Source organism: uncultured Roseobacter sp. (genome assembly GCF_947495025.1).
Classification (GTDB): Bacteria; Pseudomonadota; Alphaproteobacteria; order Rhodobacterales; family Rhodobacteraceae; genus Roseobacter.
In genome coordinates this window covers 615,240-670,872 of the sequence record NZ_CANLXG010000002.1, presented here as the reverse complement: position 1 = coordinate 670,872, position 55,633 = coordinate 615,240, and the positions used below count along the sequence as shown (strand labels likewise).

The following is a 55,633-nucleotide window of genomic DNA, read 5'->3' as shown; positions in this document are numbered from 1 at the left end:
GACCCTGATGCAGAATGTCGGGCTGGGTCTGCGTCCTGCGCTGCGCCTGACCGGCGACGAGCAGGCTCGTATCAAAAGCGCTCTGGCGCGTGTGGGACTGGAAGGCATGGAGATGCGCAGGCCCGGTGCGCTGTCCGGCGGCCAGCAGAGCAGGGCGGCCCTCGCGCGGATTCTCGTTCAGAACCGCCCGCTTTTGTTGCTGGATGAGCCTTTTGCCGCTCTCGGCCCTGCGCTGCGGCGCGAAATGCTTGACCTCGTCCGGGACCTTGCGACCGAAACGGGCGCAACACTGCTTATGGTCACCCACGCACCCGAAGACGTGCTGCGCATTGCCGACGAGGTCATTTTTGTCGAAGGCGGGCGGGCGCATGCACCGGAACCGACGGCGGTTCTGATGGATAACCCGCCGCCGGCATTGCGCGCCTATCTGGGCTAGGCCGCCTGTGCTGCGAGAGCTTCGCGCGTCTTGAGGATGCCGAGTGCGGCGTCGGCGGCCTCGCGTCCCTTGGTGACAAAATGCGCGCGATAGATGGCGTTGTGATGGCTGGTTTCCTGATACTGGTGCGGTGTCAGCGACACCGACAGGACCGGCACACCGGTGTCCAACCCGGCGCGCATCAGGCCGTCGACAACGGATTGCGCCACAAAATCATGACGGTAGATACCGCCGTCCACAACAAATGCCGCGCAGATGACAGCGCCGTATTTTCCGGTCGCAGCCAGATCCCGGGCCATAAGGGGCATTTCGAAAGCGCCCGGCACGTCGAACACGTCGACCTGCGTTGCCGGTACCTGCTGCAGAAAACCATCCAGTGAACGGTCCACAATATCAGAGTGCCACTGCGCTTTGACAAAGGCGAAACGGGTGAGTGTCATATTGATCTCCTTTGGTACAGACACGTCCACCCAAGGCGATCACGGTCACGCGCAGGCACAGGGCGCCTGTCGTGGTTCCGCATTCTCTTTCATCCGGACTGTAACCGTCGGCTCCGGCATTTCACCGGATCTGCTGACACCTCTCTGATGAAAGGCCGCTCGCGGGCTCACGGCTTTTGGCCGTATACCGCCGGTGGGGAATTTCACCCCGCCCTGAGAATGCACCCAGCTTGTCAGGCGACAAAAAACCCTGCAAGAGCAAAAGCAACAGTAAAAGAGACCAGGGCGATGCATCCAAATCCGGTTTTCCACACACAGGACGCACAGACAAACCTCGCGTGGGCACGCGAGCGGGCCTTTGGTGTGCTGGCTGTCAGCGGAGCAGATGAACCCTTTATGGCGCATATTCCGTTTCTGCTGGACGACGATGGCCAGATGCTGTGGCTGCACCTTCTGCGCTCAAACCCTATCGCGCGTGCGCTCAGAAACGGACCGCTTGCCGCGCGCCTGGCCGTTTCGGGCCCCGACAGCTATGTCTCGCCCGACTGGTATGATGTGCCCGATCAGGTGCCGACGTGGAATTATGTGGCGGTTCATCTGACCGGCGATCTGGAATTGATCGGACAGGACCAGTTGCATGCGCTGCTTGATCGCCAGTCCGCGCTTTTTGAGGAACGCCTGTTGCCCAAGACGCCCTGGACCACCGGCAAAATGAGCGACGGCGTCATGGAGCGTATGATGCGGGCCATTGTGCCGTGCCGGATGCGGCTGAGCGGTGTTGACGGCACATGGAAGCTCAACCAGAACAAGCCGGATGCGGTGCGTACGCGGGCGGCGGACCACGTAGAGGCTTTCGGCCAGGGTACCGATCTGGCCGTGCTGGCGGCGCTGATGCGCGCGGCCAATGGACAGGACTGAACGGTCTGCTAGTGTCGCGGCGCAGCCAGAAGGATCCGCCATGAAGCTTTTTCACTCACCTCTGTCCCCCTATGTGCGCAAAGTTGTCGTTCTTTTGCACGAGCTGGAAAAATCAGACGCGGTTGCGCTTGAAACTGTCGCGACCACAGCTTTTGCGTCAGATCCATCGCTGTCTGCCGCAAATCCGCTGGCCAAAATCCCGGCCCTGCAGCGCGATGATGGCATCACTTTGTATGACAGCCGGGTCATCTGCGGATACCTGAACGAGCTTTTTGACGGGCAGATGTACCCGGTTGGCCCCGGAAGCTGGGAAAACCGCACGCTGGAGGCAACCGGCGACGGAATTATGGACTGTGCGGTGTCGATGGCCTATGAGCGCAAGCTGCGTCCGGAAAATGAGCAGTCGGATGGCTGGGTCGAAGCCCAGTGGAGCAAGGTCAGCCGGGCACTCGGGGTGCTCAACAACCGCTGGATGGGCCACCTCGAAGGGCCTGTGAGCATGGCGCACGTTTCGGTGGCATGTGCTTTGTCTTATGTGGATTTCCGGCATGGCGCCCGAAACTGGCGGGATGGAAACGAGGCTCTTGTCGCCTGGCACGCAGATTTTGATTCGCGCCCGTCGATGCAGGCAACCCGCCCCCCGGCTGCCTGAATTCACACTTAATAAGGATTTGGCCGTTACGCAGCCGAAATTCTCGCGTTCGGGGCCAGCCTGCGACGGTTTGCGCGTCTAAGGTTACTGGACGAGTGGGCGTCACACGGCTACATACCCGGATCAGCAGGCTGCGCGCGCGCGGCCGATACAGTACACAGGCCCTCAAAGGCCCATGAAATGGAGTGAACCCGTGTCGCACGCAGATGATCAGGAAGGCACCCGCAGGGATTTCCTTTATTACGCCACAGCCGGGGCGGGCGCTGTAACCGCAGGTGCCGCCATCTGGCCACTTGTCAACCAGATGAACCCATCAGCCGACGTACTGGCGCTGTCTTCCATCCGCGTGGATGTGAGTGGCATCGAGCCAGGGACGCAGATGACTGTAAAATGGCTTGGAAAGCCGGTATTTATCCGCCGCCGTACCGAAGACGAGATTGCTGCAGCGCGTGACGTCGAAGTTTCCGAGCTGCCTGATCCGCTGGCGGACAACGCCAACGGCCGTGCTGATGCGGATGCCTCTGATGAGAACCGCTCGCTGGATGAAGCCGGCGAATGGCTGGTGATGATGGGTGTCTGTACGCACCTCGGATGTGTGCCTCTTGGTGACGCCGGTGACTTTGGCGGCTGGTTCTGCCCGTGCCACGGTTCTCACTACGATACATCCGGCCGGATCCGCAAAGGTCCCGCACCGCGCAACCTGCCGGTGCCGGTTGCGGAATTCGTCGACGAATCAACGATTAAACTGGGTTAAGGGAGAAACCTCATGGCTGGAATTCCTCACGACCATTATGAACCCAAGGCTGCCTGGGAAAAAGGGCTGGCCAGGCGTCTGCCGATCGTCGGCCTGATGTACGACACTCTGATGATCCCGACACCCAAGAACCTCAACTGGATGTGGATCTGGGGCATCGTTCTGACATTTGTGCTGGTGCTGCAGATCGTCACCGGCATCGTGCTGGTGATGCATTACACGCCGCATGTCGACCACGCCTTTGCGTCGGTAGAGCACATCATGCGCAACGTGAACGGCGGCTACATGCTGCGGTATCTGCACTCAAACGGTGCCTCACTGTTCTTTGTGGCGGTTTATGCGCATATCTTCCGCGGTCTCTATTACGGGTCGTACAAAGCCCCCCGCGAGATCACGTGGATCATCGGTATGCTGATCTACCTGCTTATGATGGGTACTGCGTTCATGGGCTACGTTCTGCCCTGGGGTCAGATGTCCTTCTGGGGTGCAACCGTGATCACCGGTCTGTTTGGTGCGATCCCGTTCATCGGTGAAGCGCTGCAGACCTGGCTGCTGGGCGGGCCGGCGGTGGATAACGCCACTCTGAACCGGTTCTTCTCGCTGCACTATCTGCTGCCTTTTGTGATCCTTGGCCTTGTCGTTGTGCACATCTGGGCCTTCCACACGACCGGCAACAACAACCCGACAGGGGTTGAGGTCCGCCGGACGTCCAAGGAAGAAGCAGAGAAAGACACGCTGCCCTTCTGGCCATACTTCGTGATCAAGGACCTGTTCGCTCTGGCAGTGATTATGGCGGTGTTCTTTGCGATTGTCGGGTTTATGCCGAACTACCTGGGTCACCCCGATAACTACATCGAGGCCAATGCGCTGGCGACGCCCGCACACATCGTGCCCGAATGGTACTTCCTGCCGTTCTACGCGATCCTGCGTGCCTTCACAGACGAAGTCTGGGTTGTACAGTTCGCCTCTTTCATCACTGGTGGCATCATTGATGCGAAGTTCTTTGGTGTTATGGCGATGTTCGGTGCGATCGCTGTGATGGCGCTGGCGCCGTGGCTGGATACTTCATCGGTACGTTCGGGCCGTTACCGCCCGATGTTCAAATGGTGGTTTGCTCTGCTCGTGGTCGATTTCTTCGTCCTGATGTGGGTCGGTGCGATGCCTGCCGAAGAGCCGTTCAACACGATTTCGCTGATCGCGTCGGCTTACTGGTTTGCCTACTTCCTGGTAATCCTGCCGCTTCTTGGCGTCATCGAAAAACCACTGGTGCAGCCTGAAACCATCGAAGCCGATTTTGCCGCGAAAAAAGCAAAGTCCGGTGGTGGTGAAGCAGCCGCGACACCTGCGGAATAAAGGACAATGACAATGATTAAGAAACTTGCCCTTGCAACCGCGACGGTTCTTGGCCTCAGTTCAGGCGCAGCCTTTGCGGCTGGTGCGGCCGGCCACGTCGAAGACTTTGACTTCTCGTTCGAAGGGCCCTTTGGCACTTATGATCAGAACCAGCTTCAGCGCGGTCTGCAGATCTACACTGAAGTCTGCGCTGCCTGCCATGGTCTGAAGTTTGTGCCGATAAGGACACTTTCGGACGAAGGTGGACCGGATATGCCGGAAGATCAGGTGCGTGCTTACGCCGAGAACTTTGAGGTTTTTGACGCCGAGCTGGATGATTTCCGCACAGCAACCCCCGCAGATCACTTCCCGGAATCCGGGCTGGAGAACGCACCTGACCTCAGCCTGATGGCCAAGGCGCGTGCCGGTTTCCACGGTCCTTACGGGCTGGGCATCAACCAGTTCTTCAAAGGCATTGGTGGCCCTGAGTACATCGCCTCACTTCTGACCGGCTACACCGGCAAGGAAAAGGAAGAGGCTGGTGTCACACTGTACGAGAACACGGCGTTCCCAGGTGGGTACATCTCCATGGCACCACCGCTCTACGACGAACAGGTTGAATTTGCTGATGGTCATGCAAACGACATCCACCATATGGCAGAAGACGTCTCGGCGTTTCTGATGTGGACAGCTGAGCCGAAAATGATGGCCCGTAAACAGGCTGGCTTTGTCGGAGTGCTGTTCCTGACGATCCTGTCGGTTCTTTTGTATCTGACAAACAAGCGTCTCTGGGCACCGATCAAAGGTAAGAAAACCAGCTGACCCGGTGATCAGAAATGAGCACATGAAAAAACCCCCCGGCAGAAACTGCGCGGGGGGTTTTCCGTCTGTACCTCCGGTAAAGGAGGCTAATTACAGACCCTGGGGAGAGTACAAATCAACCGGGAAACGTGCCTGCGTGCAATTGGCAGATAATACTTGATAAACACGCATGCTTCACTCGGTCGTACGCTAAAAGTCCTTGTTACCACTGACACCCGAAATACGGTGTCCACCTCTCACTCTCACTGACAATAACCGGATATTAACCTCTGATAGAATCGCTGTATGTGATCCAGTTCACATTTGGCGCTGATGCTTGTCTTTCGTGTTCGGTTTATCGCTCTTTCTTTGCGACATCCGAGGTATCCTCTGGCGAGGGATTATCTTCGCCAGAGGTCGGTGCGTCCTTGTCCTCAGCGACGAAAGTAGGTGTCGTCGACCATTGCCTGGGCTGCGCGAAATTCACGATCCGTCTCGATGAGCCAGCTGATCATGGCGCGTACCGGTGACTTTCTGGTCACTGTATTTTCCGGCTTGGTCGGGCATTTTGCGGGGCGATGCATTTTGCAATCCTCTGTGTGCTGTGTTCCCTCAGGGAACCAAATCTCCTGATTGCACTCACAATGCCCCAAAAGCGAATCGACGTATGTGAAACGCTTCACATCCCGCGAATTAAATCTGGTGAAGGTCTGCCATAATCTGGAGCGCATCGCGGTCCAGCACACGAACCCCGCCCCTGCTGACATCAATGACACCGGCCCGTTTCCACAAAGAAAGCGTTTTCGATACTGCTTCGCGTGTGGCGCCGACAAACTCTGCGAGTTCTGCCTGAGACAGTGCCAGCATGGACAGCTGTTCCGAGCCATCAAGCGTGAGGTACAGAATTTTTCGTGCAAGCCGCGCAGGCATCGGCAGGAAAACCTGCTCGTTCAGCTGGCTGCTCATCCAGCGCATCCGTTCCCCGGCAAGCTGAATCATGTCGATACCAAGTTCAGGTTTCTGTCGGATCGCTGCAATTACATCCGCATTTTTCACGCCGCGTACACTGGACTTTTCCAGCGCCGTGACGGTCGCCGTGCGGGTGCCGGGATCAAACAATGCGATCTCACCAAACAGAGCACCCGGACGCATGACATCAAGTGACAGCTTGCGGCCCTCGCGGGACAGAATGCTGAATTCGAGCGATCCGGAAACGATTGCATAGAGCGCATCGCCTGCATCGCCCTGTTCGAAAAGCACTTCGCCCTCCCTCAGGTCGACAACAGTCGACAGCGAATCCAGCAGCTCTGACAGATCCGAGGATGCATTGGCCAGAAAACCGGATTTTGGCAGTGTCTTGTTATCCATGACGATCTCTGTGCTTTCCCTGTCTGGCGGACACCGGATGGCGTTTCACATGCAAGGGCAGGAACCAGTCATACGCCAGGGCAATGCCTGCCGAAAAGCCGGGAACAGGATAACTGCGGGCTGTCGTGGCCCGAATTTCTGAGTCTGCCATTCGCACTGATACAACTACCGGTACTCCCCACCAGTAAACAAAGACTAGCGAGCCGGGTGGAGCTTTGTCACGATATTTCTTGCAAAATCAGATGCAGTCACGCGCTCAGAACGGCGCCATCCGTCCCCAAAATGTCCAGCGAAACGATCTGGCCTTCGGTTCGTGGTGCGGCTGTGTGAACCTCTGCAAACTGCTCCGTGCGCCCCATGTTCGGGCTCTCCATCAGCACGGTGTGCCGGCGTCCGACCTGAGCCTGCAGATGCCGCGCCACTCGGGTTGTCCCCGCCGCGCGCAACCTTGCGGCCCTTTCGCGAATTGCCGTGCCATCGACTGCGGGCATTCGCGCAGCTGGCGTGCCTGTGCGTGGCGAATAGGGAAAAACATGCAGCCAGGTCAGGTCACAGTCTTCGACCAGTGCGAGGCTGTTTTCGAACATTGCCTCAGTTTCGGTTGGAAAGCCTGCAATAATATCCGCGCCAAAGGTCATGTCGGGGCGCAGTCTGCGGGCCTCTTCGGTGAACCGGATCGCATCATCACGCAGATGGCGACGCTTCATCCTTTTCAGGATCAGATCGTCACCGTGCTGCAGAGACAGATGCAGATGTGGCATCAACCGGGGCTCTGTTGCAATCGCGTGCATCAGGTTTTCGTCCACCTCGATGCTGTCAATTGAACTGATCCTCAGTCGCGGCAGATCGCGGACAAGACGCAGGATTCGCATCACCAGATCGCCCAGTTTCGGCTCACCGGGCAGATCCGCGCCCCAGCTGGTCAGATCAACGCCCGTCAGGACGACTTCGTTGAACCCTTTATCCACCAGTCTCCTGATCTGGTCGACCACGACACCGGCGGGGACAGAGCGCGAGTTGCCGCGGCCATAGGGAATAATGCAGAACGTACATCTGTGATCGCATCCGTTCTGCACCTGCACATAGGCGCGGCTGCGCGACCCGAAACCATCGATCAGGTGACCGGCTGTTTCGGTGACCGACATGATGTCGTCAACCTGTACGGCTTCGGTTTCGCCGATGAAATCAGCGGCAAGGCCGGACCAGGTGCTGCCCTGCATCTTTTCGGTGTTGCCGATGACGGCGTCCACTTCCGGCATCGCGGTGAAGGTCGCAGGTTCGGTCTGTGCGGCGCAGCCGGTAACAATCAGGCGGGCATCCGGGTTTTCACGGCGAAGCCGGCGGATATCCTTGCGGGCCTTTCGAACGGCCTCTGCTGTTACGGCACAGGTGTTCACCACGACGGCGTTCTGCAGACCGGCCGCTTCGGCCAGTTCTTTCATGGCCGCCGTCTCGTAGGCGTTGAGACGGCACCCCAGCGTCGAGAAGACCGGTGCGTTCATGTCAGGCTGCCCATAAATTCCTGCGTCAGGTGACCGGAAAAAACGTGCATGGTCGGTCCGGTCATCCAGACACCATCCTCGCGCCAGTCTACATGCAGCGTACCGCCATCCAGGTCGATGCGGACACTGCGGCCCGTCAGGCCGCGCCGGGCTGCTGCAACTGCTGTGGCACAGCTGGAAGAGCCAGAGGCAAGCGTGATTCCCACGCCGCGTTCCCAGACACGCATGCGCAGGTGGTCAGGTCCGACCCGGGCTGCGACCTGAACATTGGTGCGTTTTGGAAAGAGCGGGTGATGTTCGTGAGCCGCGCCAAAAGCTGCCAGATCCACCCTGTCTGCATCATCGACGAAAAAAGTGCAGTGCGGGTTTCCCATACCTGTCGCAACAGGCGAACCATCAATCGGCAGGCTCAGTGTATCCATCGCACAGGAAAGTGGAATTTCGGACCAGTCTGTCTGTGGATGACCCATGTTGACAGATGTCAGGCCTTTCCCGGCGTCACGGGCCTGCAGGGCGCCTCTGTCAGTGCTGAGTTCCAGTTCGTTCGTGCCTGTTTCCTGCATGACATAGCGCGCTATACAGCGGGTGGCATTGCCGCAGGCGGCCGACAGCGACCCGTCTGCATTATAAAAGGTCAGATGCAGGCCGTTCCGGCCTGTTTCCATCACGGCCAGCTGATCAAAGCCAACACCACGATGGCGGTCGCCCAGCGCCTTTGCCAGGTCAGGAGATACGTCGATCACATGGTCGCGCGCATCCAGAACGACAAAGTCGTTTCCCAGCCCGTGCATCTTCATGAAGGGCAATCCGATATCATCCGCGTCGCGCATGGCGGCCATATAAGCTGATGCGGCGAAACTATCCAGTATGTCCTTTCGAAAAGGCCGATTTGGGGCTTGACCCGGTCCCGGCACCTTTCTAAGTAGACCGCCTAGTGGGGCCGTTAGCTCAGTTGGTAGAGCAGCTGACTTTTAATCAGCGGGTCGCAGGTTCGAACCCTGCACGGCTCACCATATTTCCTCTTTGATTCTGTTGATGGCGTCGATACCGCATACGTGGCCGGTCTGCGTCGCGGACCCCGGGCGGGCGCTTTCATTGCGCGGGTCTTTTCGTCGGGGTGTCTGGCAAACCTTTAAGTTCGGCTGAGCAGATGTGTGGATCGCCGACGGTTATCGTCGGCGCTGGTACCTGCTGGTTTGCCGGCTGACCGAAGATCCATGCACGCCTTGCGAATGGCATCTCAATTGCTCACTCAACAAGCTGTCAGAAGCCGGATCACGGACTGACCCATAAAGCCGCTGCTATTTGAAAGGGTTGACCTGTGCGGAATTTCGCGCAACGGTAGAGCCCTTATTTGAATATCTTGTTTTTGTAATTCTTTTTTTTGGAAACAGCGCCGCTGTTTTTGGTCGGCAATGGATTTATTGAGTGTTGCAAGCGTCAGGCGCAAGCTGGACCGCATTGAACATCTGTATGGTGTAAACTCACCGGACGAAGCGGGCGGGCGCCCCGTAAATGGCATTGACCGCTTCTTCTGGCTGCGCGCGTCCGAGCGTGAGAATGCCGAAAAACCCAGATTTGCATTCCGATCCGGTCTGGAGGCTGCCGAAGGTGACAGCACAGGGGATTTTCGTCTCTGCAATCTTGTGTTGCAGGGCGGCGGTACGCTCGGGCTGGCACATGCCGGGTTTGTTGCCGGGCTGGAACGTGCCGGTATCCGGTTTCTGGGACTGGCGGGTACATCCGCCGGGTCAATCATTGCGATGGGTCTGGCGGCGATCCGGGGCCCGGACCTTGCCCGGGAAACGCACAGGAAACTCGCTGATCTGTCAAGTTCGGCGCCCATGGACAGTTTTATCGATGGTCCGAGACCAGTTCGGATATTCATCAAACGTGCTCTGAAACGGTCCGGTCTGTTTTCTCCTGCCTTCTGGTTCTCGGTAATTGCTGCGGTGAAAAGGCTGCGGGACAGGCGTGGACTGAACTATGGCGATGTCTTCGAGACATGGTTTGAAGAGGTCATGCGCGAGCTGAACTTTGAATCCATCGAGCAACTGGATGCTGCTCTTGAACGCATCTGGGAGGACATTTCAGATCTGTCCACACCTGCGTTCGGGCATGACATTCCACCCCCTATTGCCGGAAATGACACGGACGATCCAGACGTCCGGAGCAACCGTCATCGCGACCTGCTGCAACTTGTGACAACGGCCATGCCTGTCGGACTTAAACTCACGCTCCCTCAGGATCTGAGCTATCTCGACCCGGAGTATCAGCGCGTTTCACCAGCGCGTCTTGTTCGAACGTCCATGTCGATTCCCGCGTTTTTCGAGCCTGTGATGATGCGGACCAACAAAACCACATGGCCCGATCTTGCCGGTGAAACGCTTGGCAGGTTGCTGCCGCCCAACAGGCTCAATTACTTCAAGGATCTCGACGAGCTTGTCTTTCTGGACGGTGGACTCGTTTCCAATCTGCCCAGCGATTCCTTTCGTCAGGTGATGCGGGACGTGCCGACAATAGTCGTACCTCTGTACGGCGATCAGAAAAACCCATCGGTCACCGGACGCCGTGCCTATTCAGACCTCGTCTCGGATGCTCTGTCATGTATTTCGGCAGTTCGTTTGCAGAGAGACCGCGAAGTCTGGCAGCAGAATATTGAACTCGGGCGCGAATTTGAGCGCCAGGAGGAACTAAGGGTCAGTCAGCATGGCGGTGTCGCAAGAATTTATCCGACCCGCATGGCTGAGGTGAACACAGCCGACAAGGACTGGCTGAATTTCGTGATGACAGAACACGACAAGACTGAACTTTTTCAAACCGGACTGAACGCCGCCGAGGCGTTCCTGAAAGAACTGAAACGTCAATAAGTCAGCGGGGATAACTGAAAATGATATATTCCGAGCAATTGAATGACCTTTTGAATGCGGCCCAGGCAGAGGCTTTATCTGCTGACGACGGGAGAAGGACCGCTTCCGGAAAAGATGCTGAAGTACTCTTCCTGGAGATTACCGGGGATCTGAGTTCGAAGATCAGAAACCTCGACAGTATAAATGTCTCACTTGAAACGGACCGGTCTCGTGAAAAAGCGTTGGAAAGCGAAGTCGAACAACTGGGTGCCGAACAATTGGAGCTTGAAAAGAGCCTGGCGCAGCTGGAGCAAAGCGCGGGCGAGGTTCAGGCAAAGATTGACGAACTGGAAATGCAGATTGCCAGTGAGGAGGCCCCCGAAGCCCGTGCCGAACTCGATACAAAGCTGCAGCGGCTGGTTGCTGAGCGGGAAGATGCAGTTTCGGGTCAAAAGGCCCGGCGTGACAGGCTTGAAGCCATTCCCGGTGATTTAGATGCCTGCGTGGCAGAGCAGGAAAAACTGTCGAAGCAACTCAAAAAGAGGTCCCTGTCCCGTTCTGAGAAAATCTGGGATTATCTGGACCTGGCGCATGAACTGTCTGACGTATTGTCCGACCGGGTTGCGTCCGGCCTTGACCGGACCATTCCCGAGGACACAGCAGACCGGGAGTACCTGATTGAAAGCGAAACGGACAGTCTGTTGGGCAAGGAAGATCTGACGAGGCTTCTGAAGCTCCCGGACACGGAAGCTGATGGCGGTGCCGGAATGACAGGGTATCAGCTCAGGCTGAACAGTGGCGAGCTTGAGAATCGCGTTCAGCTGCTGCTCGACCATATGACGGGCCGGCGCATCATCGAAGAACAGGACACGGATACATATGTTCAGCGCCTGAAAGCCGCCTATTCCAGAGTTGCCAAAAGCTCGGAAGTACAAAGCAAGGAATTGCGCGAAGGTCGCGCCTCCGCCGCCGCTGAAACGCGTGCCCGGTTTGCACAGATCACAAGGTTGGCAGATTTCCTCGAAAAGCAGACTGCCAGAGTGGGAAGCCCCGAGCATCCGCGCTTGTCCGAAGACGCAGACGGCATCAGTGAGAAAGCCATCCGCGATAAAATCAGTGAAACCCGGTTGTTTGCTGCCAACTCCGAGACGTTCGTCACCCGTGTTGGAATTTTCCTCGACCGGACTGCCCGAAACCTGGAAAATATTTCAAAGAAATTCTGCCACAAAAAGATGATTTCCGGTGCAGTAAATCAATCGGTTTCAGTATCCCGGGCTGCGGAAATCCAGACGTTTTACCGCCCGCTGCCTCTGGTCTGGGCGATTATCGTTACCCTGATCACAAAGGCCGTTCTCGCCCACAATACGGCGCTGATTATCCACGATAACGCAACGCTTCTGCTAACACTGACCTTTGTTGCGACCTGGGTCTTTTCCGTTGTCATCGGAACCCGGAACCGGGCGAGGCGCATGGAGCGCCTGCAACATCGCACGCGTGAAGCATTCGAGCGGCTGACGGATCCGGCCTTTGTCGAACCGGAACGGCAGCCGCTGCTGACGCGCTGGCTCTCATGGATGGGACTGCTGTCGCCGTCTGCAGAGGGCCAGACTGTGCGGTTTGCACCGGAGGCGCTCAGAGACGTCGAAACCAACGGAATGTCGAACGTTGTGACCCGGCCATTCGATTCGGCACGGTCCGCACGAAACGAGAAAATCAGAGTAGGGATCAGAAACGCGGTTGCTTTGCTTATTCCGGGTGCGCTCCTGTTTGTGATATCCGAGCTCCTGCCTGATCCGGTTGCTGAAGCCTATGTTTCCGAGCTGAGCGACGGACAGACCTGTTTGCTGGCAAAGGGGACGCTGAGATCGGCTTCTCCGAGCAATTACTACGTTAAGGAAACAGAAGGCGCTTCCTGGAATCCGGCCGGCGAAACCCAGGACAGTGACAATTCCGATGGTCCCGAGCTGTGGTTTACCGAGCGGGTCTTTCCAGAGCTTCTTTCCGAGGCGGTTCCCCGCGCGCGTGTGACCGACATTCTGTCTGCAAAAGATGTCAGACTGGGAAAAATGCGCGACTGTGCGGATGGTATTGTCACTGTGGCCGACATCGGACTTGATGCGCCCGACAAAGTATTTCCTCTTGGTCTTCGCCGGGACATCGTGAGTGCTCAGAAACTGATGTTCAGGCTTCTTGCTGAAGGCAGCGTAAGTGCTCAGGACCAGAATGAATTTACCAAGGTTTTCAGCTCGATCCGACAGCAACTGGGGTCGTCCATGAGCGAAGCGCAGACGCTGGAGCTCATTATAAAAGGCGATCTCAAAACAGACCGCTCGCCCGTTATATCCGGTGGTGGCAATACCGTGACGCAGGTATTTGAAACCGAGCTTCTGGGGGCCGAAGCCATTGCCGGGGCAATGCGTGAGCTGGCGGGTGCAACACAGGATACCCTGTCGAAGCTGGTCGAGAACAACACACTGGCCATTGAGCAGCTTGCCGCACTGAGGGTGTCCCCATCGCATACCGTTGTTCCGCTGGTGCTGAACCGCGATGCGCCGACCGTACTGGTGCAGCCGCCGGCGCCTTCATTTGTCGTCTCACCCATGGTTAACATGGCGCCTTCCTCCGGGGTGAACCCGTTTGTCACCTATGTCACTATGGCGGGCAGTGGCCGGGATCCTGTTCGTATCCAGAACAGCCTTTTCATGCCGTTTTTTCCCGATCCGGTTGACGGCCAGGACATCAGGGTGCCGCTGGATGCGTATAAATTCGGGCTGTCCAATGAGGGCTTCCGGCCTCCGTCAGTTTCAGGCGAAAAGGGTGAGCAGGACTATTTCTCGGTTGTTGTCGGTGCGATCCGGTCCTGTCTGCAGAACGACAGGGATGCGCGTATGGAAATTGACATTCAGGGTCATGCCAGCAGCTCATGGCTCGGAAAATTACCGGAAGACACAGAAAAACATATGTTCAACCACGCGCTGGCAGAGGGTCGGCGCATGGGCGCACTCATGAAACTGAAAGAACAGCTGACAAGTGACGAAGCCCGGAAAATAACAATTTCGGGCAGGACAGCTCCGAAACCTCTGGCCGAGTTTAAAGTTCTGACGGAACAGGACTCTCCGACAGCTCTGGCCGCTGCCTATGAAAACACCCGTTACTTTGAGTTGCCCGAGGATATGCACAGTTCGCAGCAGGTCTGGCTGTCATCGGTTCCTCTGCTTACGCAGGACAAGGTGAATGCGTTTGAGGAGCTTTTTGCACGAACGGTTATCGTCGAGGTGAAAAAAGTTGAAGGCACCTCCTGTGCGCTGAACTGATCAGGTGCCGGTCCGTCCGCGAAGGCAGATCGGACCGAGTTTTGTCCTGCAATCTGCCCACCGCATTATCGCCTTGGGCACAAGCACCCACGCCAATGTACTGTGGGTTTTGTCCGGTGCCGTTGTATTTCCCGGTTCCCCGGAGAAATCCCGACTGCAGATCGCGGCTGTCTGATGCGGATAGCAGTGTCGGAAACTGCATGCCTGAACCGCCGGAAACAACGTGCAAGTCTGTCGGCTCTGGTGCCTTGCAAAGCCGCTGCGGGTTGCAGGCGGACAAACCATTGAAGGAGCGGTGGAGCGCGGTTGAGTTCACGGGAGTTCGCACCCGTCGCCTTGCAATTCGTGCTTTGTTACGCCGCAGGTCACTTGTACAAACCGATCGTCGCAGACAGGATAGCCGTACCAAAAGGGGCACCGGCGGAGAAACGTATGCAGATTGAAAAGCTCGACCATGTGAATCTGCGGACCGCTCAGCTCGACGCAATGGTCACATGGTATCGCGAAGTGCTTGGGCTGTCCGAAGGGTACCGACCGGATTTCGCATTCCCGGGTGCCTGGCTGTGTGCCGGAGACACGGTCATGCTGCATCTGATCGGTGTTGCCGACGCGCCTGGTGCCGGATCCGAGCAGCCCCTGAAAATGGAACACTTCGCTTTCCGTGCCAGTGGAGCTTCAGCGTTCGAACAGCGCCTGCAGGAGCGCGGTGAGACCTACCGTCGTTCAGAAATTGCCGCAACCGGAACCGTTGCCTACAACTTGTGGGATCTTGACGGGAACCACATCCACGTGGATTTCTATACTGACGAATAAAGCTGCTAGCCGCGCCGCCCTTCGAGGGTCTGAACGGCGATGCCCGCGTGTTCGAGCGTGCTTCGGACAGAGGCCGCGATCTGAACAGCTTCGGGCGTGTCGCCGTGACAGCAGATCGTGTCGATGCTGGTCTCAATCCGTTTTCCCGATTCAGTGATGATGGCCCCGGCTTTCACCATTTCGACCATGCGCTGACCCGCCAGTGCTGCGTCATGGATGACCGCGCCCGGCAGGCTTCGGTCCACGAGGGTTGCGTCGTCATTGTAGGCTCTGTCGGCGAAGATTTCCCCGGCCCACGCACAGCCAAGCTCCCGTACCGCGGCTTCCTGGGCCGTGGCACAGAGCACCATGACAATCAGATCAGGATCAACGGAAAGCGCCGCCTCATAGCAATCGCGGGCAAGGCTCTGATCTTCAGAGGTCATGTTCCCCAGTGCACCGTGCAGCTTTACATGCCGGACTGTTGCGCCCAGAGATCGCGCCATACCAATGGACGCGCCGACCTGGCACCTGATCGAGTTCTGAAGGCTGGCCCGCGGGACGGTCATGCGCCGGCGGCCAAATCCCTGCAGGTCGGAAAAGCCCGGGTGCGAACCGATCCCCACGTTGTTTTCGATGGCCATTTTCATGGTCGCTGACATCACATCCGGGTCCCCGGCGTGCGCGCCACATGCAACGTTGGCGGAAGTGACGGTTTTGAGGAGGGCCGCATCATCCCCCATTTTCCACGGGCCAAAGCTCTCACCCATGTCGGCGTTTATATCCACGCGTGTCATCTGGTTTCTCCTTCAGGTATCAAACGGATCAGCGAGTGCCGACACCGCGCCGCTGACAAGCTGGTAGCTCAGCAGATCTGCGATGTCCGAGGGGTCCCTGACCAGCGGTTCAACAAGACCCGGCAACGCTTTGAGCGCGGCGCGTGCCTTGGCTTCCAGGGCAATGGCCTCTTCGAGGCTGATGAATTCGAACTGCAGCGGTGCACCTGCCGGGGCCTGTGCGACGCGCGGCAGATCACAGGGGATGACGGTCGCTATCCTGGGGTATCCGCCGGTCGTCTGGCTTTCACACATCAGCACGTATGGGGCGCCATCACCGGTGACCTGAATGTCACCGGTCACGATCACTTCGGAAACGATCGACAGGCCATCATTCGCAAAAAAGCCTTCTCCGTCCTGATCCATGCGGACGCCCTGCCGGTTGCCTCTGGTGTCCCTGCGGAACGCTGTCTCGCCAAACCGGCGTATCGTTTCGTCGCTGAACTCCCGCGTTTGTGCGGATTCAACCACCCGCACAGTGCCGCCATTGAGCCGGTCAGCGTCAGGGAGCCGGTAACCCGCTCTGCCATTCCCGCCACTGCCCAGCGGAAGGCTCTCGCCTGCACTCAGCAAAGCACCGATTCCGGCTTTGAGATGTGTGCCCCGCGCGCCCATGTTTTCGGGCACATCAAATCCACCTGCCACATGCAGGTACCCGTAAGTCCCCGCCTGCGCGCCACCGATGGCCAGTTTCGCCCCGGCGGCCAGTATGTGGCTCGCATTCCAGACTACAGGCGTACCATCAATCTGCGCGGTCATACGCGCGCCGGTAAGTGCGATGATCGTGTCCTGGCTGGCTTCAAATGTGCCGCCCATACCAACCATTTCAATCGCCGCGTTGTCGGGCGACTGCCCAAGCAAGGCGGCACCCTCGTGCAGGGCAAGCGTGTCTGCAGCACCACCCGGGGTCAGACCGGAAGCGAAATAGCCAGCGCGCCCACCGTCCTGCAGGCTCATCGCGGGGCCTGCTGTCAGGATGTTCATCTGTCCGCTCATCCGATGGCCTCCCGGTCTGCAGCGCCAAAGCCATCGGGATGAGCGCTTCGTATTTTTTCCATCTCTGTGCGCGAGACCTGAGGAAAGAGGATCTCGTCCCCTGGTGTCAGGGCAAAGGGTGCCGGTCCGTTCTGGTCAAACGTGCGGAACGCGGTCTGCCCGATATGGCGCCAGCCCGTGGGCGTCGGGTTCGTGAAAATGGCAAGCTGTCGGATTGCGACGACCAGTGCGCCTGCGGGAACGTTAAGTGTCAGGTCTTTCTGGCGCGGTACGTTCCAGTTCTCAGGCAGTTCACCCAGATAGGGCTGGCCGGGGGCAAATCCGATGGTCAGCACGCGCACCCGTGTTCCGGAAATCTGGCGGATTGCCTCATCAGGATCGACCCCGGCGGCGGTCGCGGCCTCTTCAAGCTGGGGTGCCAGATCGGTGCCGTAAACCGTCGGGATGTGCCAAAGGGTCCGGCCCTCAGGCAGGGGAGCGGCCAGCCAGTCGCGGGTTGCCAGCAGCGCCTCCAGGCGTTGAATGATGTCTGCGGCGCTGTGAGCGACCAGGTCGGTGATCAGAAAGACAGAGACCAGTGACATCGCCGTTTCGGAAACCTCGGGCCACTTCTGTGCATCAACAGCCGCGCGGAAAGCTACGGATGCTTTGTTGGCCTCTTCGCTCATGGCACCGGCAAATGTCACCAGTATACCGGTGAGGCCTACGGTCCGGATGATCGGGTAGTCTGTCATGTCGTTATGTTCCGGCCTGATAAAGACGTCGCAGCAGTATTGGCGTCAGGTACATCGGTAGCTGCCAGCAGCCGACGAAAACCATGAGTGGGCCGATGAATTCGGAGGGCATTGCGACGAGAAAAAGCGCGATATTCCGGTTGCCCGCACCGATGGCCAGCGGTCCGGCAAGTGGTGACAACGCGCTGCGAGAGAGCAGCAGAAAGGTAATGACCTGGATACCATAGCTGAGGGCAAAGGCCAGCAATCCCCACCACAGCACGGACATCGGATCGCTGCGCAAGGCGGGGTTGAGTGCCGCCATCAGACCGATCACGATCGCTGAAAATGCCAGTACGGAAAGTCCGTCCAGCGAGCGGATTCTGTCCGCAGACGGGGCGGGGAAAAAGCGTGCGCGCAGCACGAACCCCAGAGTGGTGGACCCCAGAATGACAGCCAGAAGTGTCAGCGCCGGCACGGCGATATCCTCGGCAGAGCCGGCCTGTGGAATAAGCGCCAGCACGGGCAGCACGGTAAGTGGGAAACAGGCCGTCCCCAGCACCAGTATCTGCATCATGCGACCTGCATCCTGTCCCAGCAGCAGGGCCAGGTTGGGAGAGCCGGACAGGGCAGGGGCGGCTGTTGCCAGGACAACGGCGAGCGCAGCGGGCGTCTGTTCCACGCCGATGACGCGGCAGACCGCGAAGAGACTGACCGGCAGCACCAGCTGCAACAGCGCAACGGACCCCAGGCCCCACCGCAGGTCTGCCAGCGCACCCGTCGCCGCCCGGTGCCCGATGCGCAATGCCGTGATGACCAGCAGTCCGGCAACCATCTGGGGCAGCCAGGACGCCATAGCTGCGGCCAGCCCGGGCAGGGCCAGCCCGAGAGCAAGGCCCAGAATAAGGCAGGCACGCGCATTGTCTGATATCAGCCAAAGAAACCGCTCCACCGTCAGCCGGGGGTTTGTCGGAGATTATCCGGCAACCAGGTCGCAATTTCGGGGAACCAGATCAGCACAAAGACCATCAGCACCATGATCAGGAACATCGGCAGCGCAGCCTTTGTGATGTAACCCATCTCGTGATCGGTCATGCCCTGCAGGACAAAGAGGTTGAACCCGATCGGCGGCGTGATCTGGGCCATTTCAACGACAACGACCACAAAGATGCCGAACCAGATCAGATCGATACCTGCCTCACGCACCATAGGTTCGACAATTGCCATGGTCAGGACCACCGCCGAGATGCCGTCGAGGAACATGCCCAGAATGATGTAGAATACGAGCAGCGCCATCAGCAGTTCAAAGCGCGCCAGCTCCATCGCGGCGATGCCATCCGCCAGCGCGCGCGGCAGTCCGGTAAAGCCCATCGACAGTTTCAGGAAAGCAGCACCTGCGAGGATCAGCGCGATCATTGCCGAGGTCCGCATGGCGCCCATCAGGCTCTCCCGGAAAGACGAAATGGTCAGCGAGCCCTGGGCCAGTGCGAGCGCCAGAGCGCCGATCACCCCGATGGCCGCGGCTTCGGTTGCTGTGGCCCAGCCACCATACATCGAGCCGATGACGACGGTGATCAGCGCCAGGACCGGCAGCAGAAAGCGCGAGTTACGCAGTTTTTCTGCAAAGCTCATCCCGGTTTCCATCACCGGATTCCAGGAAGAAGAGGTTTTGGAGACAATGGCGACATAGGCCATAAACATCCCCGCCAGGATCAGACCGGGAAAGACGCCGGCAAAGAACAGCTTGGTGATGCTTTCGTTGACGGTCACGCCATAGACGATCAGCGCAATGGACGGTGGAATCATCAGGCCCAGGGTCGCCGCGCCGGCCAGTGTTCCGATCACCATTTCCTCGGGATACCTGCGCGCGCGCAGCTCTGGAATGGCCATTTTGCCGACCGTGGTAAGTGTTGCGGCAGACGAGCCCGATACGGCGGCAAAAATCGTGCAGGAAACGATATTGGTGTGTACCAGGCCACCCGGCATCCGCGCCAGCCAGGGAGACAGACCTTTGAACATGTCCTCGCTCAGGCGGGTACGATAGAGGATTTCGCCCATCCAGATAAAGAGTGGCAGGGCCGTGAGCGTCCAGCTGGACGAGGAAGCCCAGATGGTGGTGATCATCGTGTCACCAACGGGCCTTGTCGTGAAGAGTTCCATGCCGACCCAGGCCACGCCCATCAGCGCCAGGCCGACCCAGACACCGGTGCCCAGCAGCAGGAAAAGAACGACCAGAAAGAGGACTATCGCGTAAATCTCGGTCATCTGCCTACACCTCGAAGTTTTCGTCTACGGTGTCCCGGACGATCCGGTGCTCACCTTTGAAAATGACGTGAAACAGGTTGTCCGTCAGGGCTATGGCCAGCAGGCCTCCACCGATCACCATCACAGACTGAGGGATCCACAATGCCGCGGCATCCTGTCCCTGGCTGACTTCGTTGAATTTCCAGGACCAGTAGACGAACCAGTAGGCATAGTAGGTAAAGTACCAGGCCACTGCGGCTCCGAGAGCGAAGCACCATACTTCGAGGAATCTCTTTGGTCCCGGTGGGACAACATTCAGCAGGATCGAAACCCGGATGTGTGCCCCGTGGTTCAGCGCATTGGCAAAGGCCAGAAAGCTGGCCGCTGCCATCGCATAGCCTGCATAGTTCGGTGCGCCCGGGAAAATTTCACCGGTCCAGCGTGCCACCATCTGAGCGACGATCAGCAACAGGATAGAGATAAGACACAATGCGGCAAGAACGCCGGAGGCGAGGTACAGGAAATCAAGTATCTTGCGGATCGCTGACATATCGCTGCTCCGGAAATTTCAGGTGTCGGGAAAAGGCGGCCTCCGGTTCCGGGGGCCGCCATGATCTGATTACTGTGACGCCTTGAATGCATCGACGAGGGCCGCGCCCTCTTCACCGGCAGCTTCCAGCCATTCGGCGGTCATTGTTGCACCGATTTCGCGCAGTTCAGCCATCAGGCTGTCACCGGCAGGCTGAACGGTCATGCCGCCCGCTGCCAGCCCGTCCATGGTGAACTGTGTATAGGCTTTGGATGCTTCGAGGCCGCGTGCCTCTGCTTCGGCAGCACAGGCCTGGATCGCAGCTTTGTTCGCGTCCGATACATCGGCCCATACGTCCTGGTTGACCATCACGTAGTTGCGCGGCAGCCAGGCATCGACTTCGTAGAAGTGTGTCAGGCTTTCCCAGACCTTGCGGTCGTAGCCCGTCGCGCCGGACGACACCATGGACTCAGCAACACCCGTCGCGAAAGCCTGGCTGATCTCAGCGGCTTCAACAGTCACCGGCAGCATGCCCGTCAGCTCGGCAAGGCGGCTTGTGGTGTTGTTGTAGGACCGGAATTTAACCCCCGCCATATCGGAGACCGAGTTGACCTCTTTTTTGAAGTAGAGACCCTGGGGCGGCCAGGGCACAGCATAGAGCAGCTCCAGGTTCTGCTCGTCGAGCAGCGCCTCGATTTTGGGTTTGGCAGCGGCATAGAGCTTTTCGCTGTCGTCAAAAGACGGCGCGAGGAACGGGATACTGTCAAAGCCGAAAACAGCACTTTCATTCTGGTGGCCGGACAGCAGGCGCTCGCCGATCTGGACCTGCCCGGTCTGAATCGCGCGCTTGATGTCCGCGCCTGCAAAAAGCGACCCGCCCGGGTGCACTTCGATAGTGATCTCGCCATTGGTGCCTGCGCCAACGCACTCGGCAAAAGCTACACCATTTTCCGAATGGAAGTTAGAGGCCGAGTAGGCCATCGGCATGTCCCACTTTTCCGCTGCAGCAACGGGAAGTGCCGCGCCAAGTGCCAGAGCGGCGGTCGCCGCACCTGCCATCAGTCTGTTTGTCAGTGTCATAGAAGTCTCCTTGTTGAGTAGTTTTTTTGGTTCATGTCCGGAAACGCTCCGGTGCATAGGGGGCCAGATCCATGTTCGTGGGCTGACCTGAAATAAGACCTGCAATCAACCGGCCTGTTTTGGGCCCGCCTGTCAAGCCGATGTGGTGGTGCCCGAAGGCCGTCCAGACGCGGGTTGCGCCAATCTGTCCGATGAGAGGCAGGCTGTCGCTCGGGGCAGGCCGGTGCCCCATCCATTCGACTTCGCGTGCGGCCGTCATGCCGGGATAGGCATCCCGGACCTGGCGGCGGATCAGTGCCAGCGGCGCCTCTGAGGGCCCTGCTTTCAATCCACCCAGCTCGACAATGCCGGCGCAGCGCACACCCTGCGCCATTGGTGTGGCGACGAATTTTCCCGAGGCAATCATCGTGGGATGCCGTGGACCGTTCTGTGCATCTTCGAAGACGATGTGATACCCGCGCTCACTTTCAAGCGGCACACTGATGCCCAGTTTTTTCATCATCGGACCAGACCAGACCCCGGTGGCCAGTACTGCATCGTCGCAATCAATGCGGCCGTCGCTTGTTTCAACGGCAGATATGCGACCGCCTGAAAGGTCGAAATCTCTGACCTCTGTGATGGCGATCCTGCCGCCGGCATCTTTGAAAAACCCTGCAAGAGCAGCGACGTAACCACCCGGGTCACGAATAAAGCCGTGATCTTTCAGAGCGGCAATGAGCCCGGCGCCGGACAGGTTCGGCTCGTAGTCGCCTACGTCGTTGCCCTCAATAAGCTCTGGTTCAAATCCGGCATCACGACGCAGCGCCCAGGTGTATGCTTCGGCTTTGAAGGCGGCGCGGTCCCGGTATGCAAAGCAGTAATCGCTTTCGGTGACCCAGTGCCCGAGGCCCGTATCGGCGACCAGCGCCTGGTGCTGAGCAACCGAGTCCGTGACTATGGGGGCGAGGTCTCTGGCAATCCGGCGCGTATCACTGTCGTTGGCGTTGGACAGATATTTTATCAGCCAGGGCGCCAGTTTCGGCATATACGACCAGCGCAGGAACAGCGGAAAGTCTTTCGACATGAGCATGCCCGGCGCTTTTCGGATCAGTCCGGGCGAGGTAACCGGCACCATCGAAACCGATGCAAGAACACCCGCATTGCCATGTGATGTTCCTTTGCCCGGCCCGGCGCGATCGACAATCGTCACATCCAGACCGGCGCGGCGCAGCCATATCCCGGTGGAAACTCCCACAATACCGGCACCAACGATGACCACGTGTCCGGTCATTGTGTCGTCTCTGGTGTGGTCTGGCCTGACGGCATAGTTCCCCCGGAGCGTGATTCCCCGGGTTCAATACTGACCAACTTTTACAATACGTCAACAATTTGTTGACATTTTGTCATCGAAGGGCACTCTGGTACTATGTCAGACAGCTTTCTTGGACCCGTCGTTTCTTCTGCTCATCTTGCCAGTGGTTCGTTTGCAGAGATATCCGAGCTCGAATACGGGCTTATCCTCTGTAACCATGCATTCCAGCGCTGGACGGTGCGCGCGATTTCGATGGCAGGCTACCCCGAGCTCAGTTCGCTGGATGTCCTCGTGCTGCATTCAGTCTTTCACCGGGACCGCCCTAAAAAACTGGCGGACATCTGCCTTGTCCTGAATGTGGAGGACACGCATACAGTCAGTTACTCCATCAAAAAGCTGATCAAGGCCGGTCTGGTCAAAGACGGGCGCCAGGGCAAAGAGAAGACCGTTGCTGTGACCGGTAAAGGGGCTGAAACCTGTGAGAGATACCGTGACATCCGCGAAGGTCTGCTTCTGAGTGCGGTGGCCGAGCTGGGTCTTGAGCCGGAACAGGTAAGCCGGGCGGCAACGCTGCTGCGCCTGATGTCCGGTCAGTACGATCAGGCAGCGCGGGCCGCAACGACCTATTGATTGCGCGCCGGCATCGGGGCAGACAATGCCTATGACAAAGACCGATCCTGCCCTGCTGGGTATTCTGATGCTCGACACCCGGTTTCCGCGCATTCCGGGCGATGTGGGAAACCCGGACACATGGCTTTTTCCGGTGCGCTATGCCATCGTGCCCGGTGCTACTCCGCAGGCTGTCGTCTGCGAGGATCCCGAGCCTTTTGTGCGCGCGTTTGTTACCGCGGGCGAAGAGCTGGTCAGCCAGGGATGCCGGGGAATCGCAACGACCTGCGGGTTTCTGTCGCTGATCCGTCCGCGGCTTGCGCGTGAACTGGGTGTGCCTGTTGCCGCGTCCGCACTGGAACAGGCGGGACAGATTCAGGCAACGCTCGGTCCGGGAAAACGCATTGGCATTCTGACCATCTCCGGTCCCAGCCTGACACCCGAACACCTGTCGGTCGCGGGCGTGCCGCAGGATGCGGAGGTACAGGGTGTCGAAGAAACTGCCTTTGCACACAGTATTCTGGGTAACGCAGACACGCTCGACGTCCCGAAGGCGCGTCAGGATCTGACGGAAGCGGCCCGGAAAATGGTCCAGGACACCCCGGATATTGGCGCGATCATTCTGGAATGCACCAATATGGTGCCCTATGCGCCTGACATTGCCAGAGCCACGGGCAGGCCGGTTTATTCAATATACTCTTATCTGAACTGGTTTCACGAAAGCCTTGCACCGCGCGGTTTTACGTCACAGGGTCACGCAGCCAACCGTCCTCAAAAGCGAGGGTGCTGACACCGCCCAGCCGTGTCAGGCGGCTGAGTTCACCCTCGAACGCGGCCATGCGCCCTTTGCCCCACCGGACACCCTGTTCCGGCCAGAGCGCCCGCACGACGAGCGCATCGCGGTCGCGAAAAGCTTTCATATCGACCCGTCCAACCATGCGGTCGCCTTCCATGATCGGAAAGACATAATAGCCGTACCGGCGTTTTGGTTCAGGCACAAAGATTTCGATGCGATAGTCAAAGCCAAACAGCCTTTCTGCGCGTTTCCGGTCCCTAAGGGCCGGATCGAAAGGACTGAGAACTCTCAGGCGTGATGTTGGCGGTGTTTCCAGAGCCGGGTCGTCGCCGGTCCCGGGCCGGGCAAAGCAGTCTCTCAGACTCCCATCGACACCAGTAACGCGAAGAGGCTGCAACCGTCCGGCGGCAAGTTCCGTGGCACACCACTGTTTGGCCTCCGCGAGGGAAATGTGATCCCAGAATGCCGCAAGCTCGGCCGGTGTCGCAAACCCCAGCCGGTTGAGAGCGCCGTCACAACACCAGTGGATGGTCCGGGCCGTGTCCTCCGGCGATTGGAGGGGTCCGCAGAGGGCCCCGTCGATCACTCTTTCGGTCAGGTCATAGCGTTTTTTGAAACCATCACGGCCGACGACACAGAGCGCTCCGCTGCGCCACAGGTATTCAAGTGCTGTCTTGGACGGGTGCCAGTCCCACCAGCCACCCGAGCCGCGTTTTTCGCCCGCGCCAACGTCCGAGGAACACAGCGGCCCCTGCTCCCGGATCTGATCAAGCACTGGCTGGAACTGCGCTTCGAAACCATCCCGACGCCAGTCGCGCCATTTGCTGCGCAGCAGGGCGGCATCCCGTTCGCGGCGCAACTGCCACCACGTATAGAACGCCATGGGGATCACAGCCGCATCATGCGTCCAGTGTTCGAAAAGCGCGCGGTCCTTTTCGTACAGTGCTTTCAGGTTTTTGGGCCGGTACCGTGGCCGCCTTGAAAACAGGATCAGATCATGTGCCCGGGCCAGTGTGTTGATGCTGTCGAGCTGCACAAATCCAAGCCGTGTGACCAGGTCCAGAAGTGCGGTACCCCGTGCTTCGCCCGCGGGATGTTCCGACAATGCGTGCCGGTCCAGAAAAAGCCGCCGGGCCTGGGTGTTTGTCAGCGTAAGAGTATTCATCCCCGCCGGTATCGGCGGAGGGTGTCACCCCAGGAAATCTTCGATGACAGCGTAATGTGGCCGGGGTCATCCGGCACCGCGTCTTCCTCGAGAGCACTGCGTTCGAGAATGATCCCGGCCGCTCTGGTGCCGATCTCTTTGCGGCAGGCGTCCATTGTGGCAAGCCGGCGGGGCAGCCCGTCGAGAAGCTCGACACCGTTAAAACCGGCGAGGCCGATTTCACCGGGTACATCAACACCCTTGTCGAGCAGATAAAGAAGGCCACCCGCCCCGATCATATCATTGGAATAATACAGAAAATCGAGGTCCGGCGACCGGTCAAGCATCGCCTCGGTCATCTCGCGCCCTTTGGCCAGGGCGGACCCGCCGGAATAGAATTCCCGGTCCTCGATCTCGACGCCGGCTTTGGCCAGCGCTTCGGTGAAGCCCTCAAAGCGCTTGCGGGCACGGTGATCGAGCGGCATCTTGGTGCCCAGAAAGCCAATGCGGTGATATCCCTGTTTCAGGATCGCGGCGGCCATTTCACGCCCTGCGCGCCGGTGCGAAATTCCCACCATCGCATCCACGGGCGTCCCGTCCGTATCCATGATTTCCACGACCGGGATGCCGGCATTTTTCAGCATCGCCCGGGTAGCATCGGAATGCTCAAGCCCGGCAATGATAACGCCCGAAGGCCGCCACGAAAGCATCTCGTACAGGACCTGTTCTTCTTTTTCGGGCAGATAATCAGTGACACCCACAACCGGCTGAAGTGGCGTGTCTTCAAAAGCCTGGTTAATTCCTGTCAGCACCTCAGGAAAAACCATGTTGGACAGAGAGGGAATGATAACGGCCACAAGGTTCACACGCTGCGATGCCAGAGAGCCGGCAATCTGGTTGGGCACATAGCCCAGCGTTTTGGCTGCCTCCAGAACCTTTTCGCGTGTTGCCGTCGAGACGTCCCCGCGATTGCGCAGCACCCTGCTGACCGTCATCTCGGAAACACCGCAGGCTTCAGATACATCCCTGAGTGTAAGCGGCCGCTGTTTTGGTCTTGTCACATTGATTTCCTGTGCTGCTGCCCGACGTTAGCGCAGGACAGACCCGGGCTTCAACCACTTGCGTGCCGGCAGACATCTGATCATGACAAATGCCGTCAGCTGAATTAAAGCTGATTCCAGCGGCCCCGTGGCTCAACTGGATAGAGCAGCCCCCTCCTAAGGGGCAGGTTGCAGGTTCGAATCCTGCCGGGGTCGCCAATGCTATGAAAATGACAAAGCTAAGAACAATTGCCGCTGTTCCGGTGACCTGATGGAGGCGAAAACAATAATTGATCGCAAAACAGGTATCCACAGTCCTGTAGCAGCGGTTTTGAAAACCGAAGGTGGGAAAGTATGTTCGATGGGCGCCTGTTGAGGTATTTCCAGTCAATGGCATCGTACGGCTGAACAAAAAAGGTACGGTGCAGATGCCGACCTGACAGAGATCCGAAGTATTTTCCGAGCTCCGCGCTTCAGGCCGCCGGACGTTTCAGAACGCCCGCTACGAGTTCCGCATAATTTACGGTGCAGTCTTGTGAGTCATTCCAGAAAGCGAGACCTGCCTGACCGATCTTTCTGGCTTCGTCGCTGCGCAGAAGTCGCACAACCGTACGACCCAGATGTTCCGGATCCCCGACTTTCTCCGCCGCGCCAGCCCGGCTCAGAGCCTTGTATGCCTCGGCGAAATTCGCGACATGCGGGCCGTACAAAAGAGCAGTTTCAAAACAAACAGGTTCATAGGGATTGTGCCCGCCTTCCTGCCCAAAGGATCCTCCGAGAAAAGTAACAGGGGAGAGGGTGAAAAATATGCCGAGTTCGCCGAGGGTGTCAGCGATGTAGACCTGTGTCGCCGCCGAAACTTTTTCATCGAGGCTGCGCCGCGCAGCGGTGAGGTTGGCTGACTGCGCCAGTTTTTGCAGTGGCAGTCCACGGTTCAGATGACGTGGCGCAAGGATCAGCAATGTGTCGGGGTGCGCTTCAAGAACCTCCTGATGTGCGGTCAGTACCGCCTCTTCATCTGCCGGATGGGTTGAAGCGGCCAGCCAGACAGGGCGCTTTTCCACGGCGAGGGACAGCAACGACAATGCTTCATCAGAAATAGTAAGTTTTGGCAACGTCAGCCGCAGATCTGGCAATACGTGGATGCGATCTGACGCGAGGCCCAAGGCAGCCATACCTTCTGCTATGCTGTCGGACCGGCAGGTCACAAGAGCAAAAGGTTTTAGCAGTGCCGCAAAAACGGCCGGAAAGCGTTCTCGCGTTCGCGAACGCCGGGCATTCAGCAGGATCCGGGGTATACCGCGTTTGTCGAGCCCGCCAAGCAACTGCGGCCAGAGATCCCCTTCTACGAAGACCGCCGCCGAGATCGACCATCGGTTCAGAAAGCGCTCCGTTGCCCCCGGCGTGTCAATGGGGGCAAACTGGTGGGTGACATACGGCATTTTTCGCGCGACCCAGTCCGCGCCTGCAGCCGTTGTTGTTGTCACCAGAACTCTGACGTTCTCGGATCTGATCAGATGTTGCACGAGGGATGCGATCTGCGTGGCTTCGCCAAGGCTGGCAGCATGAAACCAGACAACGCTTTCGCGACACTGCAGATCGCTGCGCCCAAGGCGTTCCGCGAACCGCGTTGGGTCAGCTCCCATGCGACGGTGCAGAACCCAGGACAGAGCGGTGAGAGGAACGGCCAGTATCCGCGTCACCAGCATCCATGTGCGTAATAACAGTGGGGGGTGTTCCTGCGCCATATGGTTCTGAACAAGACTTCTTTGCTGTTGGAGCGGCCTACCCACCATGGCCAGAAACTAAAACAGAAGATACACTTTCAGAGGGCTGTGAACAGCGAATACTGATCGCGCCGTGCTTGTAAAGAGGTGTGGATCAGCATAACTGAAGCCCTTAAATTCTCTCAGCTGCGTATTGTCGGAGCACCTGGTATGACGCCCATGGACCTTTGCCTGAACGGAACCGTCATCCGCTATGACGCAAGCGTGCTGTCGCCGATGGAACCAAACCTCTTTGACGCGGCCTGGCTGCGCTCAGAAGATATCTGGACCGGCAGTACAAAAGGCAGGAGCAAGGCGCATTTTTTCCACTATGCGGGCCGCGATATGGTTCTGCGTCACTTTCATCGCGGAGGTCTTGTCGGGCGGGTGAACCGCGACCTATATCTCCGTATACCTGCCTCAGACAGCCGCCCGATGCGCGAATTTGATCTGTTGCGTGAAATGCATGCTGAAGGTCTGCCCGTACCTTTGCCGGTGGCCGCGCAATATGTTCCGGCTGGACCCTTTTACCGTGCGGATATCATTACCCAGCGCATTCCGGACGCCAGACCTTTGCAGGATGTGATCTGCGACCGGATCCTTTCTGCCAGCCTCTGGAGTGATGTCGGAGCAAAGATCCGGAAACTGCATGACCACGGCGTTTACCATTCGGATCTGAACTGTCGCAATATCCTGATTGATGCGGAGGACCGCGTCTGGTTCATCGACTTTGACAAGTGCGAAAAACGCGCACCGGGCGCATGGATGGATGCCACTCTGGAACGGTTGCACCGCTCTCTGAGAAAAACAGCCAGCGGATCGGAAACAGTGTACTGGAGCGCAGAGGACTGGGCCGCTCTTCTTGAAGGATACGCCGGCGGGACTGCCCGCGCTGTCTGACGGCCGGTCCTCGACAGCGCTGCCCCTTCAGGACTTGCGGTAAGGTCCGGATGTGGTGGCGACAGGACTGTTGTTGAGATGGCATCTGGCAAAACCATCCGATATACAGCGCGAAATTGTTCCATTCAGTGGGCAGGTAGGATTCAGACATGCAGGTTGACACTGATGCGACCGACGTCATCGCACCAAACCTGAAGCGCCGGTACTCGGGCGTTTCTTCGACTGTGTTCCGGCTGGTGCCGGTGCAGGCCGAAAAGATCGCGATCGCGACCACGGGGCCGGTATTGCCAGACGATATACCGCAGTTCCCGCTTTCCAGACTTCCTTTTATGTCGCGTTCGGGGCCTTCGGGTTTTCGTGTCTGGCATGCGCGCCGGAACATCGAAATGCTGGTCGGTGTGCTCCTGAAATATGTGCTGCGTAAACGTCTGAAACTGGTTTTCACCTCGGCGGCGCAACGGCGCAGGGGGGAATATTCGCGCTGGCTGATCCGCCGGATGGATGCGGTTATTGCCGCCTCTGGCAAAGCAAACTCCTATCTGGAAGTGCCGGCAACCGTGATATTGCATGGCATTGATGCAGAGGAATTTGCCCCGCCCGGCGACCGTGCTGCTTTGCGGTCGAGGCTCGGGCTTGATCCGGATGCGCTGATCGTCGGATGTTTCGGGCGCATCAGAGAGCAGAAGGGGACCGACCTGTTTGTCGATGCCATGATCGACCTGTTGCCCAGGCACCCGAAAGCTCAGGGCATCATCATGGGCGGCGTCACGCGCGAGCAACAGGCCTTTGTTGACGGTCTGAAATCAAGGGCAGAGGCTGCAGGCCTTGCCGACAGGCTGCGCATCCTGCCCGAAGACAAAGGCTTTACGATCGCCCCGTGGTTTCAGGCCAGCGACATCTATGTGGCACCTCAACGCTGGGAAGGTTTCGGCCTGACACCCCTAGAGGCAATGTCCTGCGGCGTTCCTGTTGTGGCCACCCGCGTCGGGGCCTTTGAGGATCTGGTCGTTCCGGGAGAGACCGGATTTCTGGTGCCGCCCGAAGACATTTCCGAACTGATCGCCGCTACGGACAGGTTGATGACCGATACCGCTCTGCGCCAGTCGATGGCCGCCGCTGCACGACGCAAGGTTGTCGCGCAGCACCAGATTGAGCACGAAGCGGAGGCCATTACAGCGGTTTACCGCCGCCTCATTGCCGAAGGATAGAACGGGCGCGCAGGCTCTTTGAGGTCTGCCTGCACGCACTGCTGATCCCGAAGCCATAATCGCATTCCGCGCGAAGGACATCCGTTTGACCACCCCTGTCACGATCATCACCGTCTGCTACAACAGCCTTGCCGTCCTGCCGGCAATGCTGGACAGCGTGCCTGATGGCACTCCTGTTATTCTTGTGGACAACGCCTCCTCCGACACGGATGCCCTGCAGCAGCTTGCCGACAATCATGCTGCCACGTTGCTTCTGAACGCAGAAAATGTCGGGTTCGGTTCCGCGTGCAACCGGGGTGCGGCAAAAGCAGAAACAGAGTTTGTGCTCTTTCTCAATCCGGATGCGAAACTGCAGCCAGGTGCGCTCGATAAACTTATCGGGGCGGCAGAAAAGTATCCGGAGGCCAGTGCTTTCAACCCGAGAATTCTTGACAGCAAAGAGGGTCAGAGCTTCAGACGTGGCTCCAAAATCAGGCCTGCAGAACGCCTCAAAGGGCCTTTGCCAACGGGCGATTGCGAAGTGTCCGTTCTTGCCGGGTCCGCCATCTTTTGCCGCAGGGCCCTTTTTGAAAAGATCGGTGGCTTTGACCCTGCGATCTTTATGTATCATGAGGATGACGACCTGTCTTTTCGGCTGCGGGAGCACGGGCCGCTGATGTACTGCCACGAAGCTCAGGTCGTACATCTCAGCGGGCACGGTTCCCCGCGCCTGCCACAGGTTGCCGCCTTCAAGGCGTATTACTCGGCCCGTTCGCGCGTTTACGCGCTTGCAAAGTACGGCCATCCCAGACCTTTCATGAATACCCTGGGAGCCGCCGTGCTCAGAGTGCTGGGACCTGATACGCTTTTCTCAAAGCGCCGGCGCGCCAAAAATATCGGATATTTAAAAGGGGCTCTCAGCGCGCTGAAAGACGGCGGCCGGCACGGATAACAACGCTGTGGATGTTTTCAGTTCGACCTGTGAGGGATCCGTGCAGGACAGCCAGGTTTATCGGTCTGGACCTGCAAAGACCGCCGAAACCCAGAGGGCAGGAATGCGATACCCGAGGTTCACGAGCTGCCGTTGAGAGCCGGTCAGAACTGTTCCTGTCCGAAGGATTATCCTGACTGCCGATTGAGCTCTGCTTGCAAAAACTCATGCTCTCGCATGCTACCGGTTTGCCTGCCGCCCGACCCTCGGCTGATGAGCGCGTCCAACGCATCCTGCCTGGTGTGATCCGACCATAAATGCCATCCTGCTCTGTCCGGGACTGAAACACAGGGTCGCAGACGCGTGACACATGGTGACCGCTGTGCCCCTTATTGTTTCAGCCGATCCGTTTATCTCAATGCCAGACGACGCGCACTGCGCCGCCACCCTGAAGAGGAAAGGCAAAGAAATGAACACTTTCGTCAAGAAATTATCGCTGGCGGCGCTTGTCGTCACCGTGATTGGAACCGGTGTTTCAGGCCAGGCGCGTGCGTCTGACAGCTCTGATCTGGGCAAGCTGCTGCTTGGGGCAATCGCCGTCGGCGTCATCGCTGACAAGGTTAAGGACAAGAGGCACGACGGCCACGTATCCCGTCAGTACCACAATAATCACCGCAGCTATCATCAGCCCCGTCAGCACAGGAAAAAGGTGTTCAAACGCAAAAGGCTGCACGGCAAAGGGCCACGGCACAGCGGTTTCCACAGACACGGTAACTTTGGTCACTCGCACAGCTATTCGCGGGCACACAGCCACTGATGCATCTGAAAGGGGTCGGGGAAACTGTGCGATCAGCAGTTTGAACTGGTCGGGCTGAGAGGATTCGAACCTCCGACCCCCTGCTCCCGAAGCAGGTGCGCTACCAGGCTGCGCTACAGCCCGACCGATGCGCGTGGCCTACATCTATCGCATTACTTTGGCAAGTCGCCGTCGTCCGTTTTTCGCCAGCGCCGTGTTGGGTTGATGAACCCGGAAATCCGCGGTGCTGTACCGGTTTCGTGCCGCGATCTTGTGCGCAGAACCGGCTGTTCAGAATCCGGTGCACGGCTCTCGCGCAGCACAATGAACAGGCCGCTGCCGATGATAATTGTGGACCCGATGATTGTTGCCATGTCCGGTGTTTCGTCGAAAAAAAGCAAGCCATAAAGCGCGGCCCACATGATCTGCGAGTACTGCATGGGGGCCACAAAGATTGGCTCGGCCGTATTGTAGGCAGCAATCAGGAAGAGGCCGGCGATCCATGCAAAAAGGGCGATGACCGCAAGCCTGCCCAGATCCTCAATCGGCGGAGGGCTGTAGACCAGCGGCAGAAGGGCCGCCATGACCACAAGGTTTGCCATCATCGGATAGAGCATGATTACGATCGTGCGTTCCTCGCGACCGATCTTACGTACAATGATCGAGGCGAAAGATCCGCAGATCGCCGAGACAAGGGCTGCCAGATGGCCCAGTCCGAGTTCGGCGTCGCCAGGCTGCAGAACGACAAGAACGCCGCACAGCCCGACACCGACCGCCACCCAGCGACGCAGACGCACCGGCTCGCCGAGCATGGGAACAGCAAGGATTGTGATCAGCAGGGGGGCCGCGAAAAGGATTGCATAAACCTGTGCCAGCGGCAGCACAGAGAACGCATAAAAGGCACAGAAACCGGTAATCATGGCGGCGATTGTACGTGCGGCCATCCACCATGGATGCCGGGGCAGCAAAGTTCCGTGCGTCGCGTCGCGCAGCAGGGCCAGCATCGCCAGCGGAATGCCGAACAGCACGGAAAAGAACACGATCTGGACCGGTGAGTACCCACCGCCCAGCACTTTGATAATCACGTCGTGGCTGGCGAAGATGCCAAAGGCCAGCAGCGCCAGCAGCGCGCCTTTGATGTTCGGGTTCATTCCGTTTCCGGGCATGGGGAGTCCTGTCTGTCAGAGGCCCGGACAGAGCCCGGGCGTGAAGTTTCAAGTTGTCATTCCGTCCCACACCGCCCGAAGGCCTCCCCGGTGCGGGACGTTTTCGTCAGAGGCTGGCGTCGAGTGCTGCCAGGATGACATCGCCCATTTCGGACGTGCTGATCGGCTCTCCGCCTTCTTCACCCATAAGATCGGCCGTACGGGCACCATCCGCCAGTACTTTTTCGATGGCGGCTTCGAGGCGGGCGGCTTCGGTGCCTTCGTCAAAGGAATAGCGCAGCGCCATCGCAAAGCTGAGGATGCAGGCAATCGGATTGGCCTTGCCCTGACCTGCAATGTCCGGCGCCGATCCGTGTACCGGTTCGTAAAGTGCGCGCGGACGGCCTTCGGCGGCCGGGGCGCCCAGGCTGGCAGAAGGCAGCATCCCGAGGCTGCCGGTCAGCATGGCAGCGCAATCGGACAGGATATCGCCAAAGAGATTATCGGTCAGGATGACATCAAACTGCTTGGGCGCGCGGACCAGCTGCATCGCGCCGTTGTCGGCATACATGTGGCTCAGTTCGACGTCCGGGTAATCCTCGTCATGCACTTTCTGCACGACCTCGCGCCACAGAATGCCGCTCTCCATGACGTTGGCTTTTTCCATCGAGCAGACTTTGTTGTTGCGGCGGCGCGCCAGCTCAAAAGCCGAACGGGCGACACGGTCGATCTCGCCTTCGGTATAGCGCTGCGTGTTGATACCGACGCGTTCGTTGCCTTCTTCAAAGATCCCGCGCGGCTCACCAAAATAGACGCCCGAGGTCAGCTCGCGCACAATCATGATGTCGAGACCCGCAATCAGATCCTTTTTCAGCGAGGAGAAATCGGCCAGCGCGTCGAAACACTGCGCCGGACGCAGGTTCGAGAAAAGGTCCATTTCCTTACGCAGGCGCAGCAGGCCGCGCTCGGGCTTTACGCTGAAATCCAGGTCATCGTATTTCGGGCCGCCCACGGCTCCCAGAAGGACAGCGTCCACCTCCAGGGCTTTGGCCATGGTGTCATCGTGCAGGGGTGTACCATGTGCGTCATAGGCCGCACCGCCAACAAGGTCCTCGCTGACGTCAAAGGCCAGACCCCGTTTGTCACCGAACCATCCGATCACGCGTTTGACCTGTTCCATGACCTCCTGACCGATACCATCGCCAGGAAGGATGAGAAGGGAAGGGTTGGCCATAGGTAGTCTCCTGCGGAAATTGCTCCGGTGCGGCCTATCGCGGGCAGTGTTCAGGGTCAAGAAGCGCAATGCGGAATGGTGCCGCTGCACCAGGGTGCCTTCTCGCCATACGTGCAATTCGGAGCGGGTGTGGTATTGTCAGGCCTGAACAGACCGAAACAGGCGAGGCACGAGAGGATGTTCAGCCGTATCAGGTCAGCTGCGATGCCCTGCGCTGTTCTGGCGATGATGTTTCTCGTCTGGCCCTTTGTCCGGCATGCGCTTGATCTCGGGGTAGCGGGGCTCCGGGATGGTGATGCAACAGGCAGCCGGCTTTATGTGCCGGGAGCCGACGTACCGAACATCGCAATTTTCGTGCATATGGCCTCGGGTGCTGTGCTGACACTTCTGGTCGGGCTTCAGCTCTGGGAAGGAATACGCAGGCACCGGATGCGGCTGCACCGGCTGAACGGATACGTGATGTTCACATGTGCAATGCTGACTGGGGCAGGGGGTCTTGCCTATATCGCGTTGCAGGGTACCATCGGCGGGTTGTGGATGGACGTGGGGTTTGCCCTCTATGGCCTGCTGATGATCGGTGTGGCCGTCCAGACCGTGCGCCGGGCACAGCAACACCGAATTGTGGCTCACCGGCGCTGGGCACTTCGGCTGTTCGTACTGGCCATGGGCTCGTGGCTTTACCGTGTGCACTATGGGCTGTGGTACGCGCTGACCGGTGGTGTGGCTTCGAACGACGCTTTTACGGGCGCCTTTGATCTGGTCCAGAATTTTGCTTTTTACCTGCCGTATCTGCTGTTACTGGAGCTTTGGTTCCGCTGGCGACCGGTTCAGCGCGAGATGTCTGTCCAGACCAGTTTGTGACGACTGGCCAGTGCTGCAGTTTGCCCGGCTTCGGTGCCAGGATCAGGCCACCAGACTCCGGTGTCCGTGACCTGCAGATTTGCAGAAGGCAGAACATAGTCAACGCGCAGGTTACCCGGGACCGGGTCGTCCCAGTCTGCCGTGTCATACGGATCGCCGGTGATTGCGGCGCTGCCGTCGCTTGATGGTTCAGGGTCCTGAAGACGCGGATCGTTCAGAAGCCCGCGGATCGCCTCTTTGAGGCCTGACCCGCTGTTCGGGTCCTGGTTGGTATCGCCCAGCAGCACGAAATCGCCCGGTGGCACCGGGCCGAACACACCGTCCAGATAAAGCTTCCAGAACCTGATCTCGTCGTGGTTACGCCGACCATTGCGGTCTTCGGGCCCGTCGAACACCGGCGGGCTGGCGTGAAAGGTCAGCAGGTCCAGTCGGCCCGTGCCAGGCACATTTACCGGGACAACCCAGTGTGCGGTCGTGGACAATCTCTGAACTGCCTGCGCTTCTTCTGAGGGGAAAGGCCCGGCAGGCGTTTCCGGCAGCAAAGCATCAGGAAAATCGCGCCACAGCATTGCGGAATAATCCTGGACCTGATCCTCCAGAACAGGAAAACGGGACAGAACAGCCATGCCGCCCTGCCCGGAAAAGCGGCCATATCCCTGAGCGTCGCGCGGATCTCCGCGCCGTCTGTCACCGTCCATGTCGAGACCGGTAGCCATTCCTGTATTCGGGCGTCCCGCAAAAAGGTGGGGGTAGTTCACGCCGTTTTCCCGCAGCAGGTCTGCAAATGCCCCGAGCGCTGCCCCCGTCAGGTCATAGTCAAATCCCTGAATAACCAGGATATCGGGGGCAACTTCGGAAATAACCGACACAACCGCATCCACCTGCGGGTCTCCGCCACGCAGGATATCGCGGAGCAGAAGGCCCGGGCCATCGCGCTGAAGTTCAGTGTTATAGGTCGCAATCCGAAGCGTGTCGCCAGCGGCAGCACTCGCCGCTAAGAGCAGAACGGCCGTCAGGCTGTCTGAAAACCACCTTCTTCGGCGGCCGTGGCATAGGCGCGACGACGCTTTTCCTCGATCATGCTGGCAATCCGCATCATGGCAATGCCGCGCATGATCATGCTCGCAGGAAGGAAGGCCCATGCTGTGATAGTCCAGATAAGGGTTTGCGGGTTCTCCAGTGTGATCGGGTCTACCAGATCAGAGGTCGCTTTGACCACAGCCGGGATAACAAAGGGCAGCAGGAAGCCAAGTGCAATGTTAACCCGCGCATCGCGCTGAAGGCGGAAAAGAACATCGCCTCCGGCAGTGGGGTCAAACAGGGGCAGGTTGACCCAGACATTGAAAGAACCGTGGCGGATCGGCCAGCGGCCCCAGCGCACCATCGCGACAAACCAGGCCATCGCAACCAGAGAAATCAGATAGGACATGCCGGCAGCGGTCCGTACATCCGTAATCAGGCCGGGCCGCGCATCATAGGGCAGCATAAGGACGATCAGGCGAACGGGCGAGAACGGGAAATCGATTGCATTGCCCACAATCGTGCCCAAAGCCGTCAGGCCCTGTGTGATCGATGTCGGGTCGACCTTGCCGCGCGAAATGGCGGTCAGAACGATCAGTGTCGCGAAAAGAGTAACGAATCTCAGTCGGTTAAAGGGTGCCGCGTCCCGGAATTCGACAATGCTGGGTGCATTGGAGTTGTATTCCACAAAGGTCAGGAAAGCGGCGAGAAGCGCCACGAGCACAACAATCTGCGACTGATCTGAAGCAACATCACGCAGCATCAGAGCTGGGGTTGCAATCAACAGCGCTACCAATAGTCCACGCAGGGCTGCGCCCGACATACGTACGAACATTCGTCTCTTTCCCTTCAAACTGGCCAGAAGCGATACAAAGCCGCGTTCTTGTTCCAACTTGATGCCACCGGGGCGGTGGTCTGCCTCATTCTTGCCCCATTTGTGCCATCATTCGTCTAAGTTCTGCAAGTGTCGTGGTTAACAAGACGCAATCGGTGAGGCGTTTTGAGGGAAGGAGTGGTGCGTTCCTGCATCAAATCTGTGGCGAAATACTGGCATTGCGCAACATCTTGTGCAGGCGGGAAATGTCACCACAAGGCGACGTTAACCATTTAATGACACCGACCTGTCGGACAAATGATTGTTTCCCTGTTGGTCGAGCCATGAAAAATGCCCGCGCCGGGGCAAACCGGCACGGGCATTTTTACTGAGCAGGCAGGAAAGGCGTCAGACCCAGGGCCGGGCCTGGGAGGCGGCACTCTCGAAACTGTCGATCGATGCGGCCTTTTCCATGGTCAGGCCAATGTCGTCGAGACCATTCATCAGGCAGTGCTTTTTGAAAGCATCGACTTCAAAGCTGAAGCTTTCACCGTCCGAGGTGGTGATGGTCTGGGCATCCAGATCAATGCTCATCCGGGCGTTCGCACCTTTTTCAGCATCCTTCATCAGGACGTCGACCTGTTCCTGAGGCAGAGCAATTGGCAGGATGCCGTTTTTAAAGCAGTTGTTGTAAAAGATATCCGCAAAAGACGGCGCAATCACGCAGCGGATGCCGAAGTCCTTGATCGCCCACGGAGCGTGTTCGCGCGAGGATCCGCAGCCAAAGTTGTCACCTGCCACGATGATCTCCGCTTTGCGGTATGCATCCTGGTTCAGAACAAAGTCCGGGATTTCGTTTCCATCGTCATCATAGCGCATCTCGTCAAACAGGTTAACGCCCAGACCAGACCGTTTGATGGTTTTGAGGAACTGCTTGGGGATGATCATATCCGTGTCGATATTGATCAGTGGCATCGGTGCTGCGATGCCGGTGAGTGTTGTGAACTGGTCCATCTGGCTTCTCCTCGCCGGGACGGCGGTGATTCTGCCCCGGTTTTCATGGTCGGATTGACGGCTGCGCCGTTGCGCCGGTGATGCACTATTTCAGCATGCCTTGCAACCAGCCGGCGCCCTGCAGGGCCACCCCCCAGATGAATTCCCAGAGCTGTCCTGCAAACAAAAAAGTGCCGCAGCAACTGTGCTACGACACTTCTGAGAATTTGTTACCACCTGCCGCTTGCCGCAGGAACATTCACGTGGAATTCTTATAAGCGGAGAATCGCCTAAAGTTAAGCAAAATTTGACATAAATGTGTCATTTTCTCGACCAGAATCAGCTCAGATCCTTAAAAACCAATGGTTTCGGCCCACTTAGAACGGATCAAGGAAAATATTCTGACTGATTGCGGTTTGCCGAAAATCCAAGTTTTCCCGCCGGCTGCATCCGAAAAATCCGGCAAAAGTTATTTGCTGTGGAAAGGGTCGCCCCAACTGAAAACGCCCGGTCAGAGCCGGGCGGTTTCAGATTTTCATGCAGGTATCACATCAGGCTGCGGACATCAGTAAGTTTGCCTGTCAGCGCCGCCGCAGCGGCCATCGCAGGGGACATCAGGTGAGTGCGCCCACCTCTGCCCTGACGGCCCTCAAAGTTCCGGTTCGACGTGGCAGCGCAGCGCTCGCCCGGCTGGAGCTGATCGGGGTTCATGGCAAGGCACATGGAACACCCGGCAAGCCGCCATTCAAAACCGGCATCACGGAAGATGTCAGCAAGACCTTCTTCTTCGGCCTGGGCGCGCACAAGGCCCGAGCCCGGCACGACCATCGCCCGCAGCCCGTCTTTTTTCTTTTTGCCTTTGAGGATTTCTGCCGCCGCCCTCAGATCCTCAATCCGGCCGTTGGTGCACGAGCCGATGAACACAGTGTCGATTTCAACTTCGGACAGCGGCGTGCCCGGCGTCAGGCCCATATAGTCCAGAGAGCGCTGTGCGGCACCAACCTTGCCACCGTCAAAGTCATCGGCAGATGGTACATTTGCCGTGATCGGCAGAACGTCTTCAGGAGATGTGCCCCAGGTCACGACCGGCGCGATGTCTTCTCCTTTGAGGATGATGACCTTGTCCCAATGAGCGTCGTCGTCGGAATAGAGCGTTTTCCACCAGTCCATGGCGGCTTCCCACTGAGCACCTTTCGGTGCGTGCGGACGGCCCCTGCAGTACTCAAACGTCTTTTCATCCGGCGCGATCAGACCAGCGCGTGCGCCGCCCTCGATTGCCATATTGCAGACCGTCATGCGGCCTTCCATGGACAGATCGCGAATGGCTTCGCCGCAATATTCGATCACATAGCCGGTGCCGCCGGCAGTACCGGTCGCCCCGATCACTGACAGCGTGATGTCCTTGGCGGTGACGCCGGGACGCAGCTTGCCGGTAATCTCGACTTTCATGTTTTTCGATTTTTTCTGGATCAGCGTCTGGGTGGCCAGCACATGTTCCACCTCGGACGTGCCGATCCCGTGCGCCAGCGCACCAAAAGCACCGTGTGTCGCGGTGTGGCTGTCACCGCATACGACCGTCATGCCAGGCAGGGTCCAGCCCTGTTCAGGGCCCACGATATGAACGATGCCCTGACGGATGTCAGATACCGGATAATAGTGGATACCGAACTCGCGGGCATTGGTGTCGAGGGCCGCAACCTGAATGGCGCTGTCCTCTGTCATGTTCTCGGGGTTCTCGCGGCCCGGCGTGGTGGGCACGTTGTGGTCCGGCACGGCGATTGTTTTATCCGGCGCACGGACACTCCGACCCGTCATCCGAAGACCCTCAAAGGCCTGTGGGCTCGTCACTTCGTGCACAAGATGGCGGTCGATATAGAGCAGGCAGGTGCCATCGTCGGCTTCATGCGCGACATGGGCATCCCAGATTTTATCATAGAGTGTTTTGGGGGACATCGGTCCACTCCCGTTTTTGAAAAGGGTCAGGGTCTGTCAGGCGGGCGTGCTTACAGGCGTGCTTTCGCCGTATGCGTCACGCCGAAGAAGCGCTCGCGCAGACGTGCACGGTCGGACAGTTCGATTCTGATATGCGCACGGTAAGACATGCCGCGGTACTTACCGTGTCAGGGGGCTGCAGGCAAGCACCCGGACTGCCGGACGCTGTGCGGTTGTAGCGGGTGGCCTGCTGTGTAACTCTAAGCTTATGGAGCAGGAAAACATTCTGGAATTCGACCCCGATCAGTTTGCCGGAGCACTGATGTCCGTCAGTGAAATCTGGCATCTGACCGTCAGTTTTTTCGTTACCGTAGTGACGCCCGGCTGGCGCCAGAACCAGGTCATCATAATCCTCGCACTGATCGCGCTCAGCTGGCTGTTCCACAGTTTCTGTGGCACGACGCTGGACAACTGGGTCCGTCGCAGAGAGGGCTGGTCCAAATGGCAGCTCCGCCTCGTCGTTCAGATCAAGCGGCGCATGGGTCTGATCCTTTTTGCAGTGCTGTCCTATGCCATTTACACGGTAATGCAGCAGGTCACCTGGCCTTCGCGGTCTCATCTCATCGGAATCGCCGCATCCCTGGCCACGGTCTGGGTGTGTATTGCCTTTGCAGCACAGCTGGTGCGTAACAGGCCACTGCGACGCATCGTGACATGGGCACTGTGGATCTGGGCAACGCTCCATTTCCTCGATCTGTCCTCGGTAGCGGCGGAGTTTCTGGATGATGTGGCACTGGAGGTCGGCGATTTCCGGATCTCGCTTCTTGGCGTAATCACAGCGATTGCCGTGATCGGCGCTCTGCTGGCACTGGCACGCATTACCAGCAAGACCACAGCGGCCCGTATCCGCTCGAATGAAGACATCAGCCCGTCAATGCAGGTGCTGGCTGTCAAAGGCGTGCAGGTTGTTTTCTACGGCTGTGCGTTCTTTCTGGGGGTCAAAGCAGTCGGGCTGGATCTGACCGGCCTTGCCGTGCTTTCGGGTGCGATCGGTGTGGGCCTCGGTTTTGGCCTGCAGAAAGTCGTCTCCAATCTGGTTTCGGGCGTCATTATCCTGCTGGATAAGTCCATCAAGCCGGGGGACGTGATCAGTCTGGGCGAGACCTTCGGATGGATAAACTCGCTGGGCGCACGGTATGTCAGCGTCGTGACGCGGGACGGCAGGGAATACCTGATCCCGAATGAGGACCTGATCACCGGTCAGGTGGTGAACTGGTCTCATTCTGATGAGTATGTTCGCCTCGATATCTTTTTCGGCACGTCATATGGCTGTGATCCGCATCTGGTGCGACGTCTGGCCATTGAGGCCGCCGCAGACGTGGACCGAGTTCTGTCTCATCCAAAGCTGCCGGTCTGTCATATCGTGGGGTTTGGCGACAGTTCGGTTGATTACATCCTGCGTTTCTGGATCCGTGACCCCACCGGCGGGCTGACCAACATCCGCGGAAACGTTTACCTGGCGCTCTGGGACGCCTTCAAGGAAAACGATATCTCGATCCCGTTCCCGCAGCGCGAGGTGCGGATGCTGAACGACGAACCGCCCGCTGCCGCGGCCGACTGAGACGGCCGGGGTTGTCGAGGGGCCGCCACGGTCTAATCTTTAGGCCTCACCGAGTGGAGGGCGTTATGCGCAGCCAGACAGACACAGTTCTGATCCTCGGCAGTGGTCCCAACGCCATCGAGGCACAGGACTGGCCGAAAACCTGTTTTGACCGCGTCGTGGTAATCAACAACGCGTGGAAACTGCGCAGTGACTGGGATGATCTGATCTGCCCGGAGGATTTCCCCGAGGACCGCCGCCCCACGACACTGCGCCGTGGCCAGCGCATTGTCGGAGCCGAGGATTTTGTCCCCGCTCAGAACGCTCTGGGTGGGTTCGTTTTTGCGGGCGGCACGATGGCGTTCACAGCGGGCTACTGGGCGCTGCACACGCTGAAACCGCGGAAAATTGCCTGGATGGGCTGCGATATGGTTTATCCGCGGACCGGCCCGACCCATTTCTATGGCACCGGCACTGCCGATCCGCTGCGACCCGATGTGACGCTGCAGGATCTTGGTGCGAAATCCGCGCGTCTGGCGCTGCTCGCCGCCGAACAGGGCTGTGCCTGCGTGAACCTGTCGACAGCCCCCAGCCGGCTGCTGTTCCCCCGCGCGCGCGCGGAAGACCTGCGTCAGCCCGATATGAAGCTGCCGGATACATCTGCTGTCGGGCGGCTTTTGCGGCGCGAAACGGCACTGGGGTATGATGTTCCCTCAGGCCGCTACTGGGAAGTTGCTGACCGCTTTGATCCCGCGGCACTGGCAGAACTTGACGCGGGCTGGCTGTCCGCTCTGGGGAATGTGCCCGGAGACCAGCGGACGGCCGCCGCCTGACCGGGCAGAAATGCTGTGTGAACGCTGTGTTTTCTGCACCGTCATTGAATTGTCGTGTGCATATTGCTAAATTCGGGCTATCCCCAGCGCCGGGGGTCCGGCGGCGCGATCAAAGGAGGACAATGTCCTGTCTATACATGCTGATGCAGCTCCGGCTGCTCAAAACGGGTCGGCAGTGATGGCCACTGCTACCGACACAAGCACCAGCGATGATCTGCTGGAAACAATCCTCAAATCCCTTTCCGATGACAAAGCCGAAGATGTTGTGCAGATTGATCTGCGCGGCAAGACCGAGATCGGCGACTATATGGTCGTATGCTCGGGGCGCTCCACGCGCCAGGTTGCGTCGATTTCGGAAAAGCTGGCGCAGACCATCAAAGACACCTATGGCCGCACAGCAAAGATGGAGGGAAAGGATGCAGGTGACTGGGTGCTCATCGATACAGGCGATGTCATCGTGCACGTTTTCCGTCCGGAAGTGCGCGAGTTCTATCAGCTCGAAAAGATGTGGCAGCCTGTGTCTGGTCCCGGAGCTGCTGCCGGCTGATCCCGTCCGGATCAGCGGCTGAGCCACCATGCGTGTGCATGTTATTGCGGTCGGGCGTCTGCGCGCCGGACCGGAAAAAGACCTTATTGGCGACTATCTGAAACGCTTTGACCGTACCGGCCGCGCGCTGGGCCTTGGGCCTGCGCAGGTGATCGAGGTGGACGACCGCAAAGGCGGCGGAATGGCGACAGAGGCAGGAGCAATCCGCAAGGCTATTCCCGATGGTGCCCTGCTGGCGGTGCTGGACGAACGCGGCACAGCAGACACCTCCCCGCATTTTGCACAAAGGCTCGCAGGCTGGCGCGATCAGGGCCGCCGTGATCTGGCGCTGGTTATCGGTGGCGCCGACGGGATTGATCCGTCGCTGCGGGCGGAGGCGGATTATGCGCTGTCTTTCGGGAAAATGGTCTGGCCGCACATGCTGGTACGCGTGATGCTTTCAGAGCAGCTCTACCGGGCAGCTTCGATCCTGGCTGGTGCGCCCTATCACAGGGTGTGATGACCCGGTGCTGTTTGTAAGTCTGGTTTGAAGCCAGATTAACCCTGAATGACCGATGCTTCATCCCACACCTGCGCAGAGTTGGGGTAAATCGATTTTTCTGGTGCATATTTGCCTGGGTCGTCCAGCGAAGACGCATGCACGTATATCCGGTCACTCATCCGTTGGCTGTTGCGCGTAATCTGTGATCCACAATTCGGACAGAATCCACTGAACGTTGACTGACCTGATCCACCGGTCATCCGGTAGGTTTTGCAGGTATTTGTTATCGAAAAGCTGTCGAGTGCGAGGGGCATCATCTCGGAATGCCCTGATCCGGTGAGTTGCTGGCAATCACGGCAGTGACAACGAAACATCGGGACATCCAGACGGGTTCCTTCGTAGCGAACCGACCCACATTTGCATCCACCAACCAATCGCTCTGACATAGCTGTTCCTCCGCTTGGGAACGTTAGAACAGAAGCCAGAAAAAGTCAGCATCGTCCGCACGGCGGACGCTGCTGTCAGCGCAGATTGACCGTCACAGAACCGCTGTTCCAGCCGCCCGGCAGGTCTCGCGCCTGTATGCGCACCTGTGTCGTGCCTTCTGGAATGCGCACCCCTGACAACGAACGCGTAAACGGTTGTTCGTCCACATGCGGATGCACAAGGACGCGCATGCCCAGCTCATTGCCGTCCATGTCCAGAACGCGCCAGCCATCTGCATAGTGGTCCCAGCCCGTATCGGGATGTGAGATGGTCACGTCAAACCGCCAGGTGTCCCCGGTGCGCTGCACTTTGACATTCTCGATTTTCGGCTCTGCCGCCATAACCGGCAGCGCTGTCAGCATCAGCGCCGCAACCAGTAAACGTTTCATTTTCGTACCCGAACCAGTTTTGTATCTGATCTGTTATTTAGCCGTTCAGGAGAATTTTGCGAGAGTGCGATGCAAATTCCCTGCGCCAGATCACCACAAGCGTGATCAGGGTTGCCGCGATCAGGGCAACCGGACCAGCAAGCCAGGCCGCACAGGCAAGCGCAAAATAGATTGACCGCAGACCGCGATTGAAGCTGCGCGCCAGGGTGACATTGATCTCTGCCGCCTGGGTCGCGCGCGGATAGGCCTGTGGATGCTCGGGATCATTCGGCACAGAGGCAATGAGAACCGAGCAATAGCCGAAAAGCCGGTTCGACCAGACAAATTTGAGAAAGGCATTTGTCAGCAACAGCGTGACGACCAGCAGTTTGAGCTCCCAGACAATAGCCGGGTGGTCCATCAGAGTGATTTCGCTCGCTACACCGCCCAGTTTCTCGGCGTTCCCGATCAGAGCAAGCGTGCCGCCGATTGCAATCACCGAGGTCGAGGCAAAGAATGCGGTGCCTTCGCGCAGGCTGGCCAGGACCTGCGCATCAAAGATGCGCGGATCGCGGGTGACCATCTGTTTCATCCACTCTCGCCGGTAGTCTGCCATCAGGACGGAGGTCGACAGGTGCTTTTTGCCCGGATGCTCGATCCGCCAGCCGATGCCCAGCCAGCACAGAAAAAGCAGGGCAACTGCCGCGTAGTCAAGCGGCGTAAAAAGGGCGATACGGTCTGCGAATGTCATGGTGTCAGCATGTCGCAGGTTCAATTAAACTTGCCAATGGGAGAAATTGGTAATATTATTTTACCAAACGGAGGAAGTCACATGGAAATGCCGATTCCCGATCAGGCCATTCTGGCCCGAAAGTCCCGCGTCGTGGAGCGCCTGAGAGCCGTTCTGCCTGTGGATGCTGTCATTTCTGAAGTCTCCGAAACCCGTGCCTACGAATGTGACGCGCTGACGGCCTATAAGTGCCCGCCCATGGTTGCTGTTCTGCCGTCCAGTACACAGGAAGTTTCCGACGTCCTGCGGATCTGTCACGAGGAGGGTGTGCCGGTCGTGCCGCGCGGATCCGGTACGTCGCTGGCCGGCGGGGCGCTGCCCACTGCGGATTGTGTCATCCTCGGGGTTGCGCGCATGAATGACGTTCTGGATACGGATTACGCCAACCGTGTGATCCGTGTGCAGACCGGCCGCACCAATCTCAGCGTCACAGGCGCTGTTGAGGAAAACGGTTTTTTCTATGCTCCCGATCCGTCCAGTCAGCTTGCCTGCGCGATTGCCGGCAATATTGCGATGAATTCCGGCGGGGCGCATTGCCTTAAATATGGTGTGACCACCAATAATCTCATGGGTGTGACCATGGTGATGATGGACGGCGAAGTTGTCGAGATCGGTGGAGCGCACATGGACAGCGGCGGGCTTGATCTGCTGGGTCTGATCTGTGGATCAGAAGGTCAGCTGGGGGTCGTGACCGAGGCAACCCTGCGCATTCTGCCAAAACCCGAGGGCGCGCGCCCGGTTCTGATGGGTTTTGACGATAACGAAGTGGCCGGCGCTTGTGTCAGTGACATCATCAAGGCCGGCGTCCTGCCTGTTGCGATCGAATTTATGGACCGTCCCTGTATCGAAGCAACCGAAGCATTTGCACAGGCCGGGTACCCCATGTGCGAGGCTCTGCTGATTGTCGAAGTCGAGGGCTCCGAAGCCGAAATCGACCACCAGCTGTCCCTGATTATGGAAATCGCGCGTCGCCACAACCCGGTGGAGCTGCGGGAAAGCACCTCTGCCGACGAAAGTGCGCGGATCTGGCTGGGACGCAAGTCTGCGTTCGGCGCCATGGGTCAGATCAACGACTACATGTGTCTCGACGGCACGATTCCGGTCAGCTCGCTGCCTTTCGTGCTGCGGCGTATCAGCGAAATGTCCGAGCAGTTTGGCCTTAAGGTCGGAAATGTGTTTCATGCCGGAGACGGGAACATGCACCCGCTGATCCTTTTTGATGCCAACAAACCCGGTGATCTGGAGCTGTGCGAGGAATTCGGTGCCGAAATTCTCAAACTTTGTGTCGAAGCGGGCGGCTGCCTGACCGGAGAACATGGCGTTGGCATCGAAAAACGCGATCTGATGAGCTATCAGTACGCGCCCGAGGACCTTGAGGCACAGATGGCGGTGAAGGATGTATTTGACCCGCAGTGGCTCCTGAATCCGGCAAAGGTATTCCCGCTGGATGTCTCCGCCTCCCGACGCAGCCTGCCGGTAGCGGCGGAATAAGCACCAGGTGCCAGAAAGATCCGGAGCAACCAGATGACAAAACCCGACACCGAAGCGGCTCTGGCCGATGTGATAAAATCTGCGACCGGGCCCCTTTCTGTGCGGGGTGGCGGAACCAGGGGAATGTCCGGAGGCTACGCGCCGCTGGAGACCGGCGGTCTTTCCGGAATTTCACTGTATGAACCGGGTGCGCTGACGATCGTGGCGGGCGCAGGCACACCGCTGTCCGATATAGATGCGGCTCTTGCTGCAGAAAACCAGCGACTGGCGTTTGAGCCAATGGACCACCGCAAACTGTTGGGCACAACAGGCACTCCGACACTGGGCGGCGTGATTTCTGCGAACATCAGCGGTCCGCGCCGAATCCAGGGCGGTGCTGCCCGTGATTACGCGCTGGGGGTCAGATTTGTCGACGGCGCAGGCAATATCATCAAAAACGGCGGCCGCGTCATGAAAAACGTGACGGGATATGACCTGGTCAAGCTGATGTGTGGTTCCTGCGGGACCCTGGGCGTCCTGACGGAAGTGTCTCTGAAGGTGCTGCCGGTGCCCGAGACGAGCGGCACCCTCATGTTGCGAAACCTCAGCAACCGTGACGCTGTCGAAGTGATGTCGGCTGCGATGGGCTCGCCTTATGAGGTCACCGGTGCCGCGCATTGCGCCAAAATCCTGGATGATGCGCCCATTACGGCTCTGCGTGTTGAGGGCTTTGAAGCCTCTGTAGCCTATCGGCTCGAAAAGCTCAGAACCATGTTTTCAGACAGAAAAACAGATATGGAGATTGTTCCGCAGGAAATGTCTGACTGGTTCTGGGAGGGCGTGCGTGATGCCGGAAAGTTCTCGGAAGCAGAAGGTGATGTCTGGCGGGTGTCCTGCAAACCGTCCGATGGTCCCGCGCTTGAAGCCGCATCAGAGGCGGAGGAGTGCTTCTGCGACTGGGGCGGCGGGCTGATCTGGTTCCGCACACGGTCTGGCAGCGACCTGCGTGCGAAACTCGGCAGCTTTGACGGGCATGCCACGCTGGTCCGGGCCTCAGCAGAAACAAAGTCAAAGCTCGGTACATTCCAGCCGGAAGCGCCCGGCGTCGCCAGGCTGAGTGCCGGGCTGCGCCAAAGGTTCGACCCGCGCGGCATTCTGAACACCGGGCTGATGGGACATGAATGATTGCGGTGCGATACGCCGTGCGGTGACAAAACGACTTCTTCTCCATAAGGGCAGATGAAATGCAGACGACCTTTACTCCTGAGCAGCTCAAAGACCCGGCAATCGAGCGCAGCAATCAGATCCTGCGCACTTGCGTGCATTGCGGTTTCTGCACGGCGACCTGCCCGACGTACCAGGTGCTTGGTGACGAACTCGACAGTCCGCGCGGCCGCATCTACCTGATCAAGGACATGCTCGAGAACGACAGGGACCCCGACGAGAAAACGGTCATGCATATAGACAGGTGCCTGTCGTGCCTCGCCTGTATGACGACCTGTCCTTCCGGCGTACACTACATGCATCTGGTGGATCACGCCCGCGAGTACATTGAACAGCGCTATAAGCGTCCTTTTGGAGACCGCGCCCTACGCTGGATACTGGCGCGCGTTCTGCCTTATCCGATGCGGTTCCGCATCGCTCTTCTGGGGGCCAAGATTGGCCGGCCGTTCGCGCGGCTCATGCCTGATGCACGGTTGCGTGCGATGCTGGAAATGGCGCCGAAGACTATCCCGCCTGTCAGCCGGAATGATGATCCGCAGACCTTTCCGTCCGAACAACCACGCCGCAAACGCGTGGCGCTGATGACGGGTTGTGCGCAAAAGGCGCTGAACACCGATATCAACGACGCGACGATCCGCCTGCTGACACGTCTGGGGTGCGAGGTTGTGGTGGCTGAGGGTGCGGGCTGTTGCGGCGCACTGACCCACCATATGGGTAAGAGTGACGAAAGCCATGCGACAGCCGCGAAAAACATACGGGCCTGGGCCCGTGAGATGGACGGGGGCGGTCTGGACGCAATTGTCGTAAATACTTCGGGATGTGGAACGACGGTCAAGGATTACGGCCATATGTTCCGCAACGATGCGCTCGCGGCAGATGCCGGGCGTGTTGCCGGCATTGCCATGGATATCTCTGAACTGCTGATGCAGCTGGAACTGCCCGAGGGTGAAGATAAAGAGACTGTTGTTGCCTACCACGCAGCCTGCTCGCTGCAGCATGGTCAGAAGATCAAGACGTTTCCCAAAGACCTGCTGCGCAAAGCGGGATTTACCGTGGTCGAACCCGCGGACCCGCATCTGTGCTGTGGATCGGCCGGGACGTACAACCTGATGCAGCCTGAGATTTCCGGCAAGCTCAAAGCTCGCAAAGTCCGCACTCTTGAGGCAAAGAACCCGGATATCATCGCCGCCGGTAACATCGGTTGCATGATGCAGATCGGATCCGCGACTCAGGTGCCGATTGTGCATACGGTCGAATTGCTCGACTGGGCCACCGGCGGACCGAAGCCTCCCGCCCTGGTAGAAGGTTTCAACCCACGGTCTGAAATTCCGCGCCTTCGTTGAAAAAATGGCGACGAACCGTTAACAGATTAGGGGGCAATCGGGCTGCGATGGCCCCATTTCTGCCGCACATTTCCGATAGTTATTTCCTCCATTGAGAGGATTTTTTCTGTGTGGAAATGGGTAATTCTGGCGGCTGTTGTTACCGTCGCAACGACCGGTGCAATTGCACAGGACGATAAGCTGCGGTCACTTGAGGCAGGGATCGATGCGTCCCCCTGGGAAGCCGTAGGTCGTCTGGACATTGGCGGCGCGGGTTTTTGCACCGGGTCCCTGATCGGACCTGATCTGGTGCTGACGGCGGCGCATTGTCTTTTTGACAAGTCATCAGGCGAGAGGATCAATCACGAAACCGTGGAGTTCCTCGCGGGGTGGCGAAACGGCCGCGCATCTGCCTATCGCAAGGTGCGTCGCGCGGTTGTGCATCCTGATTACGAGTATGACGAACAGGTGTCGTCGTCACGGGTGCGCAATGACGTCGCCCTGCTTGAACTGGTGAGACCGATCCGGAACACCACCATCGAACCTTTTGAGACAGCGTCGCGGCCGCGCAAGGGCGCGCGTGTCGGAGTTGTCAGTTATGCCCGCGACCGGTCCGAAGCACCGTCGCTGCAGGAAGTGTGCCGCGTTCTCGCGCGCCAGGAAGGGGTTCTTGTAACTTCGTGCACGGTTGATTTCGGATCCTCCGGCGCGCCTATTTTCACTTTTTCCGATGGCAAAGCGCATATCGTTTCAGTGGTGTCCGCCAAGGCCGAACTGGATGGTCAGAACGTCTCGCTGGGTACAGCACTCAGCGGTCCGCTGGCCTTCCTGCGCAGTGAACTCGACGCAGGCAAGGGCGTCTATCAGGAGACCAGACCTGTCAGCCGTGTCACCGTCGGAGACAGCCGTCGGGAGACAGGAGCAAAATTTGTACGGCCGGGCGAGGACTGAGACGATGTTTCGCAGCCTGCTGTCGGCCACCATGTGCCTGTTTGTTCTGACATCAGTGCCGACCCCGCTGGATGCGCAGCAGTCGACGACACGGCTCCGGGGATTGGACGGTGCCAATGATGCACTGGTCTGGCAGGCAGTGGGGCGGCTTGACGCAAACGACACAGGCTTTTGCACTGCGACCCTGATCTCGCCCGAATTCGTTCTGACGGCGGCTCACTGCGTATATTCGCCGCGGACCGGTGAATTGCTGAATGCCCCCGATCTGACGTTTCGTGCGGGACTGCGCAACGGACATGCCGCCGCAGAGCGCGGCATCCTCCAGATTGAACCACACAGAATGTACGATCCGGCAAATGGCATGTCCGTTGCGAATGTGCGGCACGATGTTGCTCTGCTCCGGCTCGCGCAGCCCATTCCGACACATGAACTCGATCCGTTTGTGCTGCATGGCGACCGGGTGACCGGGGGCGCGGTCAGCGTTGTGTCCTACGGTCGTGGACGCTCGGAAATTCCGTCGCGCCAGGAAGTCTGTAAACTGCTGCAGGAGTATCAGGGCGTTCTGGTCATGAACTGCGATGTCACGTTCGGGTCGTCCGGAGCGCCGGTTTTCACGCACAAAAACGGTCGTGGACAGATCGTGTCTGTCGTGTCGGGCATGGGGTCCTATGATGGCAAACGGGTAACATATGGCATGTCCCTGCCGTCGGTGGTTGCAGATCTGAAGCGCCAGATGCGCGCGAACGCACCCCGGCCCGTGGCACAGATCCGCAGACTGACCGCCGGCAGCCGGGAAAATCCGGTTTCCGGCGGTGCTAAATTTGTTCGTCCCGGGGGGTCTTGAAAGGCGCCGAACCATTCCCACATTGAGGTCGTACCGGGTGCCTGTTCAGGGCCCGGTCAGATACCAACGCCGCGGCGCGTCCTTAAAGGAGCGTCCGGAGATTATCGCTCAGAAAAGAGGATGAACTATGCGTACTTTTGATTTTGCACCACTCTACCGTGCCACTGTTGGCTTTGATCAGATTGCTGACCTGATGGACCGGGTGCTGACCACCGAAGGCACACAGCCTTCGTATCCGCCCTACAATATTGAAAAGCTCGACGATGACGCCTACCGGATTTCGATCGCGGTTGCCGGCTTTTCCGACGAGGACCTCTCCGTTGAGGTGCGTGAGAACGCCCTGATCGTATCGGCCCGCAAAGCCGAGGACGACGCAGGTCGTTCGTATCTGCACCGTGGCATCGCGACACGTGCCTTCGAGCGCCGTTTCCACCTGGCAGACCATGTAAAGGTCACAGGCGCGGCGCATGTTGACGGTATGCTGAACATTGATCTGGAACGCGAAGTGCCCGAAGCACTCAAGCCGCGTCAGATCGCGATTTCGTCCACGAAACGGATCGAGAAAGACGTGGTAGACGCCAAGTCTGTTAACTGACCGGGTCAGCCACTGCTGACAGTGGGGCGCGGCTCTGGGGTCGCGCCCTTTTTACGTGTCGCCCCGCACAAGGCGCATCGCGCCGTCGCGGACGCCCTCCAGGACGGGCACACCGACGGCACCACGTGACAACAGGCGCAGACCGACCAGCATAGACAACAGCGCATGAGCTGTACTGACCGGATCAGTGGTATCCGGGACCTGGCCCGTTTTCTGGCCCTTTTTCACCATTTCCCGAAAGAACAGCTCAATATCTTCCAGCGATTCCTGAATGATCCGCACGATTTCCGGTGGCTGGTTGGGCAGGTCCTGTGCGGTATTGATCACAAAACAACCCAGATTGCGCGGGTCGTTCCGGGCGTCTTCGATAAGACCGTCAAAGAACGCTTCAATCGCTGCGACAGGATCGGATCGCTGCCGCAGGCTGGCCAGTGTGGCCGCACGGTTTTTCTGGTCGTATCGGGCAAGGGACCGATCAAAGAGCTCCTTTTTCGAGCCGAAGGCGTTGTAAAGGCTGCCTTTGTTGATCTTCATGGCCGCAGTCAGATCCGACATGGATGTCGCATCATATCCTTTTTTGCCAAAGACCTCGGTCGCCCGGTCAATGGCTTCGTCGAGATCGAATGTCTTTTCCCATGGCATATTCAGAGCCTCATCAGCGTCGCCTGCTGCATCTGATATAAGGGTTTAAACCGAACGTTCAAGAAAATTGCACCCATGTCTTGACCGAATGGTTTAGACAGCCTACATGGGGATTATACCGAACGGTATAAACAAACAGATACCTATGGAGACCGACATGACCGAATTTACAACACACACAGCTGAATCCGCACCTGAAGCATCCGCGAGACTTCTGGAAGGTGCACAGAAAAACATGGGCTTTGTTCCGAACCTGCTGGCGACAATGGCAGAAGCACCGGCCCTGCTCGAAGGTTACATGACCCTCGCCGGTATTTTCGGAAAGACGGACCTGTCCGAGACAGAGCGTCAGATCATCCTGATGACCAACAACCGGCTGAACGGCTGTAATTACTGTATGGCGGCGCACACAACGATTTCGCAGGGTGCCGGCGTCCCGTCAGATGTCATTGACGCGCTGCGCAACAACACTCCGATAAGTGATCCAAAGCTGGAAGCGCTGCGCCAGTTCTCGATTGTTGTGAATGAAACGCGCGGCTGGCCAGGTGACGCGCAGGTTCAGGCGCTTCTGGACGCTGGCTACACAAAGCAGACTATTCTGGAAGTTGTTCTGGGGACCGCCTTCAAGGTTCTGTCGAACTACACCAACCACATTGCCGAAACGGAAGTGGATGCCGCATTCAGCGCGAACGCCTGGACCGATAAGGCCGCTGCTGCCGCCTGAAACCTGCCAGGGTAATTACACCGGGGCCACGTTCAGCGTGGCCCCTTTATTGCGCGTGGCCGATCAGCAGACGCTCTGCCGTGGATTGCATGACCCCGACATAGCGTTCAGCAGACCACCCCTGCGTTATACACAGCTGCTCCCATGAGGGGACAGATAACAGGGTCCACAACAGATCTGTTGCTTCCTCTTCGGTAAGATCCGGGCGCAAAAGGCCTTCTGTCGCCAAAGCGCGCACCGCAGCCGCGCAACCATGGCGCACAGCCTGCATCCGGTCGTCCCAGGCAGCGCGTGCTTCGGCATCTGTATCGCGCATGGCCATCAGTGCCCGTGCCACTCCGTAAATCTCGCCGATGTATCCACCCCATGCACCAACCCATTCGGCCAGGCGGGTGCGTGCGTCGGCAGCCTGTCGGCTGGGTGCCAGGCGGGCCTCAACATCATGTGCTTCGTCAAGATAGCGCACTGTCGCGACAAGCAGTTCTGCCCGGTTCGGGAAGTGCAGATAGAGCGCCTGGCGGCTGATTTTTGCAGCCTTTGCGATATCGGACATGCGCACTGCAGCGGCTCCCTCTGTCTCCAGAAGCTGCCAGGTTGCGGAAAGAATTCTGTCGCGGGTCGGATTTTTGATGCTTGACATGATGTAAAGTTACAGTCTATTGACACGATGTCAACTTTACACCGTGTCAATAAAGAGAAACGGAGATTGGAATGAAAGTCATCGTCTTTGGTGCAACAGGCACTCTGGGGAAAATCGTCACTGACCAGCTTCTGGCAGAAGGACACAGCGTCACCGCCTTTGCGCGCCGCACGGTGAATGTGGGCGCCACACGACCCGGTCTCGCGGTCGTCGCGGGTGATGCTCTTGACGCAGACGCGGTTGCCGATGCCGTGCGCGGACATGATGCAGTGGTGGTGACGCTCGGTGCTGGCATGAACCGCAAAAGTGTCATCCGATCGCAGGGGACGCTGAATATTATCCGGGGGATGCAGAAACACGACGTTCAGCGCCTGATCTGTCAGTCAACACTTGGTGCACACGAGAGCTGGGGAAACCTCAATTTTTTCTGGAAGCGGATCATGTTCGGCGCATTATTGCGACCCGTGTTCCGCGATCACGAGTTGCAGGAACAGCTGGTGCGCGCCAGTGGTCTGGACTGGACGATTGTGCGCCCCTCGGCCTTTGACAAGGCGCCGGCAACAGGCAGCTTTCACGAAGGCTTTGCACCCGATGAACGCCGCCTGACGCTTAAGATTCCGCTTGCTGATATCGCTGCATTTCTCGCGCGGCAGCTGGACGATCTGCAGTATCTGCACCGCGCGGTCGGGATTTCTAATTAGGATCGGTTTCCGGAAAGTTCCGGAATGCGGCCCGGATCAGCGATGCAATGTAAGCGCGCGCGGATCCGGGCTCTATCATGGTGATCGATGGCCGGCAGGCGAGTGAGACAATCCCGTGCACTGACGCCCAGAGCATCAGATAAAATTCCCGGTGCTGGCGATCATCCGGATCGCCTCCGCCAGCCCGGATCAGCATATCCAGAAGCCCTTCCTGCAGCTGCTGTGCGCGCAGATCGAGCTGCAGATCAGAGTCCCGCTCAAACAGCATGTACCAGCGTCGCGGCTCGGCCAGAGCGAAGTCAAAATATGCAGCGCCAATCGCATTCACCCGGGCAATCGGGTCAGCGGCCTGCGCGCGCGCTGCCTTGCGCAACCTGTCAGCCAGACGGTCCGCACAGCGTACGTTCACGGCGCGCACCACACCGTCGAGATCGCCAAAAGCGTTATAGAGCGAACCCACAGAGATATTCAGTTCCCTGGCCAGCCCCCGCGCATGAAGCGCATCGCCCCCGTGTTCAAGGACGATGCGCTCGGCCAGCTCCGTGGCTTTTTCGCGGATGTCGGCGAGATTGCGATCCCGCCGGGACATTGGTTTCTCTGTGGTCATGACCCGATGTCTTGTGGGATCGGCCCCGGCTTGTCAATTCAGGTAGGAAACCGCGCCGGACGGACTCTGGCGATATATCGAGGCGTCGAGATCGTGCTCCCGCATGAACCGGGCAATGGAACTGAAAGTCGCAGTTGCCACGGTGCCGCTGTGATCCACTGTTGTCAGCGCAGGCGAGGCTGCCGGTGCCAGGATACGTTTGATCCCCCCGATTTTGATCGGTTGCGGATCAAAGTACGCCGCAATGTTGGCTTTGATCAGCGTCGTGCTTGTGGTGTCGTAAAGACTGGCCATCAGCACATCCAGTGTGTGTTCAGTGCAGTTCTGGAATTGCGCGGTGGTAGGGTTGGCGAGCACTGAATAGCTGGGGTTATGCAACTGAGCGTAGGTGGGGCTTGCGATCACGTTCAGCAGCTTTTTTTGCAGGCGTTTGTCCGGAATAATGATACCCGCGTCCAGTTCATATACACCGGCAAAGAAGTCTTCCGGACTGTCCTGGATCAGGCGGCTTGTCCGCCCGTCATCGCCCTGCTGATACAGATTGTAGACGCGGTAGCCTTTGTATGTTGTGCCGTCGTCGCGCAGCATCTGCGAATAAACCCAGTAGGCGACGTGCGTATACCTGATGCCTTCGGGCAATGTCTCCGGGTCGCGTCCGACGCGTCCGACGATAGCAACATGCGCGCCGCGGGCGGCCAGAACGTTCTGCACATCGGTTGAAAACGCCGCGACCTCACCGGCATTCAGCATCGGGTTGGTGTCCTGTGTGCTTCCGGCCCGTGTGAGGGTCGGA

The 55,633-nt window shown here is 58.5% G+C and carries 56 protein-coding genes, 3 tRNA genes and 1 riboswitch (2 of these 60 only partly in view); of the genes, 30 read left to right on the top strand and 29 right to left on the bottom strand.

Features of this window, described 5'->3' with window-relative positions:
- Positions 1-436, top strand: partial view of a thiamine ABC transporter ATP-binding protein gene (gene thiQ / locus Q0792_RS11470; RefSeq protein ID WP_298840377.1) — the 3' portion only. 257 nt of this gene lie to the left of the window's left edge; only the last 436 of its 693 coding nucleotides appear in the window; its start codon lies off the left edge, out of view; the stop codon is at positions 434-436.
- Here the strand turns inward: thiQ and Q0792_RS11465 are convergent.
- Positions 433-876: a 6,7-dimethyl-8-ribityllumazine synthase gene (locus Q0792_RS11465; protein WP_298840376.1), complete on the bottom strand. Its 444-nt coding sequence runs from the start codon at positions 874-876 to the stop codon at positions 433-435. The two genes, thiQ and Q0792_RS11465, sit on opposite strands and share 4 nt — an antisense overlap.
- 77 nt (positions 877-953) lie before the next feature.
- Positions 954-1,101: riboswitch (FMN riboswitch) on the bottom strand.
- Between the two features lie 63 nt (positions 1,102-1,164).
- Here Q0792_RS11465 and Q0792_RS11460 point away from each other — a divergent pair.
- The 5 genes from Q0792_RS11460 (at position 1,165) to Q0792_RS11440 (ending at position 5,354) form a co-directional block, all read left to right on the top strand.
- Positions 1,165-1,794: an FMN-binding negative transcriptional regulator gene (locus Q0792_RS11460; RefSeq protein WP_298840374.1), complete on the top strand. Its 630-nt coding sequence runs from the start codon at positions 1,165-1,167 to the stop codon at positions 1,792-1,794.
- A gap of 40 nt (positions 1,795-1,834) precedes the next feature.
- A complete protein-coding gene (locus Q0792_RS11455) occupies positions 1,835-2,446 on the top strand; it encodes a glutathione S-transferase (RefSeq protein WP_298840372.1) in 612 nt (203 codons plus the stop codon).
- Between the two features lie 193 nt (positions 2,447-2,639).
- Positions 2,640-3,200, top strand: a complete 561-nt coding sequence (gene petA, locus Q0792_RS11450) for a ubiquinol-cytochrome c reductase iron-sulfur subunit (protein WP_298840370.1) — start codon at positions 2,640-2,642, stop codon at positions 3,198-3,200.
- A gap of 12 nt (positions 3,201-3,212) precedes the next feature.
- Positions 3,213-4,553, top strand: a complete 1,341-nt coding sequence (gene petB / locus Q0792_RS11445) for a cytochrome b (RefSeq protein ID WP_298840368.1) — start codon at positions 3,213-3,215, stop codon at positions 4,551-4,553.
- A 12-nt stretch (positions 4,554-4,565) separates the two neighbouring features.
- Positions 4,566-5,354 carry a cytochrome c1 gene (locus Q0792_RS11440; protein ID WP_298840366.1) on the top strand — a complete coding sequence of 263 codons (789 nt, stop codon included), beginning with the start codon at positions 4,566-4,568 and terminating at the stop codon, positions 5,352-5,354.
- 672 nt (positions 5,355-6,026) lie between these two features.
- Here Q0792_RS11440 and Q0792_RS11435 read toward each other — a convergent pair.
- The 3 genes from Q0792_RS11435 to dapF form a co-directional block, all read right to left on the bottom strand.
- Positions 6,027-6,701 carry a Crp/Fnr family transcriptional regulator gene (locus tag Q0792_RS11435; protein WP_298840364.1) on the bottom strand — a complete coding sequence of 225 codons (675 nt, stop codon included), beginning with the start codon at positions 6,699-6,701 and terminating at the stop codon, positions 6,027-6,029.
- A gap of 248 nt (positions 6,702-6,949) precedes the next feature.
- Positions 6,950-8,203 (bottom strand): tRNA (N(6)-L-threonylcarbamoyladenosine(37)-C(2))-methylthiotransferase MtaB, encoded by a 1,254-nt coding sequence (gene mtaB / locus Q0792_RS11430; protein WP_298840361.1) that lies wholly within the window; start codon positions 8,201-8,203, stop codon positions 6,950-6,952.
- A complete protein-coding gene (dapF, locus tag Q0792_RS11425) occupies positions 8,200-9,033 on the bottom strand; it encodes a diaminopimelate epimerase (protein ID WP_298841856.1) in 834 nt (277 codons plus the stop codon). Before dapF ends, mtaB begins: the two co-directional genes overlap by 4 nt.
- A gap of 107 nt (positions 9,034-9,140) precedes the next feature.
- Between dapF and Q0792_RS11420 the strand changes: the two genes are divergently transcribed.
- From Q0792_RS11420 to Q0792_RS11405, 4 genes are all read left to right on the top strand, one after another.
- Positions 9,141-9,216: transfer RNA gene (locus Q0792_RS11420), tRNA-Lys, on the top strand.
- Positions 9,217-9,627: 411 nt separating this feature from the next.
- A complete protein-coding gene (locus Q0792_RS11415) occupies positions 9,628-11,073 on the top strand; it encodes a patatin-like phospholipase family protein (RefSeq protein ID WP_298840359.1) in 1,446 nt (481 codons plus the stop codon).
- A 221-nt stretch (positions 11,074-11,294) separates the two neighbouring features.
- The gene (locus tag Q0792_RS11410) at positions 11,295-14,366 is read left to right on the top strand and encodes a hypothetical protein (protein WP_298840357.1); all 3,072 of its coding nucleotides are present in this window, start codon (positions 11,295-11,297) and stop codon (positions 14,364-14,366) included.
- A 432-nt stretch (positions 14,367-14,798) separates the two neighbouring features.
- Positions 14,799-15,179: a VOC family protein gene (locus Q0792_RS11405; protein ID WP_298840355.1), complete on the top strand. Its 381-nt coding sequence runs from the start codon at positions 14,799-14,801 to the stop codon at positions 15,177-15,179.
- Between the two features lie 5 nt (positions 15,180-15,184).
- Here the strand turns inward: Q0792_RS11405 and Q0792_RS11400 are convergent, their stop codons facing one another.
- The 8 genes from Q0792_RS11400 to Q0792_RS11365 all read right to left on the bottom strand — a co-directional run bounded on the left by Q0792_RS11400 (position 15,185) and on the right by Q0792_RS11365 (position 22,826).
- The gene (locus tag Q0792_RS11400; RefSeq protein WP_298840353.1) at positions 15,185-15,955 is read right to left on the bottom strand and encodes a LamB/YcsF family protein; all 771 of its coding nucleotides are present in this window, start codon (positions 15,953-15,955) and stop codon (positions 15,185-15,187) included.
- 12 nt (positions 15,956-15,967) lie between these two features.
- Positions 15,968-16,990 carry a biotin-dependent carboxyltransferase family protein gene (locus Q0792_RS11395; protein ID WP_298840350.1) on the bottom strand — a complete coding sequence of 341 codons (1,023 nt, stop codon included), beginning with the start codon at positions 16,988-16,990 and terminating at the stop codon, positions 15,968-15,970.
- A complete protein-coding gene (locus Q0792_RS11390; protein WP_298840348.1) occupies positions 16,987-17,724 on the bottom strand; it encodes an allophanate hydrolase subunit 1 in 738 nt (245 codons plus the stop codon). Before Q0792_RS11390 ends, Q0792_RS11395 begins: the two co-directional genes overlap by 4 nt.
- Positions 17,725-17,728: 4 nt before the next feature.
- A complete protein-coding gene (locus Q0792_RS11385) occupies positions 17,729-18,655 on the bottom strand; it encodes a hypothetical protein (RefSeq protein WP_298840345.1) in 927 nt (308 codons plus the stop codon).
- A 2-nt stretch (positions 18,656-18,657) separates the two neighbouring features.
- Positions 18,658-19,968, bottom strand: coding sequence for a TRAP transporter large permease (locus Q0792_RS11380; RefSeq protein ID WP_298840343.1), 1,311 nt, complete (start codon positions 19,966-19,968; stop codon positions 18,658-18,660).
- 4 nt (positions 19,969-19,972) lie between these two features.
- Positions 19,973-20,497: a TRAP transporter small permease gene (locus Q0792_RS11375; RefSeq protein ID WP_298840341.1), complete on the bottom strand. Its 525-nt coding sequence runs from the start codon at positions 20,495-20,497 to the stop codon at positions 19,973-19,975.
- 69 nt (positions 20,498-20,566) lie between these two features.
- Positions 20,567-21,556 (bottom strand): TRAP transporter substrate-binding protein, encoded by a 990-nt coding sequence (locus Q0792_RS11370; protein ID WP_298840339.1) that lies wholly within the window; start codon positions 21,554-21,556, stop codon positions 20,567-20,569.
- A 31-nt stretch (positions 21,557-21,587) separates the two neighbouring features.
- Positions 21,588-22,826: an FAD-binding oxidoreductase gene (locus tag Q0792_RS11365; protein WP_298840337.1), complete on the bottom strand. Its 1,239-nt coding sequence runs from the start codon at positions 22,824-22,826 to the stop codon at positions 21,588-21,590.
- A 135-nt stretch (positions 22,827-22,961) separates the two neighbouring features.
- Between Q0792_RS11365 and Q0792_RS11360 the strand changes: the two genes are divergently transcribed.
- Together Q0792_RS11360 and Q0792_RS11355 are read left to right on the top strand one after the other, a co-directional pair.
- Positions 22,962-23,477: a winged helix DNA-binding protein gene (locus Q0792_RS11360; RefSeq protein WP_298840332.1), complete on the top strand. Its 516-nt coding sequence runs from the start codon at positions 22,962-22,964 to the stop codon at positions 23,475-23,477.
- 31 nt (positions 23,478-23,508) lie between these two features.
- The gene (locus Q0792_RS11355) at positions 23,509-24,246 is read left to right on the top strand and encodes an aspartate/glutamate racemase family protein (RefSeq protein WP_298840330.1); all 738 of its coding nucleotides are present in this window, start codon (positions 23,509-23,511) and stop codon (positions 24,244-24,246) included.
- Here Q0792_RS11355 and Q0792_RS11350 read toward each other — a convergent pair.
- Entirely contained in the window at positions 24,197-25,417 is a 1,221-nt protein-coding gene (locus tag Q0792_RS11350) for a crosslink repair DNA glycosylase YcaQ family protein (RefSeq protein WP_298840327.1), read from the bottom strand. The genes Q0792_RS11355 and Q0792_RS11350 overlap by 50 nt on opposite strands.
- Positions 25,414-26,457: a LacI family DNA-binding transcriptional regulator gene (locus Q0792_RS11345; RefSeq protein ID WP_298840325.1), complete on the bottom strand. Its 1,044-nt coding sequence runs from the start codon at positions 26,455-26,457 to the stop codon at positions 25,414-25,416. Before Q0792_RS11345 ends, Q0792_RS11350 begins: the two co-directional genes overlap by 4 nt.
- Before the next feature lie 121 nt (positions 26,458-26,578).
- Between Q0792_RS11345 and Q0792_RS11340 the strand changes: the two genes are divergently transcribed.
- Positions 26,579-26,655: transfer RNA gene (locus Q0792_RS11340), tRNA-Arg, on the top strand.
- 254 nt (positions 26,656-26,909) lie between these two features.
- Here Q0792_RS11340 and Q0792_RS11335 read toward each other — a convergent pair.
- Positions 26,910-28,082, bottom strand: coding sequence for a glycosyltransferase N-terminal domain-containing protein (locus tag Q0792_RS11335; protein ID WP_298840320.1), 1,173 nt, complete (start codon positions 28,080-28,082; stop codon positions 26,910-26,912).
- A gap of 291 nt (positions 28,083-28,373) precedes the next feature.
- On the opposite strand from Q0792_RS11335, the gene Q0792_RS11330 reads away from it, so the two are divergent.
- The 4 genes from Q0792_RS11330 to Q0792_RS11315 all read left to right on the top strand — a co-directional run bounded on the left by Q0792_RS11330 (position 28,374) and on the right by Q0792_RS11315 (position 32,037).
- On the top strand, positions 28,374-29,102 hold the full coding sequence (locus Q0792_RS11330; RefSeq protein WP_298840318.1) for a 3-deoxy-D-manno-octulosonic acid kinase: 729 nt from the start codon (positions 28,374-28,376) through the stop codon (positions 29,100-29,102).
- Positions 29,103-29,251: 149 nt separating this feature from the next.
- Positions 29,252-30,310: a glycosyltransferase family 4 protein gene (locus Q0792_RS11325; RefSeq protein ID WP_298840315.1), complete on the top strand. Its 1,059-nt coding sequence runs from the start codon at positions 29,252-29,254 to the stop codon at positions 30,308-30,310.
- Between the two features lie 85 nt (positions 30,311-30,395).
- Positions 30,396-31,241: a glycosyltransferase family 2 protein gene (locus Q0792_RS11320; protein ID WP_298840312.1), complete on the top strand. Its 846-nt coding sequence runs from the start codon at positions 30,396-30,398 to the stop codon at positions 31,239-31,241.
- Between the two features lie 448 nt (positions 31,242-31,689).
- Positions 31,690-32,037: a hypothetical protein gene (locus tag Q0792_RS11315; RefSeq protein WP_298840309.1), complete on the top strand. Its 348-nt coding sequence runs from the start codon at positions 31,690-31,692 to the stop codon at positions 32,035-32,037.
- A gap of 46 nt (positions 32,038-32,083) precedes the next feature.
- On the opposite strand, the gene Q0792_RS11310 is transcribed toward Q0792_RS11315, so the two are convergent.
- The 3 genes from Q0792_RS11310 to leuB all read right to left on the bottom strand — a co-directional run bounded on the left by Q0792_RS11310 (position 32,084) and on the right by leuB (position 34,395).
- Positions 32,084-32,160: transfer RNA gene (locus Q0792_RS11310), tRNA-Pro, on the bottom strand.
- A gap of 29 nt (positions 32,161-32,189) precedes the next feature.
- Positions 32,190-33,167: a DMT family transporter gene (locus Q0792_RS11305; RefSeq protein WP_298841854.1), complete on the bottom strand. Its 978-nt coding sequence runs from the start codon at positions 33,165-33,167 to the stop codon at positions 32,190-32,192.
- 121 nt (positions 33,168-33,288) lie between these two features.
- Positions 33,289-34,395 (bottom strand): 3-isopropylmalate dehydrogenase, encoded by a 1,107-nt coding sequence (leuB, locus tag Q0792_RS11300; protein WP_298840307.1) that lies wholly within the window; start codon positions 34,393-34,395, stop codon positions 33,289-33,291.
- A 177-nt stretch (positions 34,396-34,572) separates the two neighbouring features.
- Here leuB and Q0792_RS11295 point away from each other — a divergent pair, with 177 nt between their 5' ends.
- On the top strand, positions 34,573-35,256 hold the full coding sequence (locus tag Q0792_RS11295) for a DUF2306 domain-containing protein (protein WP_298840304.1): 684 nt from the start codon (positions 34,573-34,575) through the stop codon (positions 35,254-35,256).
- Here Q0792_RS11295 and Q0792_RS11290 read toward each other — a convergent pair.
- The 4 genes from Q0792_RS11290 to leuC all read right to left on the bottom strand — a co-directional run bounded on the left by Q0792_RS11290 (position 35,223) and on the right by leuC (position 40,036).
- Complete coding sequence (locus Q0792_RS11290) at positions 35,223-36,218, bottom strand: endonuclease/exonuclease/phosphatase family protein (RefSeq protein WP_367276776.1); 996 nt, start codon at positions 36,216-36,218, stop codon at positions 35,223-35,225. The two genes, Q0792_RS11295 and Q0792_RS11290, sit on opposite strands and share 34 nt — an antisense overlap.
- A gap of 50 nt (positions 36,219-36,268) precedes the next feature.
- On the bottom strand, positions 36,269-37,111 hold the full coding sequence (locus tag Q0792_RS11285) for a hypothetical protein (RefSeq protein WP_298840302.1): 843 nt from the start codon (positions 37,109-37,111) through the stop codon (positions 36,269-36,271).
- Between the two features lie 387 nt (positions 37,112-37,498).
- Positions 37,499-38,104, bottom strand: coding sequence for a 3-isopropylmalate dehydratase small subunit (gene leuD, locus Q0792_RS11280; protein ID WP_298840299.1), 606 nt, complete (start codon positions 38,102-38,104; stop codon positions 37,499-37,501).
- 525 nt (positions 38,105-38,629) lie between these two features.
- Complete coding sequence (gene leuC / locus Q0792_RS11275) at positions 38,630-40,036, bottom strand: 3-isopropylmalate dehydratase large subunit (RefSeq protein ID WP_298840297.1); 1,407 nt, start codon at positions 40,034-40,036, stop codon at positions 38,630-38,632.
- Between the two features lie 301 nt (positions 40,037-40,337).
- Here leuC and Q0792_RS11270 point away from each other — a divergent pair, with 301 nt between their 5' ends.
- From Q0792_RS11270 to rlmH, 4 genes are all read left to right on the top strand, one after another.
- Complete coding sequence (locus Q0792_RS11270) at positions 40,338-41,636, top strand: mechanosensitive ion channel domain-containing protein (protein ID WP_298840294.1); 1,299 nt, start codon at positions 40,338-40,340, stop codon at positions 41,634-41,636.
- A gap of 65 nt (positions 41,637-41,701) precedes the next feature.
- Positions 41,702-42,448 (top strand): hypothetical protein, encoded by a 747-nt coding sequence (locus tag Q0792_RS11265; RefSeq protein ID WP_298840288.1) that lies wholly within the window; start codon positions 41,702-41,704, stop codon positions 42,446-42,448.
- 178 nt (positions 42,449-42,626) lie between these two features.
- The gene (gene rsfS, locus Q0792_RS11260) at positions 42,627-42,995 is read left to right on the top strand and encodes a ribosome silencing factor (protein ID WP_298840285.1); all 369 of its coding nucleotides are present in this window, start codon (positions 42,627-42,629) and stop codon (positions 42,993-42,995) included.
- A 28-nt stretch (positions 42,996-43,023) separates the two neighbouring features.
- A complete protein-coding gene (gene rlmH / locus Q0792_RS11255) occupies positions 43,024-43,494 on the top strand; it encodes a 23S rRNA (pseudouridine(1915)-N(3))-methyltransferase RlmH (protein WP_298840283.1) in 471 nt (156 codons plus the stop codon).
- A 38-nt stretch (positions 43,495-43,532) separates the two neighbouring features.
- Here rlmH and Q0792_RS20135 read toward each other — a convergent pair whose 3' ends face one another.
- From Q0792_RS20135 to Q0792_RS11245, 3 genes are all read right to left on the bottom strand, one after another.
- Positions 43,533-43,850 (bottom strand): GFA family protein, encoded by a 318-nt coding sequence (locus Q0792_RS20135; RefSeq protein ID WP_367276775.1) that lies wholly within the window; start codon positions 43,848-43,850, stop codon positions 43,533-43,535.
- 147 nt (positions 43,851-43,997) lie between these two features.
- A complete protein-coding gene (locus tag Q0792_RS11250; RefSeq protein ID WP_298840280.1) occupies positions 43,998-44,351 on the bottom strand; it encodes a hypothetical protein in 354 nt (117 codons plus the stop codon).
- A 37-nt stretch (positions 44,352-44,388) separates the two neighbouring features.
- Entirely contained in the window at positions 44,389-45,081 is a 693-nt protein-coding gene (locus Q0792_RS11245) for a DUF599 domain-containing protein (protein ID WP_298840278.1), read from the bottom strand.
- An 81-nt stretch (positions 45,082-45,162) separates the two neighbouring features.
- On the opposite strand from Q0792_RS11245, the gene Q0792_RS11240 reads away from it, so the two are divergent.
- From Q0792_RS11240 to Q0792_RS11215, 6 genes are all read left to right on the top strand, one after another.
- A complete protein-coding gene (locus Q0792_RS11240) occupies positions 45,163-46,611 on the top strand; it encodes an FAD-linked oxidase C-terminal domain-containing protein (RefSeq protein ID WP_298840275.1) in 1,449 nt (482 codons plus the stop codon).
- A 33-nt stretch (positions 46,612-46,644) separates the two neighbouring features.
- Positions 46,645-47,775 (top strand): FAD-binding protein, encoded by a 1,131-nt coding sequence (locus Q0792_RS11235; protein ID WP_298840273.1) that lies wholly within the window; start codon positions 46,645-46,647, stop codon positions 47,773-47,775.
- A gap of 59 nt (positions 47,776-47,834) precedes the next feature.
- Complete coding sequence (gene glcF, locus Q0792_RS11230; RefSeq protein WP_298840270.1) at positions 47,835-49,157, top strand: glycolate oxidase subunit GlcF; 1,323 nt, start codon at positions 47,835-47,837, stop codon at positions 49,155-49,157.
- Positions 49,158-49,265: 108 nt separating this feature from the next.
- A complete protein-coding gene (locus tag Q0792_RS11225; RefSeq protein ID WP_298840267.1) occupies positions 49,266-50,087 on the top strand; it encodes a trypsin-like serine protease in 822 nt (273 codons plus the stop codon).
- Between the two features lie 4 nt (positions 50,088-50,091).
- A complete protein-coding gene (locus Q0792_RS11220) occupies positions 50,092-50,931 on the top strand; it encodes a trypsin-like serine protease (protein ID WP_298840262.1) in 840 nt (279 codons plus the stop codon).
- A gap of 127 nt (positions 50,932-51,058) precedes the next feature.
- On the top strand, positions 51,059-51,526 hold the full coding sequence (locus Q0792_RS11215) for an Hsp20 family protein (protein ID WP_298840259.1): 468 nt from the start codon (positions 51,059-51,061) through the stop codon (positions 51,524-51,526).
- A gap of 51 nt (positions 51,527-51,577) precedes the next feature.
- On the opposite strand, the gene Q0792_RS11210 is transcribed toward Q0792_RS11215, so the two are convergent.
- Positions 51,578-52,168 (bottom strand): TetR/AcrR family transcriptional regulator, encoded by a 591-nt coding sequence (locus Q0792_RS11210; protein WP_298840257.1) that lies wholly within the window; start codon positions 52,166-52,168, stop codon positions 51,578-51,580.
- Positions 52,169-52,325: 157 nt separating this feature from the next.
- Here Q0792_RS11210 and Q0792_RS11205 point away from each other — a divergent pair, with 157 nt between their 5' ends.
- Complete coding sequence (locus Q0792_RS11205; RefSeq protein ID WP_298840255.1) at positions 52,326-52,892, top strand: carboxymuconolactone decarboxylase family protein; 567 nt, start codon at positions 52,326-52,328, stop codon at positions 52,890-52,892.
- Between the two features lie 46 nt (positions 52,893-52,938).
- On the opposite strand, the gene Q0792_RS11200 is transcribed toward Q0792_RS11205, so the two are convergent.
- Positions 52,939-53,532, bottom strand: a complete 594-nt coding sequence (locus Q0792_RS11200; protein WP_298840217.1) for a TetR/AcrR family transcriptional regulator — start codon at positions 53,530-53,532, stop codon at positions 52,939-52,941.
- Positions 53,533-53,603: 71 nt separating this feature from the next.
- Here Q0792_RS11200 and Q0792_RS11195 point away from each other — a divergent pair, with 71 nt between their 5' ends.
- A complete protein-coding gene (locus Q0792_RS11195) occupies positions 53,604-54,233 on the top strand; it encodes an NAD(P)-dependent oxidoreductase (protein ID WP_298840215.1) in 630 nt (209 codons plus the stop codon).
- Here the strand turns inward: Q0792_RS11195 and Q0792_RS11190 are convergent.
- Together Q0792_RS11190 and Q0792_RS11185 are read right to left on the bottom strand one after the other, a co-directional pair.
- Positions 54,226-54,840, bottom strand: a complete 615-nt coding sequence (locus Q0792_RS11190) for a TetR/AcrR family transcriptional regulator (RefSeq protein ID WP_298840212.1) — start codon at positions 54,838-54,840, stop codon at positions 54,226-54,228. The genes Q0792_RS11195 and Q0792_RS11190 overlap by 8 nt on opposite strands.
- Before the next feature lie 33 nt (positions 54,841-54,873).
- Positions 54,874-55,633, bottom strand: the 3' portion of a protein-coding gene (locus Q0792_RS11185; RefSeq protein WP_298840209.1) for a DUF2145 domain-containing protein. It continues 47 nt past the right edge of the window; the window shows 760 of its 807 coding nt (coding positions 48-807); its start codon lies off the right edge, out of view; it ends in the stop codon at positions 54,874-54,876.

Excerpts from the sequence above, each read along its gene's own strand:
- mtaB (WP_298840361.1), bottom strand. The coding sequence starts at position 8,203 with ATGAACGCACCGGTCTTCTCGACGCTGGGGTGCCGTCTCAACGCCTAC.
- Q0792_RS11395 (WP_298840350.1), bottom strand. The coding sequence starts at position 16,990 with ATGAGCGGACAGATGAACATCCTGACAGCAGGCCCCGCGATGAGCCTG.
- Q0792_RS11390 (WP_298840348.1), bottom strand. The coding sequence starts at position 17,724 with ATGACAGACTACCCGATCATCCGGACCGTAGGCCTCACCGGTATACTG.
- Q0792_RS11330 (WP_298840318.1), top strand. The coding sequence starts at position 28,374 with ATGACGCCCATGGACCTTTGCCTGAACGGAACCGTCATCCGCTATGAC.
- rsfS (WP_298840285.1), top strand. The coding sequence starts at position 42,627 with ATGGCCACTGCTACCGACACAAGCACCAGCGATGATCTGCTGGAAACA.
- Q0792_RS11355 (WP_298840330.1), top strand. The coding sequence starts at position 23,509 with ATGACAAAGACCGATCCTGCCCTGCTGGGTATTCTGATGCTCGACACC.
- leuB (WP_298840307.1), bottom strand. The coding sequence starts at position 34,395 with ATGGCCAACCCTTCCCTTCTCATCCTTCCTGGCGATGGTATCGGTCAG.
- Q0792_RS11240 (WP_298840275.1), top strand. The coding sequence starts at position 45,163 with ATGGAAATGCCGATTCCCGATCAGGCCATTCTGGCCCGAAAGTCCCGC.
- Q0792_RS11205 (WP_298840255.1), top strand. The coding sequence starts at position 52,326 with ATGACCGAATTTACAACACACACAGCTGAATCCGCACCTGAAGCATCC.
- Q0792_RS11315 (WP_298840309.1), top strand. The coding sequence starts at position 31,690 with ATGAACACTTTCGTCAAGAAATTATCGCTGGCGGCGCTTGTCGTCACC.
- Q0792_RS11335 (WP_298840320.1), bottom strand. The coding sequence starts at position 28,082 with ATGGGAGCTGACCCAACGCGGTTCGCGGAACGCCTTGGGCGCAGCGAT.
- Q0792_RS11360 (WP_298840332.1), top strand. The coding sequence starts at position 22,962 with ATGTCAGACAGCTTTCTTGGACCCGTCGTTTCTTCTGCTCATCTTGCC.
- Q0792_RS11265 (WP_298840288.1), top strand. The coding sequence starts at position 41,702 with ATGCGCAGCCAGACAGACACAGTTCTGATCCTCGGCAGTGGTCCCAAC.
- Q0792_RS11455 (WP_298840372.1), top strand. The coding sequence starts at position 1,835 with ATGAAGCTTTTTCACTCACCTCTGTCCCCCTATGTGCGCAAAGTTGTC.
- Q0792_RS11435 (WP_298840364.1), bottom strand. The coding sequence starts at position 6,701 with ATGGATAACAAGACACTGCCAAAATCCGGTTTTCTGGCCAATGCATCC.
- Q0792_RS11195 (WP_298840215.1), top strand. The coding sequence starts at position 53,604 with ATGAAAGTCATCGTCTTTGGTGCAACAGGCACTCTGGGGAAAATCGTC.
- Q0792_RS11380 (WP_298840343.1), bottom strand. The coding sequence starts at position 19,968 with ATGACCGAGATTTACGCGATAGTCCTCTTTCTGGTCGTTCTTTTCCTG.
- Q0792_RS11220 (WP_298840262.1), top strand. The coding sequence starts at position 50,092 with ATGTTTCGCAGCCTGCTGTCGGCCACCATGTGCCTGTTTGTTCTGACA.
- petB (WP_298840368.1), top strand. The coding sequence starts at position 3,213 with ATGGCTGGAATTCCTCACGACCATTATGAACCCAAGGCTGCCTGGGAA.
- Q0792_RS11250 (WP_298840280.1), bottom strand. The coding sequence starts at position 44,351 with ATGAAACGTTTACTGGTTGCGGCGCTGATGCTGACAGCGCTGCCGGTT.
- glcF (WP_298840270.1), top strand. The coding sequence starts at position 47,835 with ATGCAGACGACCTTTACTCCTGAGCAGCTCAAAGACCCGGCAATCGAG.
- leuC (WP_298840297.1), bottom strand. The coding sequence starts at position 40,036 with ATGTCCCCCAAAACACTCTATGATAAAATCTGGGATGCCCATGTCGCG.
- Q0792_RS11400 (WP_298840353.1), bottom strand. The coding sequence starts at position 15,955 with ATGACACGCGTGGATATAAACGCCGACATGGGTGAGAGCTTTGGCCCG.
- Q0792_RS11465 (WP_298840376.1), bottom strand. The coding sequence starts at position 876 with ATGACACTCACCCGTTTCGCCTTTGTCAAAGCGCAGTGGCACTCTGAT.
- Q0792_RS20135 (WP_367276775.1), bottom strand. The coding sequence starts at position 43,850 with ATGTTTCGTTGTCACTGCCGTGATTGCCAGCAACTCACCGGATCAGGG.
- Q0792_RS11215 (WP_298840259.1), top strand. The coding sequence starts at position 51,059 with ATGCGTACTTTTGATTTTGCACCACTCTACCGTGCCACTGTTGGCTTT.
- Q0792_RS11270 (WP_298840294.1), top strand. The coding sequence starts at position 40,338 with ATGTCCGTCAGTGAAATCTGGCATCTGACCGTCAGTTTTTTCGTTACC.
- Q0792_RS11460 (WP_298840374.1), top strand. The coding sequence starts at position 1,165 with ATGCATCCAAATCCGGTTTTCCACACACAGGACGCACAGACAAACCTC.
- Q0792_RS11245 (WP_298840278.1), bottom strand. The coding sequence starts at position 45,081 with ATGACATTCGCAGACCGTATCGCCCTTTTTACGCCGCTTGACTACGCG.
- Q0792_RS11190 (WP_298840212.1), bottom strand. The coding sequence starts at position 54,840 with ATGACCACAGAGAAACCAATGTCCCGGCGGGATCGCAATCTCGCCGAC.
- dapF (WP_298841856.1), bottom strand. The coding sequence starts at position 9,033 with ATGCGCGACGCGGATGATATCGGATTGCCCTTCATGAAGATGCACGGG.
- leuD (WP_298840299.1), bottom strand. The coding sequence starts at position 38,104 with ATGGACCAGTTCACAACACTCACCGGCATCGCAGCACCGATGCCACTG.
- Q0792_RS11405 (WP_298840355.1), top strand. The coding sequence starts at position 14,799 with ATGCAGATTGAAAAGCTCGACCATGTGAATCTGCGGACCGCTCAGCTC.
- Q0792_RS11365 (WP_298840337.1), bottom strand. The coding sequence starts at position 22,826 with ATGACCGGACACGTGGTCATCGTTGGTGCCGGTATTGTGGGAGTTTCC.
- Q0792_RS11350 (WP_298840327.1), bottom strand. The coding sequence starts at position 25,417 with ATGAATACTCTTACGCTGACAAACACCCAGGCCCGGCGGCTTTTTCTG.
- Q0792_RS11200 (WP_298840217.1), bottom strand. The coding sequence starts at position 53,532 with ATGTCAAGCATCAAAAATCCGACCCGCGACAGAATTCTTTCCGCAACC.
- Q0792_RS11210 (WP_298840257.1), bottom strand. The coding sequence starts at position 52,168 with ATGCCATGGGAAAAGACATTCGATCTCGACGAAGCCATTGACCGGGCG.
- Q0792_RS11285 (WP_298840302.1), bottom strand. The coding sequence starts at position 37,111 with ATGTTCGTACGTATGTCGGGCGCAGCCCTGCGTGGACTATTGGTAGCG.
- Q0792_RS11375 (WP_298840341.1), bottom strand. The coding sequence starts at position 20,497 with ATGTCAGCGATCCGCAAGATACTTGATTTCCTGTACCTCGCCTCCGGC.
- Q0792_RS11440 (WP_298840366.1), top strand. The coding sequence starts at position 4,566 with ATGATTAAGAAACTTGCCCTTGCAACCGCGACGGTTCTTGGCCTCAGT.
- Q0792_RS11295 (WP_298840304.1), top strand. The coding sequence starts at position 34,573 with ATGTTCAGCCGTATCAGGTCAGCTGCGATGCCCTGCGCTGTTCTGGCG.
- Q0792_RS11235 (WP_298840273.1), top strand. The coding sequence starts at position 46,645 with ATGACAAAACCCGACACCGAAGCGGCTCTGGCCGATGTGATAAAATCT.
- Q0792_RS11325 (WP_298840315.1), top strand. The coding sequence starts at position 29,252 with ATGCAGGTTGACACTGATGCGACCGACGTCATCGCACCAAACCTGAAG.
- Q0792_RS11370 (WP_298840339.1), bottom strand. The coding sequence starts at position 21,556 with ATGACACTGACAAACAGACTGATGGCAGGTGCGGCGACCGCCGCTCTG.
- Q0792_RS11305 (WP_298841854.1), bottom strand. The coding sequence starts at position 33,167 with ATGAACCCGAACATCAAAGGCGCGCTGCTGGCGCTGCTGGCCTTTGGC.
- rlmH (WP_298840283.1), top strand. The coding sequence starts at position 43,024 with ATGCGTGTGCATGTTATTGCGGTCGGGCGTCTGCGCGCCGGACCGGAA.